The following is a 57,532-nucleotide window of genomic DNA, read 5'->3' on the forward strand; positions in this document are numbered from 1 at the left end:
GCGATGGCCAAGACCGGACCTCTGTGTCGGAAAAAGGAATTCTTTAATGCAAGGGACATGGCGGGCGCCTCATTAGACCTAAGGATATTGCGCCGGGGCGGCTCTGTTGCCTCGACGAGTCGTGCTGATTTCTTGGCAGGATGGCCGTTTTGGAACTTTATCTCAAGCTTCTTGAATGCGTCAGCCGGGTGGTGCGCCCGGAAATTATTCCGGTTTCAAGCGGACTTACGCCAAGATCCTATGGAGTTTTGGCGCCCAAACCCGGTTTTTGCCCCATTTCAAATGAAAACGGAGGCCAAATGGCCTCCGTAACTATGGTGTTGTGATCCAAAATCTCAGTCGCGCTGCCCCGCGAACCTGGATTGCCAGTCTTCGCGTTGTTCGTCCGTGATCTTGGCGAACAGAACGTCCGGCACCGTGAACGCGTGACCGGCGGGCAGGGCGTCCAGCGCGGCCGCAACATCGTCGGGCCAACTGGTGTCCAAAGTGTTCATTGCGCTTAGCATCTTGGCCGAGGCTTCAGGGATGAACGGTGCGCTGAGTACGGCGTAGAGGCGGATCAGATTCAGGCCCAGACGCACCTGAGCGGCGGCCTGTTCAGGGTCTTCCTTGAAGGTCGACCACGGGGCGGCAGCCTGCAGGTATTCGTTGCCCGCAACCCAGATCGCTCGCAATTCCTGCGCGGATTTGCGAACCTCCATCGCCTCCATATGCGCTTCATACGCGCGGACTCGTTTGGACAGCTCATCAATCAGCGCTTGCTCGCGGTCGCCATAAGCGCCACCTTCAGGAACTGCCTCACCAAACTTAGAGCGGCAAAACTTTGTAATGCGGCTGACAAAGTTACCCAGAACATCCGCGAGGTCCTTGTTCACCGACTGCTGGAAGTTCTCCCACGTGAATTCGCTGTCGCTGCTTTCGGGCGCATGGCTCAGCAACCACCAGCGCCAGTAATCGGCCGGCAGGATTTCCAGCGCCTGATCCATGAACACACCACGGCCCTGGCTGGTCGAGAACTGACCACCATCGTAGTTCAGGTAATTGAACGACTTGATGTAGTCGACAAGCTTCCAACGTTCGGATGACCCAGATTCTTCGTTGTAAGTGTTGGTGCCCAAAATCGTTGCCGGGAAGGAAAGGGTGTGGAAGGGCACATTGTCCTTGCCCATGAACTGGACATAACGGACATCATCCGCTCCTTTGTCGGTGCGCCACCAGCGCTCCCAGTCGGCCTCGGTCCTGCCGTTGGCATTCGCCCATTCCTTGGCACAGGCGATATACTCGATCGGCGCGTCGAACCAGACGTAGAAGACTTTGCCCTCCATGCCGGGCCAGTCCTGATCGCCCTTCTTGACCGGTACACCCCAGTCCAGATCGCGGGTGATGCCGCGGTCTTGCAGGCCGTCACCGTCATGCAGCCACTTCTTGGCAATCGAGGTGGTCAGGATCGGCCAATCTTTCTTGCTGTCGATCCACGCGTCCAATTGGTCCTTCATCGCTGATTGACGCAGGTACAGGTGCTTGGTCTCGCGCACCTCCAGATCGGTCGATCCGGAAATGGCCGAACGCGGCTCGATCAGGTCGGTCGGGTCCAGCTGTTTGGTGCAGTTTTCACACTGGTCGCCCCGCGCGCGCTCATAACCGCAGTTGGGACAGGTACCTTCAATGTAGCGGTCAGGAAGAAAGCGGCCATCGGCGTTGGAATAGACCTGTTTTTCGCTGACTTCGCGGATCAGCCCAGAATCGTCCAACTTCCCGGCAAAATGTTGGGTCAGCGTCTTGTTCTGTTCGCTGGACGAGCGGCCAAAATGATCAAAGCTCATTCCAAAACGCTTGGCGATGTCGGCCTGCACCTCGTACATATCCGCACAATACTCGGCCACTGGCTTGCCCGCTTTCGCTGCGGCCAGCTCGGCAGGTGTGCCGTGTTCGTCCGTGGCGCAAAGGAACATGACCTCGTTCCCCCGGCCACGCAGGTAGCGCGCGTACAGATCAGCCGGCAATTGCGAGCCGATCAGGTTACCGAGGTGCTTGATCCCGTTGATGTAAGGGATCGCTGAGGTGATGAGAATCCGAGCCATGTTCCGTTTCCGCGTAACTGTCTGCGCGCCCGTCTACATTATGTAACCGGCCAGCAAAACCCCGGCTTTGGTTCGGACGTCATTTTAGGCACGGGTCGCCGGGAAAATCGGCCTGAGTTGCAGCCTTGGATTGCATCGTATTCTCCGCATGCAATACCTCAGAGTTGTAAATTAGAATCACAAACTCTTGAATTTCCGCAATGACTTCCCATCTATCATGTATACCACAGTATACAATAACGAGGGCAAACAACTGATGTTCGACTTTCTGCTTGAGGGTGCATTTGTACCCTTCACTTTGGCGCTTGCGCTTCTGTTCGGCCTGCTTGTGCTGGAACTGATCGCATTGGTCCTGGGTGGAAGCCTTATGGCGGGCGAGGGCGATGTCGATCTGGATGTTGTGGATGCCCCCGATCTGGATGTCGGTGATTTCGGTCTGGATATTGATGCCGACATGGATCTGGGCGATTTCGAATTGGCCGAGATCGAGGCAGACGCGCCAGGCGCGGTCTCTGCGGGACCTTTAGCGTGGCTGGGGATCGGCAAAGTACCGTTCATGATCTGGCTGGTGGTTCTGCTGGCAGGCTTCGGTTTGTCCGGTATGGGCCTGCAACTGACGCTGCGCGACCTGTTAGGCTTTGACCTTCCGCCTTGGATGGCCGCGATTTCCGCCGGTGCCTTTGGCCTGTGGTTTGCACGTGGCTTTGGCGGCATCTTTGCTCGTCTGCTGCCCAAGACCGAAACCGAGGCGATGTCGGAGCGCCTGCTCGCCCGTCGCCGCGGCGTGATCACCCAAGGCACCGCTTCGCGCGGACGCCCCGCCGAGGTGCGCGTCATGGATCGATTTGGCAATACCCACTACCTGCGCGCCGAGCCGTTGCAGGACAAGGACACGCTTGAGCAGGGCACCGATGTGCTTGTGCTGCGCGACCGACGGCGCGACCGGTTCGTTCTGGTCGGCATGTCTGAATAACCAAAATTTCTAACCCCATCACGGAGGATTTTGCATGGAACTCACATTCCTAGCCGTCACAGTTGTGACCATTCTGGCAGTAGTTTTGTTTATCGGCCTTGTGCTTGGCCGTCTTTACCGCCGCGCGACCCGAGAGATCAGCCTGGTGAAAACCGGTGCTGGCGGTAAGAAAGTCATAATGGATGGTGGCGTCATCGTCGTGCCGTTGCTGCACGAAGTCAGCCCCGTCAACATGAAAACCCTGCGTCTTGAGGTTCAGCGCAGCGGCGAGGCTGCTCTGATCACCAAAGACCGGATGCGTGTCGATGTGGGCGTCGAGTTCTACGTCTCGGTCATGGCGACAGAAGAGGGCATCGCACGTGCTGCGCAAACCCTTGGCGACCGGACGTTCGACGTCGAACAGTTGCGGGAAATGATCGAAGGCAAATTGATCGACGGTCTGCGCGCTGTTGCGGCCCAGATGACGATGGACGGTCTGCACGAAAACCGCGCTGACTTTGTGCAAGAGGTGCAGAATGCGGTGTCCGAAGACCTTCTAAAGAACGGTCTGTCCCTGGAATCTGTTTCGCTGACTGCATTGGACCAGACGCCGTTTGAGGCGCTGGACGAGAACAACGCCTTTAACGCTGTGGGTATGCGCAAATTGGCCGAGGTGATTGCCACCTCAAAGAAAGAGCGTGCGCAGATTGATGCCGATGCCGAGGTCGAAGTGCGCCGTGCAGCGATGGAAGCTCAGCGTCAGAAGCTGTTGATCGAAAAGGACGAAGAGCAGGCGCGCATCGAGCAGACGCAGCAGATCGAAACGCTGCGCGTGGCGCAAGAGGCCGAGGTTGCAGCCCGGACCGAAGACTCGGTACGCGAAACGGAACGCGCACGGATCGGCCGTGAAGAAGCCATTCGCGCCGCAGACATCGAGCGTGAGCGTAAAATCCGCGAAGCCGAGATCTCGAAAGAGCGTGAACTGGAAGTCGCCGAGCAAGAGCGCCAGATCATCATCGCGCAGAAATCCGAAGAGGAAAGCCGCGCCCGTGCATCTGCAGATCTTGCCCGTGCCGAGGCAACCAAAGCGACCGAAGCCGTGGCGACCGCGCAGAAGGTGGCCGAGGCCGAGCGTATCAAGCAGATCGCACTGATCGAAGCCACACGTGAGGCCGAGCGTCAGGCAACCGCGATCCGACTGGCTGCGCAAGCTGACAAAGAGGCCGCTGCTGACCGCGCCGAAGCCCGCCGTGAAGAGGCGCAGGCCGAAGCGGACGCTCTGAACATTCGGGCTGAGGCCAAGAAGAACGACATGCTGGCCGAAGCCGAAGGTAAGCGTGCGATCGTCGAAGCAGACAACGTTCTGTCAGTGGATCAGATCCGCATGAAGGTTGATCTTGCGCGGATCGAAACCATGCCGTCGATCATCGCGGAAATGGTCAAACCGGCTGAGAAGATCGACTCGATCAAGATCCATCAGGTTGGCGGTATCGGTGGCACCAATGGCGGCGGCGCATCGAACGGTGACAAGCCGGTCGTCAATCAGGCTCTGGACTCGATTATGGGTATGGCCGTGCAGATGCCGGCGCTTAAGAAGCTGGGTGAAGAACTGGGCCTGTCGATGGAAAACGGTGTCGGGGGTGTCGTCAACGGTGCGCTTGAATCGACGGTTGAACCTGCCGAAGAAGGCGGCGTGATCGAAGAAGGATCGCGGACAGAACACTAATCGAAAGGGGCCGGGGTTTTCCCGGCCCTTTTTTATTGCCTTTCACGCGACCGTTTCAGCAAACGACCAATCGTGAACGACGTGCGTGGCGCGTAGACATAGTTGGTTCGCTCTTCCGGTGTCGGGCGTGAGCGCATTCGGGCCAGGCCAAAGATGATCAGGAAAACATGGCCGACCGCTACAAATGCAAACAGGGCTCCGGGTCCGAACTGCTGAATCAATGTCGAAGAGATATAGGGTGAGGCTATCGCACCCAAAGCGAACCAGAACATCAGCGCCGCGGATAGCTCGACCCGTTCTTCTGCCGTTGCGAAGTCGTTCGCATGGGCAGAAGAGACTGAGAAGATCGGGAAGGTTGTCAGGCCAAAGAAAACAGCGGCCAGCATGACGCCCACCGTTCCCGTTCCGCTGGCCGCCATTGTGACACCGCTGCTGACGACCGCAGCAACGGACAGCCAGATCAGCACCCAACGCCTGTCATATTTGTCGGCCAGCCAGCCAACTGGGTACTGCGCCAGTGCGCCACCCAATACGAATGACGCCAGGAAGAATGCGATTTGGTCAACGTCCAACCCGACTTCCTGACCGTAAACTGGGCCGACCATTCGGAAGGATGCAGAGCTGAGCGCAGCGACGATTACCCCTGCAACGGCCAGAGGCGAACTGCGCCAGGCCAATTTGGGTCTCAACCGAGGGGCGTCGGGTGTTTTTGGCTGACTGGCCCGTGTCAACGTCAACGGTAACAGGGACGCGCAGCACAGGATCGCCAGCAAGTTGTAGGACACGTATGAAGCAGGCGGCAAAACCGCGATGATCAACTGCGCACACAAAGACGCGCCCATATCCGCAATGCGATAGGTCCCCATGGCGCGGCCGCGCGTTTCGTTTGTGACTTTGGCATTCAGCCATGCTTCGATCACCGTATAGGCCCCGGCGACACAGGTTCCAGACGCGACCCGAAGGGCTGCCCAGATGTACGGGTTTTCGGTCAACGTATGCCCAATAAGACCCATAGCGCCCAAGGCCGTACAGACTGCGAAGGCCCGCGAATGACCGACGCTGCCCATTAGGCGGGGGGCCCACCAGCAGCCAATGAAGAAGCCAAGAAAGTGCGCCGAACCCAACATACCGATTTGTCCGGTTGAGAACCCAAGCGTGATACCCGAGATCGCATCCAAAGGACCAACGCCGCCCGTTGAGAGCTGCAGAAGAATGACGGAAAGAAACAGGGCGGCAAAAGAAATGATCGTTCGCATAGTGCGCCCAGCATTACCCCATCAGCGAGCGTTGCGCGTGATAATTCGACCTCTGCGCGTCGTTTTTTGTCCTTTGGGTGTCAGGCCTTGCGGGTCAACTCGGCCCGGATGTTCAAAGACACGGTATCGGCGACCAGATCAGGATAACCAGAGGCGCCGAACTCGTGGCGGTTCAACGCGCCCGACAGTCGAATTGACAAAGCGTTCAGGTCATCAGCCTCAGTTCCGGGTTCGCGGTACAGATTGGCTTGCAGGGTCACAGGGCGCGTGACCCCACGCACCGTCAGGTCTCCGGTGATAGTTGCGCCTTCGGAAATGCGGCCGGTGGGGCCAAGCTGTATCCGGGTGGATTTGAACGTAATGCTCGGAAATTCCTGCGCGTTTAGCACGCTTTTGCTTAGCATCGGGCCGCGGGCAAAGGGCAGCCGGGTGCGCGCCGCGGCTACATTCAGCACGACGGTGACACGGCTGTTTTGCAACTGATCCGTGTCGACTCGAATATCTGCCGATTGGATCGGCATCGTGCCTGACTGCGCAACCCCCGAGAGCATGAATGAAAAACCGACGGACGTCCCGGCTCGAGACAATTCATATTGGACCAACGCAGCATGAGTGGGCCGCGCCAACGGAATACTCGCCAGACCCGCAATCAGAAAGCGCCGCGTCAATGATCTCATGCCAAAACCTCTTGTTTGTGGGGGCGCGAGCGTCTGAGCAGAAACAGCAGAATTCCGATGTTCAGGCCATTCCATAGAATGCCGTTCACGAAGGCCAGTTGGTAATTACCGGTCACGTCGTAAATCCAGCCGGACATCCATCCCCCCAGCGCCATGCCCATGATCGTCATCATCATGACAAACCCCACACGCGCGCCGGCTTCTCGCGGGGGCATATATTCGCGCACGACAAGGGCATAGCCGGGAACGATGCCGCCTTGTGACAGGCCAAAAAGCAGGCTGATCAGGTAGAGTGAGACCATCCCGTCATAGGGAAGGAACAGAAACAGCGCGAGGCATTGCAGGACCGAGCCGATCAGAACCGTCAGAACGCCGCCCAGTTGATCGGCGACCATGCCTGATATTACTCGGCTGATCACACCTCCGAACAGCATCAGGGACAACATCTCGGCGCCGACTGTGGGTCCGTAACCCAGACCGACGCAATAGGACACGATATGCACCTGAGGCATCGACATCGCGACACAGCACGAAATACCGGCCAGACCGAGGATGTATTGAAGTGTCCGGGGGGAAATGCCAACGCTGCGCGCCTTGATTTGTGCGGCCGACGCGGCGGTGCTGTGCGCCTCGGCCGGGACCTGTCGACGCAACAGTAGGGATAGGGGAATGACGACAAGCAGCGTTATGACGGCCAGCGTCAGGTAGACCTGCTGCCAGCCGTCGCGCGCGAGTATACCGGACAGCAATGTCGGCCAGATGGCCCCAGACAGATAGTTTCCGCTTGCCACCAGACCCACAGCGATCCCGCGCCGTTTCATGAACCAGTGCGAGATGTCGGCGATCAATGGTCCAAAGCCGATGGATGCCCCGAGGCCCAACAGAAGATGTGCGACCGACAACATCACAATATTGGGCGCCAGTGTCGCCAGCAGATAGCTGGTCGCGCTGAGGATTGCGGCCCCGATTAGGGCTTTGGTCACGCCCAGCCGATCCACCAATTGCCCCATCCAAAAATTGCCAAGGGCGAACCCGATCATGGCCAATGTGTAAGGCATCGCGGCCTCGGCACGTCCGGCGTTGAATTGGGTTTCGATGGCAGGCATCACAACGATGACGGCCCACATTCCCACATTGGCCACGGTTGCGATGATCAAAGTGATCGCAAGTCGCAGCCAGGAGTATCGGCTATCGTGGATCGCGTGGCTCATCCTGAAACGCTAGGGCTCGGCCTGTGCTTTGGCCAGTCACAAACCCCGTGAGGGGCGCGTGATCACACGGGTGTGTCTTCTGTAGCGATCTGTTGCAGGTGCAGACCGGCGCGCGGTTTGGTCTGCGTGGCATGCCAGCTGACCGGGGGCAGGGCGCGGGCGCGGCGGCGGGTCAGGGTCCAGCGCCGGGCCTCCCCCTGATGGTTTGCGGCCATGTGCCAGCGCGTCTCTACCCCCTGTGCACCACCGTCGCCGGGGGTCAGCAGCACCCCAAGCGGGGCACGCCCCATCGCACCACCCTGTTCTGCGGCCAGATGCATGCGCCGCACTGGCGTCAGCCCCGGCGCGCCCGGCAGATCACCGACAACCAAAGGCATGGCCGCGCTGCGCAGGGCCTCTTCTACGCACCACAGCAGATCTTCGGACCGGGTCGGGCGCACAAAGATGAACCGGGCGGGATCGGTAAAGGCCATCATGCCATCAGGGTTAAGCTGGCCGGGCTCCCATGCGGGCGCGATCCACAGCACCGGCCCCTGCATCTGCCCCGCCAGCCACATGGCAAAGCTGCGCCGGGCGGGGCCGCAGGCCTCGTGTACGCGGGCCAGTTGCAGTCTGATCTGCGGATGAAGATCTATCCCCGGCACCTCACGTGCGGGTTTGCGGCCAAGAAGATGTGTAGACATGCTGTCAGGCTAGCATGTTCTCACTTTGTTCTCAATTGTGGAATTGCGGCAACGGATGCCTTAACGCGACAAAAGCAGGCGGCCATTGGCGAACTGGATATTCGAGAACCGATGCAGGTAATCCATACCCAGCAAGGATTTGTCCAATTCCCCTTCATTCACCCAGGCCGAGATATTCTGGTCCGTGATTGGCCCCAATGCCAGCGTGTCAAGACGCACTGGCGCGGTCCGCACAACTCCATTGGCCGTGTTTGCCCGGCCGAAATAATTCAACTGATCGGGATCAATGCCAACACGTTCGGCGTCCCGCGAGCTTAAGACAATCTGGCTTGCGCCGGTGTCCACCAGAAAGGTGATCGGTTCTCCGTTCACATCAATGGGCAGATAATAGTGCCCGTCGGAGGCGCGCGGAACCTCTATGGTCTGGCCGGTGACAGTCATTTGCGGGGCAGGGCCAACAGTGGTGCGGATGTCTTCCCACAGGCCGACAACGGCAATGACACCGATAAAGATAAAGACCCACGCCAAAGCCTGCTGCAGCGTTTTGTTCAGAGACTGGCGGTTTTGTGCGACAAACCACGCCACAACGGCCGTACCAAGCACGGCCAGATATACCAAACGTCCAATGTTGTCGCCGTCCATAGCGCTCCTCTCCATATTCTCTGAAAGATATATGGGGTTTTACGACGCAAAACCAAAGGCCTTGAGGCCGTCCAGGATGAATTGAACCGACAACGCCGCCAGCAGCATCCCCAACAGCCGCGTCAATACGTTCAGGCCGGTTTTGCCCAGCAAACGCGCAATCAAGCCGCCGGACAGGAAGAAGGTCAAAACCACAGCCATGACGGCCAGCATGACGATACAGGCCTCGACAATGCCAAGAATGCCCGGGTGCTGTCCGGCCAGCAGGATAATCGTCGCAATTGATCCGGGACCGGCGACCAGCGGAATGGCCAGCGGGAACACGGACGGGTCGTGGTGTTCCTCTTCTTCCTCGACCCGGTCTTCACGGCGTTTGGTGCGGCGTTCGAACAGCATGTCCAATGCTGTAAGGAACAACAGCGCGCCCCCGGCGACCTTGAAGGCCTCCATCGAGATACCGACAAAACCCAGCACCGCTTCGCCAAAGGCGGCAAAGGCAATGAGTATGCCAGAGGCAACGGCACAGGTGCGATAGGCCGTCCGGCGACGGGCGCGGGCGTCCATGTCCTGAGTTAAAGCCACAAAAATCGGCGCGGTGCCAAAGGGGTCAATCACCACGAACAGGGTGGTGAAGGCAGTGATGAAAAAGGCGAGGTCGATCATTTGCCGGCACCTTGTTGGAGGTCTAACAGAACGGCCACAGCTTTTTCCGCCAGATTGCTTGGAACATAGACGTGGTCGTGGTGATACCCCGCGACCATGTTTGCCGGAATTCTACTTTGGGCAAGAGCATCGGACACAGCGGCAGTCAAGCCAACGCCTTCCAGTGAGGAATGAACCCGCAAGGTGATGCACTTCATACTGATGGCGCCAGCGGGTGCTGCGTCGATGGGCACGATAAGGGACAGACCTTCGGCCTCCATGCAACTGGCCCGCGTTCCGTCGGGCCAGGCTTTGTCATGCGGCCAAACGACAAAGGCAAATTCTGCGTCCTGAAGTTCAGGGCGCATGCCTGCGATCATGGCTGTCGTTTCGATTACCGGTTTCGTCATGTCGCTTCGGCCTTTTCCAGGCGTTCGGCTGCGACGACCCAAAGCGCCTCGGCCTTTTGCATGGCTTCGACCACTTCGGCAAATTTCCGGTTCCACGTTGCAAGATCGTTTTTCCTGTCGTCCTCGTAAAGCGCAGGATCTGCCAGTTTGGCCGACAGTTTATCATGCATATCCGTTAACTTCTCGATCCGGTCCTCGCATTTGCGAAGGTCCGCCCGCAGGTTCAGCACTGCCTCGCGCGAGGGGCGCTTGGGCTTGATCACTTGCGGTTTCTCTTTGGCCGGTTTGTCGCGTCCCAGCAGCATCGTGCGATAGGTCTCGAGATCTCCCTCGAAGGGTTTGACCGTTCCGTCCGAGACCAGCCACAGATGGTCCGCGACCAGCGACAATAGGTGCATATCGTGGCTGACCAGAACCACCGCACCGGAATAGGCGGTCAACGCTTCGACCAGCGCCTCACGGCTTTCGATATCCAGGTGGTTGGTCGGCTCGTCCAGGATCAACATATGCGGCGCGTCGATGGTGGCGATCAGCAGCGACAGGCGTGCCTTCTGGCCGCCCGATAGACGACCAACCTTGGTTTCAGCCTGATCCGCGTTCAGCCCGAACCCCGCCAGACGCGACCGCCACTTGCCCGGCGCCTCGCTCGGGCGCAGGCGTCGCAGATGGTCCAGCGGCGTTTCGTCCACATAAAGCTCATCCACCTGATGCTGCGCAAAATAACCAATCCGCAGCTTGTTGCTGCGGGTCATCTTGCCCGCCATCAAAGGCAGGCGGTCGGACAGCAGCTTGGACAGGGTCGACTTGCCCTGACCGTTCTTGCCCAGCAGCGCGATCCGGTCATCCTGGTCAATACGCAGGTTCAAGCGGCGCAGCACCTCGGTTTCACCATAGCCCGTCACGCCGCCTTCAATCTGAATGATCGGCGGGGACAGCTCTTCTGGCTCTGGGAAGGAGAATGCGCGCAGTGCGGCCTCTTGAGGGGTTGAAACCAGTTGAATGCGCTCGATCATTTTCAAGCGTGACTGGGCCTGAACCGCCTTGGATGCCTTGTAGCGGAAGCGATCCACGAAACTCTGCAGATGGGCGATCCGGGCCTTGGCTTTCACGTTCTCGGATTCCGCCTGTGCCAGCCGTTCAGCGCGGCGTTCGGCGAATTTGTCATAAGGAACCGCGTAATAGGTCAGTTTGCGGTCTTCCAAATGCAGAATCGACCCCACCGCGCGGTTTAGCAACCCGCGGTCGTGACTGATGATGATGACGGTGTGCGGATATTTGGCCAAATAGCTTTCCAGCCACAGCGCACCTTCGAGGTCCAGGTAGTTCGTCGGTTCGTCCAGCAACAGCAGATCGGGCTGAGAAAACAGCACCGCCGCCAACGCCACACGCATCCGCCAGCCGCCCGAGAAGTCGGAGCAGGGACGCAACTGGTCGTCATCATCAAACCCAAGACCTTTGAGGATCGAGGCGGCGCGTGCTTCGGCGGACCAGGCGTCGATATCTACCAGGCGGGTCTGGATTTCGGCGATACGTGTGGGATCGGTCGCGGTGTCGGCCTCGTCCATCAGCGCGCTGCGCTCGGTATCGGCGGCCAGAACCGTGTTGATCAGCGACACATCCGAGGAGGGCACCTCTTGCGCCACTCCGCCAATCCGGGCGCGCTTTGGGACATTGATATTGCCTGACTCCAGCGCCAATTCGCCCCGGATCAGTCGGAACAGGGTTGTCTTCCCCGTACCGTTCCGTCCCACAAGGCCAACCTTGTGGCCGTCGGGAATAGTCGCACTGGCCCCATCGAAAAGGGGGCGGCCTTCAACCGCGTAGGTTATGTCTTGAATCCGTAGCATGACGCGCTCTTAGCAGAGCCTTGGTGCCGCCGCCAGCAGCTTGATATGTTCAATATCCAGGCAATGTGTTAGCGCTGATCCGGTTGGCATTACTCGACGGTTTTCATCATGCGCGCGGCTCGGACGCCTCCTTCTTTGGTCACTTTGATCTTCGCCACGGCGTTGTCGGTGCTGTCGTTGAACATGTTCCTGCCGTCGCTTGCGGGGATGGCCGAGGGATTTCAGGTCGACTACGGACTTATTAACCTGTCAGTCGCCGGGTATTTGGCGGTGTCCGCCGTGTTGCAATTGATCATGGGGCCGTTGTCCGACCGATATGGTCGCAGACCGATCCTGTTGATTTGTATGGTATTTTTCACAGTGGCCTCCGTTGGCTGCGTATTGGCCGAGTCGATCTGGATATTTCTCGGTTTCCGTCTGCTTCAAGCAGCGGTGGTGGCCGGACCCGTGCTGTCCAGCGCCTCAATCCGGGATCTCTATGCCCCGAACGAGGCCGCCAGCAAACTGGGCTATGTTGCGATGGCAATGGCTTTAGCACCGATGCTTGGCCCAATGCTGGGCGGCGCACTGGATATGCTGTTCGGTTGGCGAGCCGGGTTCATATTGTACTCGGTCCTGGGGGCGGGGATGCTGGTGCTCTTGTGGGCGGACATGGGTGAGACAAATGCAAACCGATCCGCAACATTCTCGGCTCAGTTAAAGGAATACCCACACCTGTTTCGCGCGCGTCGGTTCTGGGGTTACGCGCTGTGCGCGGCATTCTCGATCGGCGGGTTCTTCAGCTTTATCACCGGTGCGCCACTGGTCGCCGCGGTCTGGTTCGACCTGAGCCCTGCCATGCTGGGTCTGGGGATCGGAATTATTACCGGCGGCTTCATGGTGGGCAATTTCATCACCGGGCGTATCGCAGCACACACGAAGCTGACGACGATGATCCTGATCGGTCGGGTCGTTGCCTCTATTGGGCCTTTCTGCGGGTTGCTGCTGTTCACAGCAGGTCTGGGTTCAGTCTGGGTATTCTTCGGATCGGCCATTTGCGTGGGCTTCGGTAACGGGCTGACGAATGCGAACGCCTCGGCCGGGGTAATGTCCGTGAGACCCAATCTGGCGGGCAGCGCCGCGGGGCTTTCCGGGGCACTAATCGTGGCGTTGGGCGCAGTTCTGACCTTGATGACCGGCGCGTTTGTTAGCCCTGAAAATGGGCCCTTTCTGGTGTTGGGCATGATGTTCGCCAGCAGCTTTGTCGGATTGCTTGCGGTGCTTTACGTTCGCCGGATCGACGCGTCAGAGCCCTTGCCGGACACAATCTGATCGCCAAGACCCACTGGCGCAATCATTCCACTTTTCATGAGGCACATACCGTGTTAGGCGGCGCGCGATGGATTTCGGCGCGTACCTCGCGCCATATAGTAAGGAGAGGCCGATATGGCACTGGAACGCACATTCTCGATCATCAAACCTGATGCAACCCGTCGCAACCTGACTGGCAAGATCAACGCCAAGTTCGAAGACGCTGGCCTGCGCATCGTTGCGCAAAAGCGCATTCACATGACCAAAGCTCAGGCTGGCAAGTTCTACGACGTACACGCCGAGCGTCCGTTCTATGACGAACTGTGCGAATTCATGTCCTCCGAGCCGGTTATCGTTCAGGTTCTGGAAGGCGAAGGCGCCATTGCAAAGAACCGCGAAGTCATGGGCGCAACCAACCCCGCAGACGCAGCACCCGGCACCATCCGCGCCGAGTTTGCTGAATCAGTTGGCGAAAACTCGGTCCACGGTTCGGACGCGCCTGAAACTGCTGCCGTTGAAATCGCGTACTTCTTCTCGGGCATCGAACTGGTCGGCTAATCCGCCGTCAGACGAAGTTCAGGGCCGTATCCCATTGGGGGTGCGGCCTTTTTCGTTTCAGACCTGTTTAAGATCTTTCGGCGCGACCCGTATGCCAATTGCATCCAGATCAGAAATCATCTGGGTTTCGGGGGCGGTGCTGACGCTGGATTTTATCGCGTCGAACTTTTCGCGCAGCGCCTTCTTTTCCTCACCCTTGCAGTCGTTCCAGGGGCGCCCCTGCAATCCCATCACCAATACATAATAGCCGATGAAATGCGGCCGGGTGCCTGCCTGCAATAGCCGTGCATAGGCTTCGTCCGGCCCCAAATCGCGCAATTCCTGCGCAGACTGAATGCCTGCGCGTGCGCAGGATTGCTCAAAGGCCGGGCCGAGATTGCGGATCGATGAAACAGGATCAGACATACCCCTGTCTTAGCCAAATGCCCGGACAGAGTCATTCGGTTGTTCGAGCAAAATCAGATGTTTTGGTCATTGCTGTTGATCAACGGAGTTAGTCGTTGATCGGATCGCAGGAATATGAATTCATGATCACGTACTGGATCCTCGGTGAAAGGGACGCTCTTAATGGCTCGGGTCAAAAACTGTTTTGTTATCCCGGGCACATTCGATGAGGCGGGTTTTACTAAATCTTTGAAAGAATTGGCATTGCGGTTCGAGGCCGCTGAACCTGCTGGAAATTTTGATATTCTGGATTGTCATGACCAATCCCTCAGGGCATCTAGCAAGGTTTTGATCCAAACCGATGGGTCATTGTTTTTGTTGCGCGGCGGAACAGCCAAAATCCAGCAGTGCAAGGGTAAGGGCAAGTTCGTGCAGGATTTGCCTGACGGATCCGTCAAAGCGGGTCTAGCGGGCTTTCCTAAGTTGCGCGCGTTGATGAGCGTCGGAGCGGGCAGAGCCAAGCACCGATCATTTGCCATTCTAGGTGACCTGCAAAAGACAAAAGTACGTGGCACGATGATGTTGATGTCCTCGGATCAGGGGCAGGTAACAGTTGTAGCCGTTCAACACATGCGCGGATATGACCGGGCGTATAAGACTGTTTGTGAAAAGCTGACTAAGTTGGAGGCCGGCAAAAGCAAGGCGAAGCCATTGTTCGACTGGTTGTTTCCCGACGCGACCATATACAGGGCCAAGCCCGAAATCCGCGTTAGTAAACAAGAGCCATCAATCGAGGTCGCCACCGACATCATTCGCACCTATCTGGCGGTCGCGCGCCAGAATGAGGCGGGCGTGATCGATGATATCGATACTGAATTTCTGCATGACTACCGCGTTTCTCTGCGCCGAGTTCGATCTGTGATCAGCCTGTTCAAGGGGGTGCTATCGCCTGAACAAACCGCTGCATTGAAGCGCGAGTTTTCCGGTCTGATGGAACCCACAGGCCGAGCGCGGGATTTGGACGTCTATCTGTTGGAAAAAGACAGTTACTTCAATCTGATACCGCCGAACCTTCATGAAGGTGCCGTGGCCATGTTTGCGCAATTCGAAAAGGAACGCAGCCAGGCACTTGGCCGTCTGTCCCGGCGCTTTCGAACGCAGAGCTATGACAATCAGATGAAAAAGTTGACCGAGCTTTTCGCTGATCCGACAAACCTGCAGCTTGGCCCAAATGCAGATCGGCCTGCCTACGAATACGCGCGCGCCCTGATCTGGAAGCGATATCGCAAAACCTGCAAACTGGCGCGCGGCATTACGCCAAACACGCCTGACGAAGCTGTGCATAATCTGCGGATCGACTGCAAAAAACTGCGTTATCTAATGGAGTTCTTTGCGCCTTTGTTCGACGCAAAAGCATTTAAAACGATCATCAAGCCATTGAAAAAGCTGCAGGATAATCTAGGCCTGTTCAATGATTTCTCAGTCCAACAAGAGGCGCTTCTGAGTTTTGTGAAACAGCACACCAATAAGCAAGGCCGCGCTGATGCGCAGTTGGCCTTGTCCGTGGGCGGGGTGATTTCTGTTCTAGATCAGCGCCAAATGGCGGAACGTGACCGTGTCATCGCAAGTTTCATGCATTTCGACAGCCCGGACATCCGGCACCTGTTCCGCAGTTTGTTTCATCAAAAGGAGGGCTGAGAAGTGAAGATCATTGCCTGTTACAGCAACAAGGGCGGTGTGGGTAAAACCGCGACCTCGGTCAATCTGGCCCATGCTTACGCGGCAGCGGGGCACAGTGTTTTGCTATGCGACCTGGATCCGCAAGGGGCGTCTGGGTTTTATCTGCGCGTCAAACCATCCAAAAAGCTGACAGATGCGCGGTTTTTTGACGATGTCGCGCGCTTTACCAAGTCCATTCGAGCCAGCGATTTCGAAGGGCTGGACGTGCTGCCAGCAAATATGACCTTCCGGGATTTTGATGTCTTCCTGTCGCGGATGCGGAACACGCGGTCGCGGCTGAAAAAAGCGCTGATCTCTGCGGGCAGCGATTATGAGGTGATCATTCTGGATTGCCCGCCCAACTTTTCGACCCTGTCGGAAAACATCTTCAAAGCGGCCGATCAGATCGTGGTTCCGGTCATCCCGACGACTCTGTCTGAACGGTCTTTCGATCAGTTGGTTGGGTTTTTTGATGCCAACAAGTTGTCGAAGAAGAAGCTGACGGCATTCTTTTCCATGGTGCAACAGCGCAAGACCCTGCACCTTGAGACTATGGATGCGATGCGAAAGCTCTATCGCAAGCGGTTCCTGCGCAGCTCAATCCCGTTTGCGGCGGATATCGAACGGATGGGGCAGAACCGTGCGCCAGTCAGTGAATTCGCCCCGCGCAGCGCCGCCAGTTTGGCATATCAAAAGCTGTATGATGAGATGGAAAACGGAGTGGTTTCAAAGCGATGAGCACCGAAATTGAACGCAAGTTTCTGGTGGCGGAACTGCCCGATCTGAGCGGCGCGGATAGGGCCGTCGTACGTCAAGGCTATCTGACTGCACCAAGCGATTCCACGGAACTGCGTCTGCGGCAGAAGAATGACGGGTACTTTTTAACGCTCAAAGGGGCGGGCTCCTTGGTGCGGGTGGAACGCGAGGCCGAGATCACGGCCTCGCAATTCGAAACCTTCTGGCCGGAAACCGAAGGACGTCGGGTTGAGAAAGAACGCTATACCGGAAAAATGCCAGACGGTCGGGTGTTTGAGCTGGACATCTTTCTGGGAAACCTCGCGCCGCTGCGGCTGGTCGAGGTGGAGTTCGACACAGAGGCCGAGGCGCAGGCATACACGCCGCCCGACTGGTTCGGAACAGATGTGACGGCAGATAAACGTTATAAAAACAAGATGATGGCGATCAAGGGTGTGCCAATCTAGGGCTTACGCGCCAGTTTGATTGTTGCCTCAAGGCCCGGGTCGCAATTGCGGGCCTCGAATGCGCCCTGATGCATGTGTGAAATCGCCGCGACCAGCGCCAGACCCAGCCCTGAGTTGCGCTCGGTCCTTGCGGGATCGAGCGTCACAAAGGGCACCTGCAGGCGTGGCAAATCCTCTTCAGGGACACCCGGGCCCCGATCACGTACGCTCAGGCAGGTGTATGGACCGCTTTCTGACAGGGTGATCGTGATCGCCGTCTTTTCCGGGGCATAACGCATGGCGTTTTCCAACAAGTTCGATAGAGCTTGCGACAGAAGCGGGCGGTGCCCCTGAACAGGTTGCGCGGTGCCGACGACCTCAAGCGAGATGCCCTGATCGGCGGCAACCGGGTCGTACAACTCGACGACGTCACCGATCAGTTGCTGCAAGTCCACGGGTTCGAACTGTTCCCGCCCAACACCAGCCTCGGCGCGTGAGATTTCAGTCAGCTGCCCAAGAACGCGCAGCACGTGGTCGATTTCGGCCGCAGCGCGGGCCACGTCGACCTCGCGGTCCAGATCACTTTTGGACGGGTCAGACAGCGACTCGACCCTTTGGCGCAGACGGGACAGGGGGGATCGCAAGTCATGCGCGATTGAATTTGAGGTTGTGCGCAGATTGCTGATCAGTTCCTCAATCCGGTCCAACATGGTGTTCAAGGTTCCGGCCACCTGATCCAGCTCATCGCCAGTGCCGCGCAAAGGCATCCGCCGGGACAGGTCGCCAGACACGATGTTTTCGGCCGTGCTCGCAATATCGGACAGGCGGGTGAACACCAGCCGCGTGAAAAGCCAGCCTGTCAGAAGGCTTAGCGCTAGTGCAATCGCAAGGGCCAAGCCAACCGCGCGCAACAGCGCCCTGTCGAATTGTTGCCGTGCAAGGGCATCACGACCAACCAGCAGGCGTTCACCACCGGGCAAGCGTACCGAGGCGGCCGAGATTGGTACCAATTGGTCGTTATCGGCGCGGCGTAGTTCCAGATCGACCCAGCCACTGCCTGCTGTGACGTCCGCAGGCCAGTGCTTGAGGTTTCCGGCCAGCTTTACACCGAACCGGTCAGTCAAAAGATACAGCGCATCCCGCTCGGACGCGGTTGGAATCCTGCGTTCAATGGCTTGCAACAGCCCGAACAGGCCGCGCCGTTCATATTCATCGGCCAGACCGGTCAATTCGGCGGATACCACCGAGCGCGTTTCGCCCTCGATACTGCGATTGGCGGTGAAGTATACAAGCCCCAGTACAATTGCCGTCAGCAATGTGCTGAGGGCCATGCTGGCAAGGACGAGGCGGGTACGGGAATTATTGAACGAAAGTCGCAAGTTATCCATCGGATATCATGTAACCCGCACCTCGAACCGTTTCAATCAATGGCTGCCTGTCGCCTTCATCCAGCTGGCGGCGCAGCTTTGATATATGGACGTCGACCACATTGGTATTCGGGTCGAAATGATAATCCCAGACACCTTCCAGCAGCATTGTGCGCGATACAACGCGGTTCTTGCGGCGCAGAAAGAATTCAAGGATCTGGAACTCACGCGGGGTCAGGGAAATCTCTTGCCCGTCGCGGGTGACCTTGCGTGTCAGCAGGTCCATCTCAAGATCGCGGCAGGTCAGCGTCGCGGTTTCCTCGGATTCCTGCGGGCGTCGCAACAGGGCTTCGATCCGCGCATGCAGTTCTTGGAACGAAAACGGTTTGACCAGATAGTCATCCGCACCCGAACGTAAGCCCTTGACCCGTTCGTCAACCGCACTCATCGCGGTCAGCATCAGGGTAGGGGTCTTGACCCCGGCCGCCCGCAAAGACCGGATTAGCGAAAGGCCATCAAGACCTGGAAGCATCCGGTCCAGCACAATGGCGTCAAACCCACCATCCGTGGCGTGGTACAAACCCTCGCGCCCGTCTGCGGCCTGCTCGACCACATAACCTTCCTCGCCAAAGCCCTTGGCGATGAACTCACGAGTGTCCTCGTCATCTTCGACGATCAGCAGGCGACGGCTCATATTTTGCGTTCCTTTCTAGCGGGATTTAAACACAAAAATCCGGCAAAGCACATGATTTGCTTAAATTACGTGCCGGGTGCGTTGCAGCGCACCCGGCAGTCTCAGCGGAATGCGGACAATTCAATCCGCCGAGGAGGCGTACGCCAGAAATCCCCATCAAATGGCGCACGCGGACTTCGGATCAGGCGATTTCTACCGCCACGAAGATTTGGTTTCCGCCACGGTTGATCAGCACCAGCGCAGGATCAGTCTTTTCGCTGTCCAGCGCGGCCTTCAGCGCATCGGGTGAGGCGGTTTCTTGGCCGCCCAGTTTCACGATCACGTCGCCGCGTTGCAGGCCGGCCTTGGCAGCAGGGCTGTCTGGCTTCAGATCAGTGACGACCACACCGTCGACATTCTCAGCAACGCCCATCTGAGCACGGTTGCTGTCGGTCAGCGGTGCGACGGTCACGCCCAATGCAGTGCCCGAGATACCTTCGTCCACGGATTTGTCGATCTCAGCCGAGGCGCTTTGATGCTGACCGATTGTCAGTTCAATCTGCTGTTCCTTGCCATCGCGCAGAACGGTCATGACGCTGTCGGTACCAACTTTGGTTGTGCCCACAAGGATCGGCAATTCACTGCTGGAGTCGACGGATTCGTCGTTGAAGGTAAGGATGACATCACCTTGCTCAAGCACGCCCTCGGCCGGGCTGCCTGCGACGACATCCGACACCAGCGCGCCGGTTGAGGCGTCGATACCCATCGCTGCTGCGATCTCGGGGCTGACATTCTGGATCGAAACACCCAGCCAGCCGCGGCTGACCTGGCCGTCATCGCGCAGATCGGCCGCGATATGTTCAACGATGTTCGAGGTCACGGCAAAGCCAAGACCAACCGAACCGCCGGTAGGAGAGTAGATGGCCGAGTTCACGCCAATCACTTCGCCTTCCATGTTGAACAGCGGACCGCCCGAATTGCCTTTGTTGATGGCTGCATCGGTCTGAATGAATTCAGCGTAAGGTCCGGCCGAGATGTTGCGGCCCTTGGCCGAAACGATACCGGTGGTTACGGTCGAATGCAGGCCAAACGGGTTGCCGATGGCCACGACATCTTCACCTACGCGGATAACGTCGCTGTCACCAATCTTGACGGCCTGCAACGCTTCGCCAGCGTCGATCTTCAGAACGGCGATATCGGTCAGCGGGTCGGTGCCCACGATCTCGGCCTCGAAACTACGATCGTCGCTCAGACGGACGGTCACGGTCGATGCATTGTCGACAACATGGTGGTTGGTGATGATGTAACCGGCTTCGTCCAATACAAAACCCGACCCCAGACCTTGGGATGGTCCGCGCTGCGGTGCCTGAAAGCCCTCAGGCGCGCCGAAGCGCTTGAAGAACTCACCAAAGGGGTGGTCTTCCAAATCAAAATTCTGTCCTTGTCCCGGCGCTTGTACGGGTACGATGTCTTGTTCCGCGATGATGGTCACCACCGACGGCGACACGCCTTCGACCAGATCGGCCAGGGCTTCGTCGGCCAGTGAGGGCAGGGCTGTCGTGGCCAACAGCGCTGCACCAAGGGCGGATGCGCCAACCAAGCCAGTAGCGCGTGGCAAAAGCAGTGAGGATTTACGGATGCTCATTTTAGTCTCCTGTTTATATCGCGCGATTGCAGGCGCGCGTTAACCGAGGAGATGAGGCATCAGTCTGTGAGTTTCCTGTGCTCAGGATTAAGATATCTTAATTTAGCCACAAACAGGTCGTTGTATATCGACGGTCCGCAGGGAAGCGTAGCGAATCGCTAGTCGCGAATCAGCAATTGTTGCCAATTTGAAAGTCAAATCCTGAATAATCCTGAATTGATTCAGTTTTGGTAACAAAGGATCACTGAAGGGCCTTGGCGAAAAATCGCTCATCTCTTGGTTGTGGCTCGTTTTTGCAACCTGAACAGATCAAAAGCGTATGCTACCGATAAGCTGTATATATGCTCAATAAAGAATATACATAACGTCCGATGTGACCTAAGGCGTGCAGTTGATTGATCGTCTATAGGTAGATCCCGCTTCGGCGGGATGTTGCGCAAAAACCATTCCGAGACGCCAAAAATTAACCGTTCTTTCCAATTTTACATTGTTTGGGCGCACCGTTTGGGTGACGATGAACTTGCCCAAGCGAAGGGGGAGCCGAAGGCACTAGGGGGTGCCAACGGCTTGTCACAGTCACTGGAAACGCTGAGCGGCATGTTAACGAGGGGGTCTTGTTTAGGTTCAGCGGCGGAATAGCCAGGGTGCCATAGGCATTTTTGGCAGCGTTTTCAGGATTGGTGAAAAGTGGTAGTCCTGTTTTGGGCAAGCGGCCTGGTCGGTATCGACCGGGCCGTTTCTATACTGGCAGGCCGGTTATGTGGCCTTCCCGGCCCGCCAGCGTGCCCAATCCTCGGGAGTGTCCAGATCCAACAGGGCGTTTTGACCGGGTAGTGGTTGAAGATGCACTGCATTCTTATGCGCCTGCACAACGGACTGCGCGCCCTCATCGCCTGTAAGTTGCCTGAGCTCTTTGAACAGCGGACGAGCAAACACAACCGGATGGCCGGGCTTTCCTGTGGCTGTCGCCCCACGCCAGATCAAGAAATTTGGATATTCTTGGACAGAATCTGCGACCTGCTTCAGGTCACCAACTGTGATTTCCGGCAAATCTGCCAGTAAAACCATGACAGCCCCGGCATCGGCGGGCACATGCGCAAGAGCACCGCGCAAACTGGCGTTCATGCCCTCATCAGCGTCGGGTATTTCAACTGCAACAACATCCATACCTTTCAAGGCGTCCTGGCGAGGATGCGGAGCAGGCGGAAGCGCAACTATCACCGGGCCTACCTGCAACGCTGTTTGTGCGGATCGCCGTAGCAGTGGCATGCCATCGACGCTTTGCATCAGCTTGTCCGTGCCAGCCATGCGGCGGGATTGCCCGGCGGCCAGAAGGATAATGGGAATGTCTGTCATACCTTCACATAGCCGCCGTAGCCGTCTTTTGTCATCCCCGCATACGTTCACCGTCCCCGTCGAACAGTGGGGTTGAGATCACGCGCGCCTTGCGCATCTGGCCCAGTATCTCAATCTCGACCTCCAAACCGTCACGTATACGGTCCGAGGGAAGGAAACCCATAGCGATGGATTTGCCAGCGTAATGGGAATACCCGCCCGAGGTGCAGAATCCGACGACCGCACCATCCAGCCAGATCGGCTCATAGGCATTCACGTCAGCGTCGTCAGCATCCACTTCGAACGAGACCAGCTTGCGCGCCGTTCCTTCGGTCCGTTCCAGTTCAGCCGCAGTCCGACCGATGAAGTTCGTGTTCTTGGTGAAGGCGATAAAGCGATCCAGCCCGGTTTCCGCGGCAGAGTAGTCGGGTGAGAACTCGTTCATCCAAGACCCAAAGAACTTGTCCAACCGCAGGCTCATCATCGCGCGCATGCCAAAGGGCACCATGTCGTGGGGCTGACCGGCCTGCCAAAGGGTCCACCACAATTGCCGTTGGGCCATCGGATCACAGTAGATTTCGTACCCCAGATCGCCCGTGTAGCTGACCCTTTGAACGGTGCAGTCGGTCATACCGATGGTCATGCGGCGAACATCAAGGAACCTGAGGTTCGAGATGTTCGTGCGGGTACAGGCCGCCAAAACCGTGGCCGCCTTTGGTCCGGCGATCTGAAAGCCGTTCAGACGGTCGCTGATGTTTTCAATTGCAATACCATCGTCCTGATGCTGCAGGAACCACCGCATATGGAAGGCCTGGCTGCCGTATGACGCGGTCAGTTGGAATTCGGTCTCAGCCAGACAGGAAACGGTGAAATCCCCGATCAGCTTGCCTTTGGGCGACAGCATTGGTGTCAGCGACAGGCGCCCAGGCTTTGGAATGCGGCCAGCCATGATGCGGTCCAGCCAGTCGCGCGCACCCGGGCCGGTGATGCGATACTTGCCGAAATTGTGGACCTCGTTGATGCCGACACCATTGCGCACAGCGCGCACCTCGCGCCCAGTCGCCTCGAAGGCATCCGAGCGTCGGAATGAGGGCGTCTCAAAGCCCGGTTCGTCACCCTGCGCAAAATAGTTCGCAACCTCCAGCCCGTATTGCTGACCCCAAACCGCGCCCAGATCGCTGAATATGTCGTACATCGGGGTGGTCCGGTTCGGACGCGCGGCCGGCAGTTCTTCGTTGGGGTAGGCGACACTAAAGCGTTTCTGATAGTTCTCGATCACCTTCGGGCGCGTATAGCCAGGCCCGATCCAGTCGCCGAAGCGGGCGACATCCATGGCGAACACATCGCGTTCGGGCTCTCCTTCGATCATCCATTGCGCCAGCGTCAGGCCAACACCGCCACCCTGACTGAACCCGGCCATCACGCCACAGGCGGACCAGTAGTTGCGCATGCCCGGCACCGGCCCGACCAGCGGGTTGCCATCGGGCGCAAAGGTAAACGGTCCATGGATTACCGATTTGACACCAGCCTCGGCCAGAACGGGGAAGCGTTTGTAGGCGAATTCGATACTGTCGGTGATCTTGTCATAATCGTCAGGCAGCAATTCGTGGCCGAACTCCCACGGTGTGCCATCGACAGCCCAGGGTTTGCAGGGCTGTTCATAGAACCCAATACACAGCCCGCGCCCTTCCTGCCGCAGATAGCTTTCTCCGGCGGGATCCATCACATGCGGATGCTCGCCGCCAGCGTCGATGATCGCCTCGATCTGAGAGATCGAGTCTGTCACCAGATACTGGTGTTCCATCGGGTGTAGGGGGAAATAGACGCCCGCCATCGCGCCAACCTCGCGCGCCCAAAGGCCACCGGCATTGACGATGTGTTCGGCATGGATCGTACCCTTGTCGGTGACCACATCCCATGTTCCATCGGTGCGCTGGATGGTTTCGCGCACCATGCAGTGCGTTTCGATCGTAGCGCCTCCAATCCGGGCCGCTTTGGCGTAGGCATGGGTGGTCCCCGACGGATCAAGATGACCGTCCAACGGATCATAAAGCGCGCCGATGATCCCGTCGGTGTTGGTGATAGGAGCGATCTTTTTGATCTCATCCGGACCAACGATTTCCGTCTCCAACCCCATGAACCGATGCTTGGCGCGTTCCGCCAGCAACATGTCGAACCGATCCTGGTTATCTGCCAGCGTCACTCCGCCCACATGATGCAGACCGCAGGACATGCCGGTAATCTCTTCCAGCTCTTTATACAGCCGGATCGTATATCCCTGCAGCGCCGCCATGTTGGTGTCGCCGTTCAGGGTGTGAAACCCGCCCGCCGCGTGCCAGGTCGACCCGCTGGTCAGCTCGGAGCGTTCCAACAGCATCACGTCCGTCCACCCCAGCTTGGTCAGGTGATAGAGTACGGAGCATCCAACGACTCCGCCGCCGATGACTGCAACTTGGGTTGTGAGTTTCATGCACGTCTCCTGATGCCTATGCCGTCAGTCTCAATAGGAAAGCTGCCTTTGCAATAGCTTCAGCGACGGAAAGTGTCGCGGAAGGCGATCCGGGTTCACCGCTTTCTGGCGACCCCAAACAGGAAGGGTACGGTGGTTGTCCAAAAGAAAACCGGCGTTCGGATCAGAACGCCGGTGGCTTCTTGCAGTTTTTTGGGTTGTTCTCAGAGAGGTCGAACCTTCAATTCGGTGATCCGGTTGCCTTGACGTTTTGTCACCTCAAAGCGGAAGCCGTGAAAGGAAAAGACCTGACCGACGGTTGGGATCATCTGCGCTTCGTGAATGACCAGACCGGCAATGGTATTTGCCTCAACGTCGGGCAGGGACCAATCCATCGCGCGGTTGGCGTCGCGGATCGTGGTGGCCCCTTCGACCAGAAACTGCCCATCTTCGGTTCGGGTCACGGATACGTCTTCGTCGATGTCGAACTCGTCCGCGATCTCGCCCACGATTTCCTCGAGGATATCCTCAAGCGTGATCAGCCCGCGCAGCGAACCGTATTCATCCACCACCAGCGCAAAGTGGCTGTGCATCCGCAGGAATTCGCGCATCTGATCGTCCAGAGTGGTGGTTTCCGGAACAAAATAGGGGTCGTTCGCGACCTTGAGGATGTCGAATTCTTTCAGTCGGTTATCAGCGTTCTCACTGCCGTCGGCATGGGCGTACATCGCACGGAACAGGTCCTTGGCGTGGACGACACCAACGATGTTTTCCTGTTCGTCGCGAAACACGGGCAGGCGGGTGTGGCTGCTTTTCAGACATTGCTGAAGGATGGCCTCGGGCGAGGCGTCTGCATCGATCATCTCGATATTCGAGCGGTGCAACATGATCTCTTCAACCGTACGATCGCCCAGATCCAGCGCGCCAAGGATACGGTCGCGGTCTTCCTTTTCGACCACGCCTTCGGAATGTCCAAGCTGCAACGCTCCGGCGATTTCCTCGCGCACGGCCAGAATGTTGCTGTCCGGGTCGATCTGGACGCCGAACAGGCGCAGAACACCGCGTACCAGCAGGCGCACGGCTGCAACGATGGGTGAAAACACCGTCACGACGACACCGATGATCGGTGCCACGGCAGCGGCCGCCTTTTCCGAATTGGTGATCGCGTAGGTCTTGGGAAGAACCTCGGCAAAGATCAGGACCAGTAGGGTCATCACCAGCGTTGCCAGCGCAACGCCGCTTTCACCGAACAGCCGGGTGAACAACGCAGTCGCCAGCGACGCGGCAAGGATGTTGACAAGGTTGTTGCCCAACAGGACCGAGCCGATCAGCCGTTCGTTGTCGTCCGTGATTTCCAGCGCCTTTTGCGCGCCGCGTGAACCCTTGTCAGCCTGTACACGCAGCTTTCCGCGCGATGATGCGGTCAATGCCGTTTCAGAACCCGAGAAAAAGCCCGACAGGATAAGCAAAAGCAGGATGGCGCCTGTGGTAAACCAGAATGCGCCGTCGATCAGAGAAGCAGAAGAGGGTTCCATCGGTCCTTGGTTGTTCGTGATACTGCATCCGTTATGGGGGTGCGTATGCTGTGGATCAAGGGGTTAGCCGTCGTCATCGCCGTCTTTCGCCAGCGGGTGATGCTGCAACACAAGCTCTGACAGGCGTTCGTCCAAGACATGGGTGTAGATTTCCGTGGTCGCCACGTCGGCATGGCCCAGCAGGGTCTGGATCGACCTCAGATCAGCGCCATTGGCAAGAAGATGCGTGGCAAAGGCATGGCGCAGGGTGTGTGGTGTCACTTTTTCCGGCGAAACGCCACCTTCTACGGCCAGTTCCTTGACCAGCAGGAAAAACCTGTGCCGGGTCAGAAAGCCGGATTTGCCGCGAGACGGAAACAGGAACTTGGAACGCTGAGCACCGTCTGCAACCTGCTTGTCCTCGGTCTCGTCCCTGACAAGCAACCACGCCGCCAACGCATCGCGCGCCGGAGGGGACAGAGGCACCATCCGTTCCTTGCCACCTTTGCCCAGCACAAGCAGCATCCGGGGGTCACCTCTGGCCGAGGAGACCGGCAGCGAAACCAATTCAGTTACCCGCATTCCCGTGGCGTACAGAACCTCCATCAGGCAGGTGTTGCGCACCCGTTCTGCATCCTTGCGACCGGTGCGGCGCGCGGCCTCAAGCAAACGATCGACTTCGGCGACATCCAATGTTTTGGGCAGCCGTTTTTGCCGACCGGGGCCTTTGATCTGAATGGCGGGGTTAGCTTCAAGCCAACCTTCTTCAAAGGCGAACCGAAACAGTTGCTTGATCGCTGACAACCGACGTGCGCGCGTGGAACGGGACAGGCCCTGTACGTCGCAGTCTATCAGGTAATGTTCGATTTGTTCTCTTTGTGTGTCGGGAAAACCCGTCTTTCGACGTTCCAGCCAGGCCGAGAATTCTTTCAGATCGCGGCCATAGGCTAGCAGCGTATTGGTCGCGGCCCCCAATTCGGCGGCCTGAGCTTGCAAAAAGGTGGAAATCCACAAGTCCTGCGTCGCCGGGGCCGCCACGATCAGCGGTCCTGCAGGATCAGCAAGTTCAGTGCGGCGCGGCGGGCGGTGTCCTCAAGGCCCACCCGGCGCAGCGTCGCAATGGCTGCTGTCAGATCGACTAGGTTGCCGCGCGACCCGTGCGCGAACCGTTGCATGGTCTCTAAGATCGCTTCACCTAGCTGATCGTTGTTTAGCATCGTTTCGATATTCGGCGGGACCGGAGCAGCCCATGCAAACCCTTGCGCAACCGCATCCGCCAGAGGCGAAGGAGAGCGCGCGCGCCCCGGATCTCCTTGCGCTAACGCCGCCAGAAAGTGATTTTCGTCGGATTGACCGGGCACAGAAAGGGCCGCTGTTTCATACAGTTCGGACAACAGCAGGATACGCCAGCGCAGCTGTTCCGCCGACGGATCCGTCAGCTCTATCTGCGACAGGCGTTCTGCGAACAATTCTGCAAAGGGTACCTCTAATCCGATCAGGCGCATTTGCGTCCACACAGTATTTAAAGCTCGGGCGATTTTGTCGGGATTGCGCGAATCCAGTGCAGACTCGAACCGTTGCACGGACGAGACCCTGTCCCAAACTGCGCCGGACGCGGCCGGAGAGCGCTCGGTATACAGACCCAGCAACTGGTTGGGGGTCAGCGCGCCGATGCGGGTCAGTCGCTCAGCCGCTTCGATCTGCGCTTTCCACCCCGCTACGTCCCGCAGGTCGGCATTCGCAAAGGCACGGGGCAGAGGGGCCGATGGCAGGCGTTCCCCGATCGCCTCAAACAGGCGAAAGGTCAGTGGGCTGGGATCATCTGGTTGCGGAAGGTATTCGGCTTCTTCAAACAACTCGGGGCTGAGAAAGCGATCCAGCACATCCAGCTCATCTGGTGGCAATATCTGCAATGCGTGCGCTGCTTCCAGCGTTAGGGCGGCTGATGGCCAGTCTCCGCGTCGGGCCTTGCAGAAAATCTGTGCGGCGTAGTCCTGCGACAGGTGTGGCTTCGCGATCAGCGACGTACAGCTGCGATCCTCGTCCCCGGTGAGCAGGGTGGCGTCAAACCAGCGCTGGAACCTTTCGCGTGTGTCGGTCGGACCGGCCAATTGGACCAGCGATTGCGCCGGGTCGGCTGCACCAAGTTGCATCAACCGGTCGATGCGGGCGAGCAGCAGGGTTTCTTCAGCACCCGAACCAGCTGGTGCGCGAGCCTCTGACAGGATCAGAGTAAACAGTAATCGCTGCATGGCGGGGTTATAGCGAACCGGCACATCGGTGATCAGCTCAGCCAGCCGGTCGGCATCACTATTCTGCCAAAGGTGCACCGGCAGGCCGGTCACCGACGACGACACAAGCCCCAACGGCTGTGACAGCGCCTCAAGCGGAGAGACTTGGATATCCGGCTGAATGCCCGTCTCCGTGACCGGTGGTTCCAACAGGACAGTCCCTGGCAGGTTTTCCGGAGGGTCCGTCAGCCAATCGATGACAGAAAGAGGAGCCTGCTGCGCCTGCGCTGATCCAGCCAGCAATAAGGCAGCCAGTGCGGCTTTATTCAACATTCAGGATTACCGGCTCTCGGATCTCGTCTTGCGGGGCCGAGAAATCCACCCCGAATATCGGACCCAAATACGCATATCCCACCAGCCCGACAAAACACAGGCAAACAATATATATCAGGAACTTGATCAGACGGCCCATTGCTCAACGCTGCCCCAATTTTGTCTTTTGCCATAGTTATAGCTGGCATTTTTCGTAAGATCACGTCATTCACGTTGAAATGAGCGAAATTAAGCATAACGCCCACACAGAAGGTACTGATGCGGTCTTTGAACTGCACAAAACCGTCGTTCTTGTTGGCATGATGGGGGCTGGAAAGACGGCTGTGGGCCGTGCTTTGGCCGCAAGGCTGGGTGTTCCCTTCCTCGACAGCGACGCCGAGATCGAATCGGCCGCCAATATGACCATCCCCGAGATATTTGAGCGTGATGGTGAACCGTTCTTTCGCGCCAAGGAAAGTCAGGTCATCGGACGTCTGCTGGACGAGGAAAAAGGCATCCTGTCAACTGGCGGCGGCGCTTTTCTTTCCGATCAGAACCGCCAGATGATCACCGAACGCGGGGTCTCGGTCTGGCTGCGGGCTGACTTGAAGGTGTTGTGGAACAGGGTCAAACATAAGGACACACGGCCTTTGCTGCGCACGGCTGACCCATATGCGACCTTGCGCGCCTTGTATGAAGCCCGCGTCCCGGTTTATGCGCAGGCAGGTCTGACAGTTGAGTCCGATGGCGAAACCTCGATTGAAAATATGGTGGACCGGGTGGTGGAGTCGATGTTGACGCGCCCCGACGTATTGGAACGGAAGTAAATGCACCAAACCGTACATGTAGAGCTGGGCGAACGCTCGTATGACGTGGAAATCGGGCCCGACCTGCTGGCACAATCCGGCACGATGATTGCACCCTTGTTGCACCGGCCCAAGGTCGCCGTTCTGACGGATGAGAACGTGGCCAGGTTGCACCTGAATGCGTTGCGGGATGGCCTGGCAACAGCTGGAATCGAGATGACCTCGCTGGCCTTGCCCGCAGGAGAATCCACCAAAAGCTGGCCGCATTTCGAGCGCGCGGTTGAATGGCTTTTGTCGGAAAAGGTAGAACGCCGCGATGTGGTGATTGCCTTGGGTGGCGGGGTCATCGGTGATCTTGCGGGATTTGCTGCGGCCGTTTTGCGGCGCGGTGTCCGTTTTGTCCAGATACCGACCTCGTTGCTGGCACAGGTGGACAGTTCTGTTGGCGGAAAAACCGGCATCAATGCTCCACAGGGCAAAAACCTGATTGGGGCATTCCATCAGCCGTCTCTGGTTCTGGCGGACACCTCGGTTCTAGGCACCATGACTCAGCGGGATTTCCTGTCGGGCTATGGCGAGGTGGTCAAGTACGGCCTGCTGGGCGATGCAGAGTTCTTTGAATGGCTCGAAAGAAACGGTCCCGACGTTTCGGGTGGCGATATGGCCGCGCGCGTGCGGGCGGTGACACGCTCGGTTCAGATGAAGGCCGACATCGTAGCCCGCGACGAGACTGAGCAGGGCGACCGTGCGCTGCTGAACCTTGGGCACACTTTCTGTCACGCGCTTGAAGCGGCCACCGGGTATTCTGATCGCCTGTTGCACGGCGAGGGTGTCGCTATCGGCTGTGCACTGGCGTTTGAGCTGTCCTCTCGTCTTGGGCTGTGCTCACAGGAGGAACCGAGCCGTGTTCGGGCGCACCTACGTGCAATGGGAATGAAAACCGATCTGGCCGACATTCCCGGAGATCTGCCGGATGCCGAAGCGCTGGTTGACCTGATGGCGCAGGATAAAAAGGTCATCGACGGGCAGTTGCGGTTTATTCTTGCCCGCGGAATCGGGCAGGCGTTCGTCACTTCGGACGCCCCAAGGGACGCTGTGTTGTCCGTGCTTGAAGACGCATTGGCGACGATCTGATCACCGTCCGCGGATCACCATCAGTTCACCGATGTTTTCGCGGGTGATGTAGCCGACCATTGTCCCGGCCTGGGTGCAAACTGCGACGGCGGGAGCACCCTTGTGTAGTTTCCCCAGCACGGTTTCCAGGCCGGTGGTCAATTCAACGCGCGGGATCTCGGTTTCCATGATCGAAGTTGCCAGATCGGACCGAGGTGCCTCTTGCGCCATGGCAGTGAACAGCGTGCCGCGTGCCATAAAGCCCAGCAGGTCTCCATTCGGACCCAACACGGGGAATTCGTGTTGGGTGGTGTGAATGACGGCCTGTGCGGCGGTTGCAAGCGTGTCGGTGGGCGATAGGGCGTGAAACTCGGTAATCATCGCGTCGCGGGCCAGCACCCGCCGCGCGACTGAGCGCATGGCCACATCGTGGCTTTCCGCATTGGCAGCGACGAACACAAAGACGGCGATCAAAACCAGCAGGGGGTTACCAGTGCTCAACCCGAGAAAACCAAACGCCACCGCCACCACCTGACCCGCAAGGGCGGCGATACGTGTGGCTTTTACCCGATCCATCTTCAGACACAAAAGCGCACGGAAAACCCGGCCGCCATCCATGGGGAAGGCCGGGATCATGTTGAATACGGCCAGCAGCAAGTTCACATAGGCCAGCCGGTTCAACAGTCCGGCGCTGGTCGAATCGATCCGGGCCAGAGACTCCAGCGTCATTCCGGCCCCCATGGCCATCAAAACGATCCAGATCACAATATTTACCGCCGGCCCGGCCAGAGCGACCCAGACTTCTTCCATGGGCTTCTCGGGCATCCTTTCGAGCCGGGCAAGCCCGCCGATAGGCAGCAAGGTGATGTCAGGGGTTTTGATGCCGTAGCGCCGCGCCATCAGCGCGTGGCCGAACTCATGCGCGACAACGCAGGCAAACAGGGCCAGAACAAAGACCAGGTTGTCGATCGCGGCGGGCACCCCGCCTTTGGAATAAGCCGCAAAGGCGACCCAGCCCAGTAACAGAAAAAAGGTGACATGGACCCTCAGTTCCGACCCCAGTACCCGGCCGAGTGAGAAGGACCATGTCATGTTTCGTCTCCGTTTGCCTTAGAACGGAATCTCGTCGTCGTCGATTCCGCCGGATGCAGGTGCAGGGGCAGGGGCGCTGGACTGTCCGCCATAGGGGTCGCCATAGCCGCCGCCCGCCTGACCACCGCCATAGCTGCCTGACTGTCCGCCGCCATAACCGCCGCCGCCTCCGCCTTCGCCGCGCGCATCCAGCATCACAAGGGTCGAGCCGAAGCCCTGAAGAACAACCTCAGTCGAATAACGGTCCTGACCAGATTGGTCCTGCCACTTGCGGGTCTGCAATTGCCCTTCGAGATAGACCTTCGAGCCTTTGCGCAGATATTGCTCCGCTACGCGGACAAGCCCTTCGTTGAAGATCGCGACCGAGTGCCACTCGGTGCGCTCACGACGCTCGCCAGTATTGCGGTCTTTCCAGTTTTCGGATGTGGCGATGCGCAGGTTGCATACTTTGCCCCCGTTTTGGAAATTCCTAACTTCAGGATCGCGGCCAAGATTTCCGACCAGAATGACCTTGTTGACTGAACCTGCCATATATTTCCCCGTTCTTGTCTGTGTCGAGAGCGCCCGAATCTGACGCAAAGTTTCTACGCGACCCTATACGGCCTACGTCGTGGTTAAAACACAGTTGATCTGTGCAACGGTCGGCAAGAAATCCCGAAGGTTCTATTTACCACGCTTTCATTTTTGCCTGAAATACCTATACTCGTTAGGGTTCGAGAGCGAGCGGGATTGGCATAAATGCGTTTTTTAGTTGGTTGTTTTTCTGTTCTGTGCCTTGCGCTGGTTTCGGTTCCGGCTGCGGCGGAAACCCTGTCCACCAAAAACCGTAAGGATATTTTCCTCAAACAATCCAAGATTTTAGACTCGCGCGCTGCCACCCAGTACCGCGGCTCTGAACGGTTGAAGCCAAAAACAGCGCAGCCAACTCAAGTCATCAAGCGATATAATGGTAAATATCGCGGCCAATACCTGGCGCTGGCGCGGCAAGCAGCCCGGAAACACAGTGTCCCGGAAGAGTTGTTCTTGCGACTGGTGCAACAGGAAAGCGGATGGAACCCGCACGCGGTGTCTCACAAAGGGGCACTGGGTTTGGCACAGCTGATGCCTGGAACCGCGCGTCTTTTGGGTGTGAACCCGCATGATCCGAAGCAAAATCTGGAAGGCGGGGCCCGTTATTTGTCGTGGCAGTATCGCAAGTTCAAATCCTGGCGGCTGGCGCTGGCGGCTTATAACGCCGGTCCGAAAGCCGTGGAAAAGCACGGCGGCGTGCCACCTTACAAAGAAACCCAGAACTATGTGAAAGTGATCTGGGGCGGCTGATAAACTACCGACCCAAGTCAGAAAAGAACCGGCGCTGTGGCCGGTTCTTTGCGTTTGGGCCGTTACTCGGCCGCGATTTTGATGACCGGCTCCATGCGGGCCAGAACTTCTTCGGACAGATGGCATTTGACCTGGTGTCCGTCCGCCAGGGTTTTTACCGGCGGCACATCTTTCTCGCACAGCCCACCCGGCACTTCGGATTTCCAGCGACAGCGCGTCTGGAAAGGGCACCCCGGGGGCGGGTTCATGGCCGAGGGGATATCACCGTCCAGAACGATATGCGCTTTTTCAACCGACGTATCCGCGATGGGAACAGCACTCAGCAGAGCCTCGGTGTAGGGGTGATAGGGCGGCGAGAACACCTGGTCGGTGGTCCCCAGTTCGACCACATGGCCCAGATACATCACCATCACCCGGTCGCTGAGATAGCGCACAATCGACAGGTCGTGACTGATGAACAGTAAGGTTGTCTTGTGTTCGCGCTGAATCTCCATCAACAGGTCGGTCACCGCCGCTTGTACAGACACATCCAAAGCCGACACAGGTTCGTCCGCAACTACGATCCGCGCATCGCCTGCAAAGGCGCGCGCGATACCGACGCGCTGTTTCTGTCCACCGGACAACTGACGCGGCATCCGATCGGCAAAGGCGCGCGGTAGCTTCACCAGGTCCAACAATTCCAGCATGCGTTGTTTTCGCTCAGCCTCGGAATTGCCGATGCCAAAAATTTCCAGCGCGCGGATGATCTGCCGCCCAACGGTCATCGAGGGGTTCAGAGTGTCAAACGGGTTCTGGAACACCATTTGAACTTCGCCCACGGTTTTGGCATCCCGCTCTTCGATCGGCACATCTTCGATGTTGCGGTTGTCTAGCAGGATTTGTCCATCCGTGGCCGTTTCAAGCCCCATTAGAACTTTGGCAAAGGTGGATTTACCGCAACCGGATTCGCCCACAATCGCCAGCGTCTCAGATTCATGTGCCTCAAAGCTAAGTGTTTCGTTGGCCTTGACCACCTTCTTCTCACCGCCCCCGAACAACGCATTGGCGGCTACTTCATAGTATTTCTTGAGGTTGTCCATTTTCAGGACAACGCGGCCGATTTCACCTTTTTCTTTCTTGTCGGCCAAAGTGATCGGGGCGTTCCAGTCAATCTCCTTGTACTTCAAGCAGCGTGTGTGGTGCCGGTCATTGCCGGGTACAGGCGCCATCAGAATATTCTGCGCGTCGCAGCGGCCTTCTTCGAAATAGTCGCAGCGTGGGCCAAAGTTACAGCCTGACGGGCGTTCGTGGGGCAGGGGAAAGTTCCCGGGAATGGCCACTAGTGGGCGGGCGTTCTTGTCTGCCCCCGGCAACGGGATCGAGCGGAACAGCGCCTGCGTATAGGGGTGCTGCATCTCGTCGAATACATCGTGTATCGAGCCGCGCTCGACTGCCTCACCCGAATACATCACACAAAGCCGGTCACAAGTTTCCAGAACCAGACCAAGGTTGTGCGAGATGAACAGCATCGAGGTGCCGTATTTCTTACCCAAATCCCTGACCAGCTCGACTACGGCGGCCTCAACCGTCACATCCAGTGCGGTTGTCGGTTCATCCAGAATCAACAGCGCCGGCTTCGACATCAGCGCCATCGCGATCACGATACGCTGCTGCTGCCCCCCTGACAGCTGATGGGGGAACGAATTCAGCATCCGCTCGGGGTCGGGCAGGCGTACGTCCGTTACCACTTCCAATGCGCGGGCATAGGCCTCTTCCTTGCCGACTCCCTCGTGGATCATCGGCACTTCCATCAATTGCTTGCCGATCTTCATCGCCGGGTTCAGCGAGGCCATCGGTTCCTGATAGATCATCGCGATCTCATTGCCGCGAATATCGCGCAATTCATCCGCGCTCATCTCGGCCAGATCGCGCCCTTTGAACTTGATCGAACCGCCGACAACCCGCCCGTTCTTGCCAAGGTCCTGCATGACCCCAAGTGCCACAGTGGACTTTCCGCAACCGGATTCTCCGACCAGTCCAACAGCCTCGCCGGGCTGTACGCTGACCGAAAAATCCATCACGGCGGGAATTTCCCGAAGGCGGGTGAAGAAAGAAATCGAAAGTTTGTCGATCTCAAGAATTGGGCCGTCATATTCCGCCAATTTGTTCATCTTGTATCTCCTCGCGAGAGTCCGGGGATCCCCTTCATCTGGCTAAAAATATCCTGGGGGTCCGGGGGCAAAGCCCTCGGTCGCTCTCACATCAGTCCTTCAGGCTTTCTTCGCGCAGGCCATCTGCCAGCAGGTTCAGACCAAGAACCAGCGACAGCAAGGCAAAGGCAGGCGGAAGGGCGGGGTGCAGGTAGATAGAAAGTAGCTTGCGCCCCTCGTTGATCGTAGAGCCCCAATCCGGGCTTTCCGGCGGCAGTCCCAATCCGAAGAAACCCAAGGTTCCCAACAGGATCGTGGTATAGCCGATACGCAGACAGAAATCGACGATCAGCGGACCTCGTGCATTGGGCAGGATCTCCCACAGCATGATGTACCAGGGGCCTTCGCCACGGGTCTGTGCCGCAGCCACGTAATCCCGTGTTTTGATGTCCAGCGCGAGACCGCGCACGATGCGGAACACGGTGGGTGAGTTCACGAAGACAACCGAAACAAACACCACGAGGATACCGCCAGGGATATCGAACAGGTCCAGATAAGTCGGCAAGCCCCAAATGCCGTAATCATCGGTGTTGATGATGTAGCCATCGGTCGAAATCAGCGACAGATACAGCCACAGCGCGATACCCAGAACCCCGATCAACAGCGGAGTGCGGAAATTCGGGCGGGTGTAATACCGCGAGTTCAGCAGAACGCCGATGAACAAGATCGGGAATATGAACAAAACGGCCGCCATATAGTTCGGCACGCCTGTCGCCACGATTTCGGGTGTGACCAGCAGGTAGAACAACAGGATTACCGGGAAAGCCAGGATCAGGTTGGCAAGGAAGGACAGGAACGTGTCCAGACGTCCTCCGTAGTACCCTGCTGGAAGACCCAGAGTGATCCCGACCATAAATGCGAACATGGTCGCAAGCGGTGCGATCTGCACCACGATCCATGCGCCTTTGACCATGCGACTAAAGACGTCGCGGGCAAGGTTGTCGCCGCCCAGAAGGTACCAGGCATACTCGCCGTCTTCAGGGTTTTGCAGGGGCGTTCCGGGCACTTTGTTCTTCATGCCAGAGACCTGACTCAGCGGGTCATGTGTGATGATCAGATCCAGCGCACCGAAGATCCCGGTAAAGACCCAGAACATCACAAGACCAAAGCCGATCATGCCGATGGGGCTGTCGAACAGTTTTCCGTACAGCCCGAGGCGTCGTTTGAAGGCGATCGACATTGCAAATAGGATGATCAGCGACAACCACACAGGCAGAAATTGCTGTGAGATCGCGCCGACGATCCCGGCACTGGTACCCATGAGGATGCCAAGCACGATATACGCCAGCGCAAGGACGACACAGGCGAAAAAGCTGTATCTCAAGGTTGTTTGGGTCAATCCCCGCAGTCCTGTGCCTGAGCTGAGCGTGCCGTCCGCATTCAAGCTCAACGGGGCTTCGGGTAGGACGATGCTGCCGATGATCCAGACGACGATAGATACGACCAACGCAGCCAGCGCGATCATCAAGATAGGGTTTAGAATGGCGATAGAGCCGGTCCAGCTAAGAGGTTCCATGATCTATCTCCCTTACGAAATACGGATGCGCGGGTTGAGGTAGACATAGCCGATATCGGATATCAGCTGCGTCACCAGCACCACAAAGACCGACACGACCGAAATCGCCAGCAAGAGCTGAATGTCGTTGTTGCCCGCCGCCTGTACCAGTGCCCAGCCGAAACCCTTGTAGTTGAATAGGGTTTCAACAATCACCACGCCATTCAGCAGCCATGGGAACTGCAGCATGATAACAGTAAAGGGGGCGATCAGAGCGTTGCGCAGCGCGTGCTTCATAACGATGTTGCCAAAGGAAACACCCTTGAGACGCGCGGTACGGATGTATTGTGCGGTCATCACCTCGGTCATCGAAGCGCGGGTCATCCGGGCGATATAGCCCATCCCGTAAAGCGCAATGGTCAGAACCGGCAGAAAGAAGTTCTCAAAGGTCGGATTGTCCATCGCTTGCGTTGCAGTGCCCTTGAACCATTTCAGGCCCACGGTGGACGAGGTGAAGATCGCGATGAAGATCACGCCTGATACGTATTCCGGCGTCGCCGTCGTGATGATCGAGAAGGTGGAGAGGGACCGGTCAAGCGCTGATCCTTCGCGCATCCCGGCCAATACTCCGACCAGTAGCGCGGATGGCACCATCAGGACCAAAACCCAAAACATCAGATAGCCGGTGTTGCCCAGGCGTTTGCCAACAATGGTGCCGACCTCGTCTTTGAACACGCTGGAATAGCCCCAGTCGCCTTGCAAAACACCGCAATATCTGGAGGTCGTTTCCTCGGTCGACCCCGGTCTGGTACACGTTCCAAGGAACGTGCCGTCATCAAGTGTCTTGGTATAGCCTGGCAAAACCCCCAGCCATTGACCGTATTTGACCAGCGTTGGTTGCAGATAACCGCGATTGTCCAACCAGGTCTCAACCTGTTCGTCGGACATCCGCTGGTTGCCCTGCGTTTTCGCAAGCTTTTCCAGGTTCGGGTAGAGGTTGGTCAGAAAGAAGACCACGAAAGTCAGGCACAATGCAGTAAGAAGCATGACGCCGAACCGTCGGAGGATGAATAGTCCCATGATGGCCCCTGTTGTTCGGGTGTTCCGCAGATCATTGGACCATTGTCTGGCCTCGGACATCCGACCCCGTGTCGGCCTGTCTGCGGCTGGAAAGGGGCGCCCTGTTCAGGCGCCCCCATTAACGTCTGGCAGGTTTTAGGCCGCCCAACCCCATTTATAGTGGTGGTGCTCGAAGGACACGTGCATGTCGGTGCCGACAAGACCGTCCTTCATGTGGCGATACAGCGAACGCCAGTAAGGCTGAATGGTGACGCCTTCTTCCTGGATCATCGCCTCGCCCTTGGCGACCACTTCACGGCGCTTGTCGGCATCCGCGATGGCCAGCGCTTCGGTCAGAAGCGCGTCAAACTCGGCATTTGCCCAGCCGAATTCGTTCCAGGCTTCACCGGTACGATAGGCCAGAGCCCAGATTTGCACGCCCAGTGGACGGTGGTTCCAGTTGGTCGAGCTGTAGGGGTATTTCGCCCAGTCGTTCCAGAACGTGTTGCCCGGCAGAACGGTCCGCTTGACCTTGATACCCGCGTCACGCAGCTGCGCTGCAACCGCGTCGGTGGTGTTCCGGCGCCAGTCATCGTCGATCGAGATCAGCTCGTGCTCGAAATCGATCATTCCGGCTTCTTCCATCAGCGCGCGCGCGCCTTCCGGGTCAACCTTCTGCGGCGGCAGTTCGTAATAGTCCGGGTGGATTGGACCAACATGGTGGTTTTCCGCAGGCGAACCGCGACCGCCGTAACCCAATTCCAGACAGATCGAGTTATCAACCGCCATTTGCAGAGCCTGACGCACACGCTTGTCTTCGTAAGGCTTCTTGCCGTCAATCTCGGCCAACTGGTTCGGGCGGACGACGATGGTGTTCATGGTTACAACTTCGGACTTCACATAGCCGAGGCTGTCCATCACATCGATGAATTCACCAACCGATTCATACAACATGTCGACTTCATCGGATTCCAGCGCGGCCAGCCATGCGGACGGGTCGGTGCCGTAGTCAATGTAGACGATGCTGTCCAGCGCCGGGCGACCAAAGATTTCTTCGCCCCACCAAGTGTGGTTCTCGTTGCGAACGAGGGTGGCTTTCACGCCGACTTCCAATTCCTGCACAAGATATGCGCCGGTGCCCACATTGTTGAGCAGATCGGTTTCACTGAACGAGCTGTGTACAATAGCCGCCGGATAATCTGCCATGCCCGCAATCAGCGAGATGTCAGAAGCTGGCAGGTTCAGTTTGACGGTGTTGGCATCGACAACTTCGATTGCGCCGTCAATGGCCTGACCAGATTCAGGATCGATCAGTGTCGCAAAGCGACCTGCCATCGAGTTGGTTTCCGAACTCTTGTCACACCAGCGCCCAATGTTGCGGGCCACATCTTCCGCGGTGAAGTCGTCACCGTTGTTCCATTTGACGCCCGGGCGGACTTTCAGAGTGTAAACGGTTGCGTCGTCGTTGACTTCCCAGCCCTCCAGCAACATGCCGCGGAACGTACCGTCCGAGTTGTACTCGACCAGATACTCGAGCGTGCCGCGGGTGACGTTCGCGATCTGCGACCAGTCATAGGTGCGTGGGTCTTTCAGGGCGCGCACTTCCTGCTGAACGCGCAGGGTGCCGCCTTCTTTCTTTGCATCTTCTCCGGCCGCTCGCGCCGGGGCAGCCAGTCCGATCATGCCATAGGCTGCGGCGGCGGTGACCCCAAGGCCCGTGGTGCGGGTCAAAAACTCGCGTCGGTTCAGTTTGCCGTCCCGATATTCCTGTGCGTGCATTTCTGCCGCCCAGTGCATCGGTGCTCCGGTCATTGTTTGATTATTCATTAACGTTACTCCCTGTGAGACAGTATTTTTTTGGATGAAGTGGCGAACCGCTCAGGCCGGAATGCTCCGGCCGGCAGGTTCATTGGTCTTCTGATCTCGGATTTCGGACATCCCCATGACCGACATTCGGCACCAGAATTTTGGTGAGGTCAATGTTCGAAATCGTCATTCGAGGTACAAAAACGACATTGACGGGCTGAGTTTAACGCTATCAGCTTTTTCAGCCCCAGGGGAATCCCTTGGCAGGTTCAGTTTCGCGCCAGTGGATTCGCCGCGAATTCTCTGCATGTGTGTTCGCGATCAGTGCGACTTCAACCGCATCAGGTATCACTTTGATAAATCAACCCGATTCCAGCTTTTCATGCGGGCGCGAAACCAGGTGCGCTGTCGTTTGGCGAATTGGCGGGTCGAGATCGTGGCCCGTTCGCGGGCCTCATCCAACATCATGGTGCCGTCGAAATAGGCCATCAACTCGGGTACTCCGATGGCTTTGAATGCCGGAAGCGACGGATCATAGCGGTCCCGCATCCTTTCAACCTCGGTCAATGCACCGGTGTCCAACATCAGGTCAAAGCGGCGCGTGATGCGGTCCAAAAGCCATTGTTTATCCACGTCGAAAACGATGGGCACTGTTTTCTTCACGTCCAAAACCGGGGGTGGTGTGGCGTCTTGCCAGTCACTGAGGTTTCGACCGGTGGCATTGTACACTTCCCATGCCCGTTGAACACGGGCGCGGTTTTGTGTGTCGATCCGGGCCAGTGTCTGCGCATCCACACCCGCGATCAGAGTCTGCAAGGTCAGGCTGTCCGCCTCGGCCCGGATTTCGGACGGTGTAGGTGGAATATCGGCCATACCTTCGGTCAGCGCAGAAAAATATAGGCCGGTGCCCCCTACAATAATGGGGCGTGCGCCGCCGGTCAGCAGCGGTTTCACCTCGCGCAGCCAATGGCCGGTGGAGTAGTCCTGATCATATGAGATATGTCCGTACAGAAGATGCGGCGCGCGGGCTTCCTCCTCAGCCGACGGACGGGCGGAAATTACGCGCCAGCAATCGTAGACCTGGCTGGCATCGGCATTCACGATGACGCCGCCGAACTGTTCGGCGATCAACAGGGCAAGGGCGGACTTTCCGGACGCGGTTGGACCGGCAATCAGAACAGGTTTCCCATCAGGAATGGGGGGCAGGCGGCCCAATATCTGCGATCTCCCGGGTTCGGTCATCTCGGACTGCCTTATTCCTTACCAATCGCATTGAACCTGCGGCGGTTTTGCTTCATTTTGCGCCTGAAAATAAACCCGTGCCAGCCCGGAGCGCAACATGACCATTTCCCCGACCACCGACACCGCCGAAATCACAAAGGCAAGGTATGATCGCGTAATGCTGAAAATCTCGGGCGAGGCGCTTATGGGCGATCAGGGGTTTGGCCTGCATCCGCCCACAGTTCAGCGCATCGCGCAAGAGATCAAATCTGTGCACGATTTGGGTGTCGAGATCTGCATGGTGATTGGCGGGGGCAACATCTTCCGCGGTCTCAGCGGATCGGCACAGGGGATGGAACGGACTACGGCTGATTACATGGGCATGCTGGCAACGGTCATGAACGCGCTGGGGATGCAGTCCGCGCTGGAAGAAATCGGCGTTTTCACCCGGGTAATCTCAGCCATCCGCATGGATGAGGTTTGCGAGCCCTACATTCGCCGTCGCGCCGTGCGCCACCTTGAGAAAAAACGGGTCTGCATCTTTGCTGCCGGAACCGGAAACCCGTATTTCACCACCGACACCGCCGCGACCCTGCGCGCCAACGAAATGGCGTGTCAGGCGATCTTCATGGGTAAAAATGGCGTCGATGGTGTTTATGACAAGGACCCCAAGGAACACGCGGATGCCGTGCGGTACGACACCGTCAGCTATGATGATGTTCTGGCCAAACGCCTGCGGGTCATGGACGCGTCGGCCATTGCGCTGGCGCGCGACAACAATCTGCCGTTGATTGTCTTCGGGCTGGACGAACCGGGCGGGTTCCGGGGCATTTTGGCCGGTGAGGGGACCTACACCAAAGTTCAGGGCTAAACCGCTTTACAGTTTGCTTAAAAGCCGGGTTTGGATGCCCGGCTTTTTTGTGCGCGTTTAGCAAACCTGAACGCTTGACGAACCATCTCAGTCCTTGCAATTTGACCGCGTTCCCGTGCCGGATCGGTAGCGGGGGCTGTCTGCGCCTATCGCGTGGACTGGGCTGGAAGACCTGCCATGATTTCTGAGGGTTTCGAAATCATGCTCGGACACCTCTTGAATGAACGCGCATGATCAAGGAGAGAAGTGCCATGAGCACTCTGGATATCAATTTTGTCCGGTCACAGTTTCCGGCCTTTTCCGAGCCCAGCCTGCAAGGGCAGGCATTCTTCGAAAACGCTGGTGGGTCATACACTTGCAAGCCGGTTCTCGACCGCCTGACGCGGTATTATACCCAGCGCAAAGTGCAACCCTATGCACCCTATGAGGCCAGCCGTCTTGCCGGCGAGGAAATGGACGAAGCCCGGGCACGCATGGCAGCCATATTGGGCGTCGAGACGGATGAGTTGAGCTTTGGCCCTTCGACCACGCAGAACACCTATGTTCTGGCGCAAGCTTTCCGCCAATGGATGCAACCGGGTGAGGCCATCATTGTCACCAATCAGGATCATGAGGCAAATTCAGGTCCGTGGCGGCGGCTAGCGGACGAGGGGATCGAAATCCGCGAATGGCAGATTGATCCCGAAACCGGGTCGTTGAATCCGATGGATCTGGAAAACCTATTGGATGAAAACGTGCGTCTGGTGTGTTTTCCCCATTGCTCGAACGTGATCGGAGAGATCAACCCGGTTACCGAGATCACCGCGATTGCCCATGCGGCGGGGGCATTTGTATGCGTTGACGGCGTATCCTATGCACCACACGGGTTTCCGAATGTTGGTGATCTGGGGCCGGATATCTATCTGTTTTCGGCCTACAAAACATATGGGCCGCATCAGGGTTGTATGGTCATCCGGCGTACGCTGGGGGAGATGCTGCCGAACCAGGGGCACTATTTCAACGGCGACGTGCTGTACCAACGGTTTACTCCGGCGGGACCGGACCATGCCCAGATTGCGGCCAGCGCGGGCATGGCGGATTATATTGATCTGCTGTGCGACCATCATAGCGGGCCAACCGGCGAAGCGGCCGAGCGTGGTTCATTCGCCCATGATCTGATGCGCTCGCACGAGGTCGCATTGCTGCAACCAGTTCTGGATGCGGTCAAAGACCGCAACGCCGTTCGCCTGATCGGAACATCCGATGCCAGCCACCGCGCGCCGACTGTGGCCCTGGCGCTGAACCGCAATGCCGAAGCGGTTGCCGCCGTTCTGACTGGATATGGAATCATGGCCGGCGGAGGTGATTTCTATGCCGTGCGCCCGTTGACCGCGATGGGGGTTGATCCGGATCAGGGCGTGCTGCGGGTCAGTTTCACGCACTATACGTCTCAACAGGAAATTGATCAGCTTTTGAATGCACTAGACGACGTTTTGTGATCCAATTCCGCCTCTGCTTCGTAACCGAAGAAAGAAGAAAAGAGCAGGGCGGACATGGAACAGCAGCGGTCACCGATCATAATGTGGTTCCGACGGGATTTGCGCCTGTCGGATCACCCTGCACTGAGCGCCGCGGTTGAGAGCGGGCGACCGATCATACCAGTTTTCATTCTGGACCACACGGTCCAGGCTTTGGGCGCAGCGCCGAAATGGCGTCTTGGATTGGGCCTAAAGGCTTTTGCCCAGGCGCTAGAACAGGCTGGCGGGCGCCTGATCCTGCGGCATGGGGATGCGCTGACCGTTTTGCAGCAGCTTGTCGTCGAAACTGGTGCAAGCGATGTGTTTTGGTCTCGGGCCTATGACCCAGACGCCATTGCCAGAGATACGAAAGTCAAGACGGCTCTGACCGACCAGAGTATCACGGTTAAATCCTTCGCGGGCCATCTTTTGTTCGAACCTTGGACAGTTGCGACGAAAACAGGGCAGCCGTTCCGTGTGTTCACTCCAATGTGGCGTTCAGTGCGCAGCCGGGATGTTCCGGCCCCAAACAACGCTGTGTCTCATCTCATACCGCCCGCGATGTGGCCCGTTTCTGAAAACCTTGAGGATTGGCATCTGGGCGCGCAGATGCGCCGCGGAGCATCCGTGGTCACACCCCATGTCCGACCGGGCGAAACCGCAGCTTTTGAGGCGTTGCATCAATTTCTGGACCGCACCCCCGACTATTCAGATCACCGGGATCGTATGGACTTGGACGGAACATCCAACCTGTCCGAATATCTGTCTTTAGGTGAAATAGGCCCGCGCAGTGTCTGGCACGCAGTTCAGCGGGCCGGGATGACGGGAGTTCAGGGGGGCGAACCCTATTTGCGCCAATTGGTCTGGCGCGAGTTTGCTTATCACCTGATGTATCACACTCCATCCTTGCTCAGCGGTAATTGGAAGCCGGAGTGGGATAGATTTCCCTGGAATACTGATGCGGAGCAGCCCGAAGTTCTCGCGTGGAAGCAGGCGAAAACCGGCGTTCCGGGCGTCGATGCGGGGTTACGGCAGATGTATGTGACAGGGCGGATGCACAATCGGGCCCGGATGATCGTGGCGAGCTACCTGACCAAGCATCTCATGACGCATTGGAAAATTGGCATGGATTGGTTCGCGGATTGTCTGGTCGACTGGGATCCGGCGGCAAACGCTATGGGCTGGCAATGGGTTGCAGGGTCGGGGCCGGATGCCTCGCCATTCTTTCGCATCTTCAATCCGCATACCCAGCAGGAAAAATTCGATCCGCAATCGGACTTCGTTCGGCATTGGATTGCTGAGGGGCAGAGCAATCCACCAGCAACAGCACTGGCGTATTTTGATGCGGTTCCGAAGTCATGGAACCTCAGCCCACAGGACCCATACCCGCAACCCGTTGTCACTTTGGCAGCCGGTCGGGCGCGTGCATTGGCGGCCTATGAGGGCCGAAAAAACCAGTAACGAATTGAAAACTTGCCACAAACACAAACTCGGCCTAGCCTGTTTGCGCGGCCGCACAGAGGAGAGCGGATGACTTTGATGACCACCGAGGGGCAGAAAGACCTGCCCAGATACTTTGCGCAAGTATTCAAAATGGTTAGCCGGATGCAGTCTGGCCGATTGGACATCGGACTGCCGGATGGTCGTGTCTTCCGAACCGAGGGCACCAAACCCGGGCCGGTTGCGCGTGTGGATATCCACAATCCAGACGTTTTTGCCCGCCTGGTCCGTGAGGGTGAACTTGGTTTTTCCGACGCATATCTGGAAGGTGACTGGAGCACGCCGGACCTGCGATCCTTTATGGATCTGGTGCATATGGGTAATGAAACGGTCTACGACGATTTCACCGGCAAAGTCCTTGTGCAGATGTATGAGCGGTTACGGTTCTGGTTGCACCGCAATAACCGGACACAGGCCAAAAAGAACATCTCGTACCATTATGATCTGGGCAATGATTTCTATCGTTTGTGGCTTGATGACACGATGACCTATTCCAGCGCACTGTTCGAAACAGGGCAGGAAAGTCTGGAAAAGGCGCAAACCGCAAAATATGCCAGCATGGTCGATGAAATGGGTGCAAAACCCGGAGATCATATTCTTGAGATTGGCTGTGGCTGGGGTGGGTTCGCTGAATACGCTGCGAAAGAGCGTGGCCTGCGGGTCACAGGTCTGACGATCAGTCAAGAGCAGTTGAATTTTGCGAGGCAGCGTATTGAAAATGCTGGTCTTTCAGATTTGGTTGAATTCAAATTGCAGGATTACCGGGATGAGCGTGGCCAGTATGACGGAATTGCATCGATCGAGATGTTCGAAGCGGTAGGTCAAAAGTACTGGCCTGTGTATTTCGACACTGTGCGTGAGCGATTGAAACCCGGGGCGCAAGCGACGTTGCAAATTATCACTGTCGCGGATCATAGATGGGATGTGTATCGTAACGGTATTGATTTCATTCAGAAATATATTTTCCCGGGCGGCATGCTTCCGGCGCCTTCCATTTTGAAGGAACAAGTTGCTCAGGCGGGTTTGAAAGTCGTCAATTCGAAAGAATTCGGTAAAAGCTATGACCTGACCCTGCGCCGCTGGTATGACACGTTCAACGGCAAGTGGGACGAAATCTCGGAAATGGGCTTTGATGAGCGTTTTCGCCGCATGTGGAATTATTATTTGACCGCCTGCGGAGCAGCCTTTGACACCGGTAATTGCGATGTGACACAGATCACTATAGCGAAACCGAGTTAAGGAACGGACTTCAGAAATGCCCACTGCCCCCAAGCTTGTTTCTGGCTTATGCCTTTTGATCGTGGCGTTCTTAGTTTCGAGTATGGTCATCGAAAACGGTGATGAAGGTAAGAACTACGGTATGTTTACTTACGTAAACATGGCGTTGGGCGTGATTTGCGGTTGGTGGATCATGGGCAAGCGTGCCGGCCGGGGCTGGACGGCCGCAATCAACAACGGCTTGACCGGAATGGCGGCGCTGGTGTTCTGGGGCCTGTTTGTTCAGGGTGTAAACGAAATGCTCCGCTTGGCAATGCGCCATCGGTATGACGGCCCGTTCGAGGCGCTGATCTCCATCTTTAAAATCGGTGTTGAATATGGTCAGCAACTTGTGGTGCCCGAAATCTTGTGGACTTTGATCATTGGGGCTCTGATCACTGGGCTGGTCACCGAGGAAGCAGCCCGCCGGTGGCGGTGAGCTAACAACTTAAAGTACGAAAGAACCCAACAGTGTCAGATCTGTTCTTTTATGGCACGCTGCGGCACTTGCCATTGCTGGAGCTTGTCTTGGGACGTCCAGCGTCCGAACTTGAATTTGCCCAAGCCACTCTGAAAGATCATGCAGTCCATAGCGTGCAGGATCAGGCCTTTCCTATGATTGTTCATGAGGAAGGCAGTCTGGCCAAAGGGTTATTGCTCCGGGGATTGAGTGAGGAAGATCAGAACCGTTTGGTCTTCTACGAGGGTGGCTTTGATTACGACCTGCGGGAGCAGACAGTTGATCTGGCCGACGGGTCGATATCGCAAGCCCTTGTGTTCTACCCTGAGCCGGGGCTTTGGAACCGCGGCGGTCTCTGGTCGCTGCAGGGCTGGTTGGATGAGTGGGGCGCGATGACGATGCTCGCCGCGCAAGAGGTTATGGGTTTTTACGGCAAGGTTGATGCGGAACAAATTGCGCGAAGCTTTCCGTCGATCCGCACGCGAGCATGGGCAAAGCTGGCTGCCCGTCAACGTGCGACAGGTGATGCACGAGACACTGCCAAAGACGTCATCGTGCACGGTCGTAAACCGGCCTATGTCAATTATTTCGGGATGGAAGAAGTCGCATTGCAGCATCGCCAATACGATGGCTCGATGGGCAAAGTGCTGAACCGCAGCAGCCTGATGCAGGGCAGCGCCGTGATCGTCCTGCCATATGATCCCGTGCGCGACACGGTTTTGTTAGTCGAACAATTTAGGGCACCGATCTTTCTGGCTGAAGATCCTGAACCCTGGATGTGGGAGCCGGTCGCCGGGATGATCGACCCAGGCGAAACGCCGGAACAGGCGGCCCTGCGCGAGGCCGAAGAAGAAGCCCAGATTGCGCTGAACCGGCTGGAATATGCAGGCGGCGCGTATTCCTCCAGCGGGTCATCGACTGAGTATCTATACCTTTTTGTCGGGCTGGCTGATCTGACCATGACCATCGAAGATGGTGGGTTGGCAACGGAGGGTGAGGATATCCGAACCCAGATTCTGCCTTTCAGTGAATTCATGGACAGGGTTGACAGTCATGGGTTCAAGGATTTGCCGCTTTTGGCGGTGGCCCATTGGCTTGCACGTCACCGTGAGCGCCTGCGCGGGTGATTTTCGCCGCTTGTGGTCGTCGCGCACCACAGGTAAATCTGCGTTGATCCGAAATGAAATGAGGGCGCCATGCGCATTGCACGAGACCTTGCCGACGCAGTCGGAAAAACCCCGCTGATCCGCCTGCGTCGCATCAGCGAAGAGACCGGGTGCGAGATTCTCGGCAAGGCCGAATTCATGAACCCCGGCCAGTCGGTCAAGGATCGTGCGGCGCTCTACATCATCCGCGATGCCATTGCGCGTGGTGACCTGAAACCGGGCGGCACCATTGTCGAAGGTACGGCGGGTAACACCGGGATCGGTTTGGCGCTTGTTGGTGCGTCGATGGGGTTCAAGACCGTCATTGTCATCCCGGAAACGCAGTCCGAAGAGAAAAAGGACATGCTGCGACTAGCTGGGGCTCAGCTGGTTCAGGTTCCGGCCGCACCGTATCGCAACCCCAACAATTTCGTACACTATTCCCGTCGTTTGGCCGAAGAACTGGCGCAGACCGAGCCCAACGGCGCGATCTGGGCCAACCAGTTCGACAATGTTGCGAACCGTCAGGCGCATGTGGAAACGACCGGTCCCGAAATCTGGGAACAGACCGATGGCAAAGTTGACGGGTTCGTCTGTGCCGTGGGCTCGGGCGGTACATTGGCGGGCGTAGCGGACGCGTTGCAGCCCAAAGGCGTCAAGATCGGTCTGGTCGATCCGATGGGGGCTGGGCTGTATTCGTATTACACCACCGGCGAAATCGCGATGGAGGGCGGCTCGATCGCCGAAGGCATCGGTCAGGTGCGTATCACCAAGAACCTTGAGGGGTTCAAACCTGACTTTGCGTATCAGATGACGGATAACGAGGCGCTGCCTTACATCTTTGATCTGCTGCGCGATGAAGGCCTGGTCATGGGCGGTTCAACCGCCATTAACATGGCTGGTGCGGTACGTCTGGCCAAAGATCTGGGACCGGGCCACACCATCGTGACCATCCTGTGTGACTACGGAACTCGCTATCAGTCCAAGCTGTTCAACCCGGACTTTCTGCGTGAAAAGGAATTGCCTGTCCCGGACTGGATGACCGAAGCTCCACGCAGTATCCCCGGCGTTTTTGAGGACGTGTGATGCTGCGGCGTGTTCGCCTGTTCCTGACCCTTGTTGCGGTTTGTTTTGCGATAGTTTGCGGCCCCGCTGCCGCGCAGCTTACAGATCGTCAAAGCGAATACTATCAAGGCTGGGTCAAAACGGCGGACCGTGCCGAGACGGTAATCGAGGCCGATCGTGCGTCGAACGCTTCGCTCGAAAACCTGCGCTCAGAGATCAACGGCTATAGAGATGATTTCAATCGGGCACGCGGTGCAAACACCGAACGCATCCAGACGCTTGAAAATCAGATCAAGGCTCTTGGTGCTGCGCCCGAAGGCGACGCCACCGAACCGGAAGACATTGCCACACTACGAAAGCACCTAAACGAGCAGCTGAACAGTTTGCGCGTCCCGCAGATCATCTCAGAAGAGGCATTCAGCCGGGCCAATGGTCTGATATCCGAGATAGATAAACTTTTGCGGGACCGTCAGGCGAAAGAACTTTTAGAGCGCGGACCGTCGCCCCTGAACCCCTCCTACTGGCGACCGGCTTGGGTTGATGTGAACGAAGCTGCGCAAGCGTTGTTCAACGAAGCGCGTCGGAACCTGAAAACTGACGTGGTGCATGAACGATTGCGGTCCCGTGGGCTGGGAATTCTGGCCTTGGTTTTCGTCGCCGGCGTGCTGCTGTTTTACGGTAAGCGCTGGTCGGAAGCCGCTGGTGCGCGTCTGCGAGCACTTGGGGGGCAGGGAAGTGGCGTATGGACGTTCCTGACCTCGTTGCTGCGTATTATCCTCCCCTGGTTCGGCGTCTGGCTTCTGGTTCAGGCGGTTGTGATGACAGGTGTCCTGGGGCTGCGCGGGACGCTGTTGATGGAAAACGTGCCCTATTGGGCGGCGATCATCCTTTATTATGACTGGATTGGCCGACAGGTCTACGTGCTGCAAGCGGCGCAGGGGTTCAAAAAACTGTCCCGCCAGAAAGTCACTGAGTTACGCGTCTACCTCGATTTTCTTGCCGGGCTCCTGATCCTGCATGAACTGGTGAACCTGTTCGATCAGATCGAAAATATCTCGGATGCGACGCGCGCCGTCGTCGCCTTTCCGGTCATCGTCGCAACAGCTTTGATTCTTCTTCGCGTCCGTCGCGTCCGCAGTGTTGATGTCCCGGTCGATGCAGGTGAGCCGTCCGAAACGGCCCGCGCTGCCGGGTTCAGCCAACTGATCGAGTTCATTCGACGCGCTTTGTTCTTCCTGGGGATCGCCAGCCCGATTTTAGCGATGCTGGGGTATACGAATGCGGCTGAGGCAATCGTTTTCCCGGCCGTGCGTTCATTGGTTCTTATTGCAGCGCTGGTCATCGTCCAACGCTTCCTGACGTCTGTTTACGGCTGGCTTGGCGGGCAGGGCGATAAGGCCAAGGACTCGCTGTTTTCGGTTCTCATCGGCTTTGCAATGGCCATTGTGGCTATGCCCGTGCTCGCGCTGTATTGGGGTGCGCGTCAAACCGACCTGCAGGAAGTCTGGTCGCGCCTGCTGCAGGGGTTTGACATTGGCGGGGTAACCATCTCGCCCAGCAACTTCTTTACGTTCCTTGTCATATTTGCCATCGGCTATGGCCTGACGCGGATGCTGCAAAGCGGGCTGCGCAATTCTCTGTTGCCGAAGACCAGCATTGATCCAGGCGGGCAAAACGCGATTGTTTCGGGCACCGGGTATGTCGGTATTTTCCTGGCCGCGCTGGTTGCGATAACGATTGCCGGTTTCAACCTGTCATCGCTGGCTATTGTTGCCGGTGCGTTGTCAGTCGGGATCGGCTTTGGTCTGCAAACCATCGTGTCGAACTTTGTGTCGGGCATTATCCTGTTGGTCGAACGCCCAATCTCGAAAGGGGATTGGATCGACGTGAATGGGATGATGGGGTACGTCCGTGATATTTCCGTCCGGTCCACGCGGATCGAGACGTTTGACCGAACGGATGTGATCGTTCCGAACTCGGATCTGATCAGCGGCGTTGTCACGAACTATACACGCGGCAATACGATCGGGCGGGTGATTGTACCGGTCGGGGTCGCCTATGGGACTGATACCCGGTTGGTGGAAAAAATCCTGGGTGAGATTGCGAATGCGCATCCGATGGTTTTGGCGAATCCAGCACCCAGTGTGGTGTTCCAGGGGTTTGGTGCAGATTCGCTGGACTTTGAAATCCGGGCCATCCTGCGCGATGTGAACTGGGTGTTGTCGGTCAAATCCGACATGAACCACGAGATCAACCGGCGCTTCGTCGACGAGGGGATCGAGATCCCGTTTGCACAACGCGATCTCTGGTTGCGTAACCCCGAGGCGTTGCAGGGCAGCGAAGCCCAACCCAGCAAGAACACCGACGAAATACCGTCCACAAAGCCATCCACAAATCCTGTCGAGATGACCGAGGGCGATTTGGCTGATGGTGACGGCGACGAGATTTAAACGCCTTTGCAAGGCTTTCGATTTCAGGTGAAATTTCACCTCAATGGGGCCTTGCAAATCCCTCGGCGATAGTTCAAATAACGCCGGCACGGAGAGGTGGCCGAGTGGTCGAAGGCGCACGCCTGGAAAGTGTGTAGGCGGGAGACCGTCTCCAGGGTTCGAATCCCTGTCTCTCCGCCACAATCCCCTATCAACATTCATCCAGCCGCGTTTGGACGTGAATCCGTCAATCCCTGGATTTCGACCAGCGCAGAAGTAGGTTGGCCGCGATTGGCGCGCCGATGATCACGACGACAATGCGCGCCAGGTGGTGTGTGACCACATACCCCAGATCCGCCCCCGATACGATGGCCAGCACCGTCATCTCTGCCTGGCCGCCCGGTGCAAAAGCTAGAAAGGCTTCGACCGGACGGCCCAGCCCCAGCGTGGTGACCACTGCCGTGAAAGCAGCGGCCAGAATGGCCAGCAAGATCACATAGGTGAACCCAGCCGCCACGACGCGTGTGAGCTCCGACCACGTAACGCCGACGAATTTGACGCCGATCCCACAGCCGATGAAGAACTGGGCGAACAGGATCGCCTCGCGCGGGGGGCGGGTATGGATGAAATCCCCAAGCGACAAGGCCGCTGTCAGGATTAATGGTCCAAGAATCGAGGCACCGAAAAGCCCGATCTTCTCTCCACCTTTCCAGCCGACAAAAGCTGCGACCGCCATGAGTATCAGCTCATGCAAGGGTAGGGCCGAAGCAGGTTCGCCCAGTGGGTTGGTCAGTTCGGCACCGTAAAACAAAGTCAGGAACAAAGGGGCAAGGGTGACGATAATCAATACGCGTGTCCCGTGGATCAGCGACAGGGTTCGCGGATTGGCACCGGCCTCGGCTCCAAAGATAACCATGTCCTGAAACCCGCCCGGCATGGCCGCAAAAAACGCAGTTTTGTCGTCAAAACCCCAGAATTTGCGAAAGAACGGCACGCCAACCATTGCAATCAGCAGGATAAATACTGGTATCAGCAGAAGGGACGCAGCCATCTTTGGAAGTTCGGCGAACAGGTTGGGTGTGATCGACGCCCCGACCGCGACGCCAAGAATGGTTCTGGACCCGACCGAGATTTGCCCGAAATCCCGCATGGGTGCGTGTGCCAAAGCTGCAATCAAACACGCTGACATCGGCCCGAACAGAAAGGGCAGCGGCAGGTTCAACACCCAAAAAACTGCAGTTCCCAACATAGCCAATATCAGCGTGACTGACCGTTGCATCAGCGGCGACAAATGAAGGCTTGAGGCGGTCAAGGATAGTGTCCGATTTCGTTGACTAAGACATGTATCCAAGTGTATACAAAGAAATCCAATATGCAAGATTGAGAACGATGAAAACTCAAGAAGATCCTAATCAGGCCAGCCCGCAGGGGAATTCCGCTTATCAGCGCTTGCTGGATGAAATTCGCGAGGGTGTTTTGTTACCTGGTGAACGGCTGAGAGAGATCGAGCTGTCCGAAAGACTGGGTGTCAGCCGAACGCCTGTGCGCGAAGCGATACGGCAACTCGAAGCGGATGGGTTGGTGACGCATGTCCCTAGGCTGGGCGCAACGGTTCGCAACCTGAGCTATTCGGAAGTTATGGAGCTGTATGAAATGCGCGCCGTACTTGAAGGAACAGCGGCACGGTTGGCGGCACGCGCGGCTTCGGATGTGGAACTGGACGAACTTAATGTCCTGAACAATCGCCTTGCCGAGGCTGGCACCGGTCCAGTGGCCGCTCAGTTGAACCGTATTTTCCATGCCACGCTGTTGGATGCCGCCAAAAACCGCTTTCTCACAAAGTCGATGTTATCGCTGCAAAAGGCGTTGTTGATATTGGGCCCGTCCCAAATGCTGGACGGTCAGCGCGCAGACGATGCTGCGGGTGAGCATCGCCGTGTGATGGAAGCCTTGAAGGCCCGCGACGGCGACGCAGCCGAGCTGGCGATGCGCGCCCATGTTCATGCGGCCCAGCGGATGCGTATCCGCGCGTTGCAGAAACGGGACCGCGCAATTGATCAGGCCTGACCTGAGGAGCTGATTGTCCTAACTCTCGGTCTTTGGTTCCTTCACCAAACCACTCCTCCTATCCGCAGAAGTCGACGAAAAACCCGACCATCGTGGAGGTCGTTGTTTAGGCTCTTCCGGTACAAACACTCAGCTGACCACTTTCAAAGGGTTGGCGCCTTCAACCTCGCGGCTAATCTCTTGTACCAGCGCCATCGCGGCAGGGTTTCGGCGCTTAACATGCATACGCGCGACAAAAACGATGGCCGGGGGATCGGGGAACACGCCTTTGATCACCTCTATGTCCGGTGTGACATGCATTCCATTCAACAGGGCGACGCCCAAACCGGACCGCACGGCCGACTGAATGCCAGTGGCGCTTGGGCATTCTAATACGTTGTCGAAGCGGTGCCCTTGCAGCTGCCCATCTCCGAAGCCCCATTTGCGATAGAAACATTGGCTGTCGAAGGACAGAAAGGGAACAGGTGCTGTCGTATCCAGTTGGAAATCCGGTGATTTTACCCAGTGCAGAGTGTCCTCGAACAAGATCAGGTCATCTGGCCGCGTATCGTGCCGAAAGATTTGCATGACGGCGACATCCAACTCTCCGGCCTTCAACCACTCTTGCACGTTCAGACTTTGACTGGTGCGTGTTCGGACCTGAACGTCCGGGTAAAGCCGTGTGAAACGACCCAATATGCGGGCGATGTCGCTGGTTGCCGTGTCTTCGGTCATGCCCAGCCGGAGTGCGCCGGCCAAGGGTTTCTTGCCCAAACTGGCAAGCGCCTCATCGTGCAGGGCACATATTCGGCGGGCATAGTCGCACAGGCGAAGACCTGTTTCCGTGAACAGAGGGCCACCGGGTCGGCGCGCCAGCAGATCGCAGTCCAGGGCTTGCTCTAACCGTCTGATTTTGTGGCTGACTGCTGATTGCGACAGCGCCAGATGCTCGGCCGCGCGCGTCACGCCGCCATGGGTTGCGATAGCCAGAAGGGCGCGCAGGGCGTCAATTTCCAATCGGTCGGTCATTTGTGAAGCCATGACATATTTTAATTGAGCCATGAATATCATTCATTTGTGTCACGCGCCAGTATTGAACTACTGGTCAGGAAATCCAAAGCTCAGGAGCATTCGCATGCCGCATCTCGTCCCGGATCACACAGTGATCAAAACCCCGCGGATAGTCCCCGGAACCCATGGGGAAGACGATCCGGTGGTTTTGATCCACAGCACATTTTCTTACATCCGGCGCGACGTGCTGCCTGTACGGGCTGCGGCGGGCAAGAGGGTACGCTTATTCGATCTGGCGCGTCTTGGTCAGTCTGAACGACCTTGGGATCCGGCGCTTAATGGGTCGGTTACCGATCAAGTTCCCGTCGTTCACAAGTTGCCGAAAAACTGCGGTCAATCCCCGATAAATGATCAGCCCAAACAGACACCCGCGCCGCTGATCAATCTCCTGAAGCGAAAGGGCTGAGCTATGACGGATCAAATCAAAACCCGTGACCGGCGCGGTCTGACGACGGTATTCGAAATCACTGGATCGGTTCTGGCCATGGCCTATGCCTTGTTGATCGCGTCTAATACAGGGGCCGAGCTGTTCGGGTTTGCCCTGTTGTTACTGTCCTCGGGCCTGTTTGCGGCCTGGGCCGTGATTGATCGCCGCTGGACGTTCCTGTTGTTGCAAGGGTTCTATGCGGCCTCGGCGATCATCGGCTTGATCCGGTGGGCATGAACTTCGCATAGGGCAGTTGCGGAAATCTTGTTAGAACAGCCTTATGCGCAATGAAGACAGAATCAAAATCGGCTTTTTGCTGTTCGACGGCTTTCCCATGGCTTGCCTGACCTCGGTGATCGAGCCGTTGCGGGCGGCCAATGAAATCGCCGGGCAAGAGGCGTTCTGCTGGTCCCTGCTGTCCGAGCGTCAACAGAAAGTACAATCCAGCGCAGGTGTCCGGTTCGAGGCCGAGAGGTCTTTGGCCGACTGCAAGGATATCGACATTTTGTTCCTTCTCAGCAGCCCAACGTCCGGCTTTGACAACACAACCGTTGGCAACGGTGCTCTGCGCAGTCTCGGACGGCATGGCACCGTTTTGGGCGGGATTAGCGGTGGGGTTTTCCCATTGGTCCGGTCCGGGGTGATGGGGGGGCAACCTGTTTCCGTCCATTGGTGCTATGAGGCCGCATTTCTGGCTGAGTTTCCCGAAGTCGACTCGCGTAGCGAGGTGATCGTGAAAACGGCGACACGCTACACCGCAGCCGGTGCCGCTGCCGGGTTCGATCTGGCCCTGCATCTGATCGAGGATCGGCTGGGTGGCGAAGTCGCGCACGAGGTTGCCTGTTGGTTCCAACATCCGATGATGCGCGGGGCAGGTGTGCGGCAGCAGGTTCCTACCACGACCGCGCCGGAAACTGGCGACAGCCTGCCGCCGCTGGTGTCGCGCTGTGTCGACCTATTCTCGGGCCACATGAGCGAACCGATTTCCATCGCAGAGGCCGCACAGCAGATGGGGGTTACGCCGCGCCAGGTGGAACGTGCCTTTAAACAGGCGACAGGCCAAAGCCCCAGCCACTATTATCGCACAATGCGCATGAAGGCGGCGCGCCAGATGGTGGTCTATACCAAAGACCCAATCGCAGACATCGCGGCTGCGATCGGGTATGGTTCAGTGGCGCCGCTTGTGACGCATTACCGGTCGGCTTTTGGGCTAAGCCCCAGCGAAGATCGCCGTAGGATCAACCGCTTCCGCGTTGAAGGTAATGCGCCGCTGCCGTCAGTCTGACACTGCTTTACAGCGCCGAACGCATTGCAGTGACGATGGCATGGTGCAACGATCCGGCGGATGAACGAGGGCCATAAATGCTGAACGCCTCGTCTGACCGACAGAGAACAAAGCAGCCAACGTGGTGAATTGAGCAACGGGTGACGCTGCCCGCGTCCATTTTACGGAGATCCAGCATGCACAACAGCTCCAGCACTGCTGGTATTTGACCCCCATTCAGGTCGAACCGTGTCCAACCGTCGGTCTGTTCTGTCACCGACGCGGTATCGCCCAAAGCGGACTTCACTTGATCAGTAAGCTCTTCGTGCGTGTCAAAAGGCGCCTCGATCATCCACTGATCCGGACCGGCCCAAAAGGCAGTGACAGTGTCACCGGCATGTTGGCCGATGCCAGGTGCAGGGGCACCGATCAGTTTTGCCAGGGCTTTGCTGGCTTTGGATTCCTGTCCCATCCGCGCGGCGACGGATGCCAGCGCGACGCCCGGAACTTCCCGGCACGTAACCCCGCCAACAGTGTCGACCTGCGGTTCGGACCCGCCCAATGCGGTTATTGCAACTAGATCATGCACGCAGACGCTCTCCTTCGGGGTCAACGAAATGGGCCGATACGATTTCGACCTCGACGGTCAGATCGGTCAATGGGGACACGAGGCGCATTTTCTCGCCCATCCGGTTTGCGCCATCCTTCAAAAGACCCAGCCCGATATTGCTGTTCAGAATAGGCGAATACGCAGCCGAAGTGACATAGCCCTGATCGTGCGCGGCATCCACCGGGCCGGTCGTGTTCATCAAATGGCCACCAGCGGTGACTTTCTCTTCGGGCGATACCGGTTTGATCCCGACCAGCCGCAGGACATCCGGTTCTACCAAGGCCTCTCGTTCGGACAGGGTCGATCCGATGCTGTCTTTCTTTTTCGACACCATCTTACCCAATCCAAGATTCAATGCCGTTGTGGTGCCGTTCAGCTCGTTGCCAGCCGCGTGGCCCTTTTCGATCCGCATGACGCCCAGCGCTTCGGTGCCGTAGGGGACCACGTCAAATTCTTCACCCTCGGTCATCAGACACCGCATCAGCGCATCGCCATAGCGTGAGGGCACCGCGATTTCGAACGCCAACTCTCCCGAGAATGAGATCCGGAACAGCCGCGCGCGCAACCCGCCGCAGACTGTAATGTTGCCACAGCCCATGAACGGAAATGCCTCGTTTGAAATGTCGAATTCAGGGTCGACGATCTTTTGCAGCAGCTTGCGCGAATTGGGACCAGCGACAGCATATTGCGCCCAGGATTCCGTGGTCGAGATCAGCTGCACATCCATATCCGGGAACAGGCATTGGCGCACAAATTCCATGTGACGATAGACATTTACCGCGTTGGCCGTGGTCGTTGTAACGACAAAATGATCCTCGGCCAGACGCGCGGCTGTGCCATCATCCATCACCATGCCGTCTTCGCGAAGCATCAGGCCATAGCGGGTTTTTCCCACGGGAAGCTTGGCGAAACCGTTCGCGTAGACGCGGTTCAGGAAATCAGCCGCGTCCGCGCCCTGCACGTCGATTTTTCCAAGTGTCGTACAGTCGCACACCCCGACGGACG

53 protein-coding genes and 1 tRNA gene (2 of these 54 running past the window's edge) are annotated in these 57,532 nt (G+C 57.6%); 23 read left to right on the forward strand and 31 right to left on the reverse strand.

Translation table 11 applies throughout. The features are described 5' to 3' along the window. Both AC2FIO_RS01370 and metG read right to left on the reverse strand, forming a co-directional pair. A protein-coding gene (locus AC2FIO_RS01370; protein ID WP_496695182.1) for an efflux RND transporter periplasmic adaptor subunit crosses the window boundary here: on the reverse strand, positions 1-59 show its 5' end (the start). It extends 1,108 nt beyond the left edge of the window; only the first 59 of its 1,167 coding nucleotides appear in the window; it begins with the start codon at positions 57-59; its stop codon lies off the left edge, out of view. 276 nt (positions 60-335) lie between these two features. Continuing rightward, the gene (gene metG / locus AC2FIO_RS01375) at positions 336-2,081 is read right to left on the reverse strand and encodes a methionine--tRNA ligase (RefSeq protein ID WP_496695184.1); all 1,746 of its coding nucleotides are present in this window, start codon (positions 2,079-2,081) and stop codon (positions 336-338) included. Between the two features lie 217 nt (positions 2,082-2,298). Here metG and AC2FIO_RS01380 point away from each other — a divergent pair, with 217 nt between their 5' ends. After that, the gene (locus tag AC2FIO_RS01380) at positions 2,299-3,054 is read left to right on the forward strand and encodes an OB-fold-containig protein (protein ID WP_496695186.1); all 756 of its coding nucleotides are present in this window, start codon (positions 2,299-2,301) and stop codon (positions 3,052-3,054) included. A 34-nt stretch (positions 3,055-3,088) separates the two neighbouring features. Beyond that, a complete protein-coding gene (locus tag AC2FIO_RS01385) occupies positions 3,089-4,759 on the forward strand; it encodes a flotillin family protein (RefSeq protein ID WP_058273807.1) in 1,671 nt (556 codons plus the stop codon). A 32-nt stretch (positions 4,760-4,791) separates the two neighbouring features. Here the strand turns inward: AC2FIO_RS01385 and AC2FIO_RS01390 are convergent, their stop codons facing one another. The 8 genes from AC2FIO_RS01390 to AC2FIO_RS01425 all read right to left on the reverse strand — a co-directional run bounded on the left by AC2FIO_RS01390 (position 4,792) and on the right by AC2FIO_RS01425 (position 12,127). After that, positions 4,792-6,015, reverse strand: a complete 1,224-nt coding sequence (locus AC2FIO_RS01390) for an MFS transporter (protein WP_282151027.1) — start codon at positions 6,013-6,015, stop codon at positions 4,792-4,794. 80 nt (positions 6,016-6,095) lie between these two features. Beyond that, positions 6,096-6,692 (reverse strand): YceI family protein, encoded by a 597-nt coding sequence (locus AC2FIO_RS01395; protein ID WP_282151028.1) that lies wholly within the window; start codon positions 6,690-6,692, stop codon positions 6,096-6,098. Continuing rightward, complete coding sequence (locus AC2FIO_RS01400; RefSeq protein WP_282168469.1) at positions 6,689-7,903, reverse strand: MFS transporter; 1,215 nt, start codon at positions 7,901-7,903, stop codon at positions 6,689-6,691. The genes AC2FIO_RS01395 and AC2FIO_RS01400 overlap by 4 nt, the downstream gene beginning before the upstream one ends. 62 nt (positions 7,904-7,965) lie before the next feature. After that, on the reverse strand, positions 7,966-8,586 hold the full coding sequence (locus AC2FIO_RS01405) for an ImuA family protein (RefSeq protein ID WP_282168468.1): 621 nt from the start codon (positions 8,584-8,586) through the stop codon (positions 7,966-7,968). 60 nt (positions 8,587-8,646) lie between these two features. After that, on the reverse strand, positions 8,647-9,228 hold the full coding sequence (locus AC2FIO_RS01410; protein ID WP_058273802.1) for a retropepsin-like aspartic protease family protein: 582 nt from the start codon (positions 9,226-9,228) through the stop codon (positions 8,647-8,649). Between the two features lie 39 nt (positions 9,229-9,267). Beyond that, positions 9,268-9,891: a MarC family protein gene (locus tag AC2FIO_RS01415; protein WP_058273801.1), complete on the reverse strand. Its 624-nt coding sequence runs from the start codon at positions 9,889-9,891 to the stop codon at positions 9,268-9,270. Continuing rightward, positions 9,888-10,280, reverse strand: a complete 393-nt coding sequence (locus AC2FIO_RS01420) for an ACT domain-containing protein (RefSeq protein WP_282168467.1) — start codon at positions 10,278-10,280, stop codon at positions 9,888-9,890. Before AC2FIO_RS01420 ends, AC2FIO_RS01415 begins: the two co-directional genes overlap by 4 nt. Next, complete coding sequence (locus AC2FIO_RS01425; protein ID WP_282168466.1) at positions 10,277-12,127, reverse strand: ABC-F family ATP-binding cassette domain-containing protein; 1,851 nt, start codon at positions 12,125-12,127, stop codon at positions 10,277-10,279. Before AC2FIO_RS01425 ends, AC2FIO_RS01420 begins: the two co-directional genes overlap by 4 nt. Positions 12,128-12,235: 108 nt before the next feature. On the opposite strand from AC2FIO_RS01425, the gene AC2FIO_RS01430 reads away from it, so the two are divergent. Both AC2FIO_RS01430 and ndk read left to right on the forward strand, forming a co-directional pair. Then, positions 12,236-13,438 (forward strand): multidrug effflux MFS transporter, encoded by a 1,203-nt coding sequence (locus AC2FIO_RS01430; protein ID WP_496695192.1) that lies wholly within the window; start codon positions 12,236-12,238, stop codon positions 13,436-13,438. A gap of 114 nt (positions 13,439-13,552) precedes the next feature. Then, on the forward strand, positions 13,553-13,975 hold the full coding sequence (ndk, locus tag AC2FIO_RS01435; protein ID WP_058273797.1) for a nucleoside-diphosphate kinase: 423 nt from the start codon (positions 13,553-13,555) through the stop codon (positions 13,973-13,975). A gap of 57 nt (positions 13,976-14,032) precedes the next feature. Here ndk and AC2FIO_RS01440 read toward each other — a convergent pair whose 3' ends face one another. Continuing rightward, positions 14,033-14,380 (reverse strand): TfoX/Sxy family protein, encoded by a 348-nt coding sequence (locus AC2FIO_RS01440; RefSeq protein WP_496695194.1) that lies wholly within the window; start codon positions 14,378-14,380, stop codon positions 14,033-14,035. Positions 14,381-14,542: 162 nt separating this feature from the next. Here AC2FIO_RS01440 and AC2FIO_RS01445 point away from each other — a divergent pair, with 162 nt between their 5' ends. The 3 genes from AC2FIO_RS01445 to AC2FIO_RS01455 are packed head-to-tail and all read left to right on the forward strand — an operon-like array spanning position 14,543 to position 17,280. Further along, positions 14,543-16,057: a CHAD domain-containing protein gene (locus AC2FIO_RS01445; RefSeq protein WP_496695196.1), complete on the forward strand. Its 1,515-nt coding sequence runs from the start codon at positions 14,543-14,545 to the stop codon at positions 16,055-16,057. Positions 16,058-16,060: 3 nt separating this feature from the next. Continuing rightward, positions 16,061-16,816, forward strand: a complete 756-nt coding sequence (locus tag AC2FIO_RS01450; protein WP_496695197.1) for a ParA family protein — start codon at positions 16,061-16,063, stop codon at positions 16,814-16,816. Next, entirely contained in the window at positions 16,813-17,280 is a 468-nt protein-coding gene (locus AC2FIO_RS01455) for a CYTH domain-containing protein (RefSeq protein WP_496695199.1), read from the forward strand. Before AC2FIO_RS01450 ends, AC2FIO_RS01455 begins: the two co-directional genes overlap by 4 nt. Here AC2FIO_RS01455 and AC2FIO_RS01460 read toward each other — a convergent pair. From AC2FIO_RS01460 to AC2FIO_RS01500, 9 genes are all read right to left on the reverse strand, one after another. After that, positions 17,277-18,590, reverse strand: a complete 1,314-nt coding sequence (locus AC2FIO_RS01460) for a sensor histidine kinase (protein ID WP_496695201.1) — start codon at positions 18,588-18,590, stop codon at positions 17,277-17,279. The two genes, AC2FIO_RS01455 and AC2FIO_RS01460, sit on opposite strands and share 4 nt — an antisense overlap. Positions 18,591-18,639: 49 nt before the next feature. After that, entirely contained in the window at positions 18,640-19,320 is a 681-nt protein-coding gene (locus AC2FIO_RS01465; RefSeq protein WP_496695203.1) for a response regulator transcription factor, read from the reverse strand. A 181-nt stretch (positions 19,321-19,501) separates the two neighbouring features. Continuing rightward, the gene (locus tag AC2FIO_RS01470) at positions 19,502-20,944 is read right to left on the reverse strand and encodes a Do family serine endopeptidase (protein WP_496695205.1); all 1,443 of its coding nucleotides are present in this window, start codon (positions 20,942-20,944) and stop codon (positions 19,502-19,504) included. 756 nt (positions 20,945-21,700) lie between these two features. Continuing rightward, positions 21,701-22,300 (reverse strand): nucleotidyltransferase family protein, encoded by a 600-nt coding sequence (locus AC2FIO_RS01475; protein ID WP_496695207.1) that lies wholly within the window; start codon positions 22,298-22,300, stop codon positions 21,701-21,703. A gap of 31 nt (positions 22,301-22,331) precedes the next feature. After that, a complete protein-coding gene (locus tag AC2FIO_RS01480) occupies positions 22,332-24,749 on the reverse strand; it encodes a GcvT family protein (protein WP_496695209.1) in 2,418 nt (805 codons plus the stop codon). Positions 24,750-24,952: 203 nt separating this feature from the next. After that, the gene (locus tag AC2FIO_RS01485) at positions 24,953-26,263 is read right to left on the reverse strand and encodes an HlyC/CorC family transporter (protein ID WP_058273787.1); all 1,311 of its coding nucleotides are present in this window, start codon (positions 26,261-26,263) and stop codon (positions 24,953-24,955) included. 63 nt (positions 26,264-26,326) lie between these two features. Beyond that, a complete protein-coding gene (locus tag AC2FIO_RS01490) occupies positions 26,327-27,280 on the reverse strand; it encodes a tyrosine recombinase (protein WP_496695211.1) in 954 nt (317 codons plus the stop codon). A gap of 2 nt (positions 27,281-27,282) precedes the next feature. Then, complete coding sequence (locus AC2FIO_RS01495; RefSeq protein ID WP_496695213.1) at positions 27,283-28,806, reverse strand: hypothetical protein; 1,524 nt, start codon at positions 28,804-28,806, stop codon at positions 27,283-27,285. Then, entirely contained in the window at positions 28,796-28,945 is a 150-nt protein-coding gene (locus AC2FIO_RS01500; RefSeq protein ID WP_170557697.1) for a hypothetical protein, read from the reverse strand. Before AC2FIO_RS01500 ends, AC2FIO_RS01495 begins: the two co-directional genes overlap by 11 nt. Before the next feature lie 79 nt (positions 28,946-29,024). Here AC2FIO_RS01500 and AC2FIO_RS01505 point away from each other — a divergent pair, with 79 nt between their 5' ends. After that, on the forward strand, positions 29,025-29,612 hold the full coding sequence (locus AC2FIO_RS01505) for a shikimate kinase (protein WP_058277741.1): 588 nt from the start codon (positions 29,025-29,027) through the stop codon (positions 29,610-29,612). Beyond that, the gene (aroB, locus tag AC2FIO_RS01510) at positions 29,613-30,725 is read left to right on the forward strand and encodes a 3-dehydroquinate synthase (RefSeq protein WP_496695216.1); all 1,113 of its coding nucleotides are present in this window, start codon (positions 29,613-29,615) and stop codon (positions 30,723-30,725) included. It begins immediately after the preceding gene. On the opposite strand, the gene AC2FIO_RS01515 is transcribed toward aroB, so the two are convergent. Beyond that, positions 30,726-31,796 carry a site-2 protease family protein gene (locus AC2FIO_RS01515; RefSeq protein WP_496695218.1) on the reverse strand — a complete coding sequence of 357 codons (1,071 nt, stop codon included), beginning with the start codon at positions 31,794-31,796 and terminating at the stop codon, positions 30,726-30,728. A gap of 18 nt (positions 31,797-31,814) precedes the next feature. Then, the gene (gene ssb / locus AC2FIO_RS01520) at positions 31,815-32,327 is read right to left on the reverse strand and encodes a single-stranded DNA-binding protein (protein WP_058273781.1); all 513 of its coding nucleotides are present in this window, start codon (positions 32,325-32,327) and stop codon (positions 31,815-31,817) included. Positions 32,328-32,534: 207 nt separating this feature from the next. On the opposite strand from ssb, the gene AC2FIO_RS01525 reads away from it, so the two are divergent. Then, positions 32,535-33,116 carry a lytic transglycosylase domain-containing protein gene (locus AC2FIO_RS01525; protein WP_113788946.1) on the forward strand — a complete coding sequence of 194 codons (582 nt, stop codon included), beginning with the start codon at positions 32,535-32,537 and terminating at the stop codon, positions 33,114-33,116. Positions 33,117-33,178: 62 nt separating this feature from the next. Here AC2FIO_RS01525 and AC2FIO_RS01530 read toward each other — a convergent pair whose 3' ends face one another. The 5 genes from AC2FIO_RS01530 to miaA all read right to left on the reverse strand — a co-directional run bounded on the left by AC2FIO_RS01530 (position 33,179) and on the right by miaA (position 40,907). Beyond that, positions 33,179-35,266 (reverse strand): dipeptide ABC transporter ATP-binding protein, encoded by a 2,088-nt coding sequence (locus AC2FIO_RS01530; RefSeq protein WP_496695221.1) that lies wholly within the window; start codon positions 35,264-35,266, stop codon positions 33,179-33,181. 91 nt (positions 35,267-35,357) lie between these two features. Continuing rightward, positions 35,358-36,821 (reverse strand): ABC transporter permease, encoded by a 1,464-nt coding sequence (locus AC2FIO_RS01535; RefSeq protein ID WP_496695223.1) that lies wholly within the window; start codon positions 36,819-36,821, stop codon positions 35,358-35,360. Between the two features lie 12 nt (positions 36,822-36,833). Continuing rightward, entirely contained in the window at positions 36,834-37,880 is a 1,047-nt protein-coding gene (locus AC2FIO_RS01540; protein ID WP_058274233.1) for an ABC transporter permease, read from the reverse strand. 135 nt (positions 37,881-38,015) lie between these two features. After that, complete coding sequence (locus AC2FIO_RS01545; RefSeq protein WP_282151047.1) at positions 38,016-39,686, reverse strand: ABC transporter substrate-binding protein; 1,671 nt, start codon at positions 39,684-39,686, stop codon at positions 38,016-38,018. 327 nt (positions 39,687-40,013) lie between these two features. Continuing rightward, positions 40,014-40,907 (reverse strand): tRNA (adenosine(37)-N6)-dimethylallyltransferase MiaA, encoded by an 894-nt coding sequence (miaA, locus tag AC2FIO_RS01550; RefSeq protein WP_496695226.1) that lies wholly within the window; start codon positions 40,905-40,907, stop codon positions 40,014-40,016. Positions 40,908-41,004: 97 nt separating this feature from the next. Between miaA and pyrH the strand changes: the two genes are divergently transcribed. The 9 genes from pyrH to AC2FIO_RS01595 all read left to right on the forward strand — a co-directional run bounded on the left by pyrH (position 41,005) and on the right by AC2FIO_RS01595 (position 51,310). After that, on the forward strand, positions 41,005-41,757 hold the full coding sequence (gene pyrH / locus AC2FIO_RS01555) for a UMP kinase (RefSeq protein WP_109312162.1): 753 nt from the start codon (positions 41,005-41,007) through the stop codon (positions 41,755-41,757). Positions 41,758-42,008: 251 nt separating this feature from the next. Next, positions 42,009-43,235 (forward strand): aminotransferase class V-fold PLP-dependent enzyme, encoded by a 1,227-nt coding sequence (locus AC2FIO_RS01560; protein ID WP_496695228.1) that lies wholly within the window; start codon positions 42,009-42,011, stop codon positions 43,233-43,235. Between the two features lie 54 nt (positions 43,236-43,289). Then, positions 43,290-44,714: a cryptochrome/photolyase family protein gene (locus tag AC2FIO_RS01565; protein WP_496695230.1), complete on the forward strand. Its 1,425-nt coding sequence runs from the start codon at positions 43,290-43,292 to the stop codon at positions 44,712-44,714. A 69-nt stretch (positions 44,715-44,783) separates the two neighbouring features. Further along, positions 44,784-45,992 carry a class I SAM-dependent methyltransferase gene (locus tag AC2FIO_RS01570; protein ID WP_496695232.1) on the forward strand — a complete coding sequence of 403 codons (1,209 nt, stop codon included), beginning with the start codon at positions 44,784-44,786 and terminating at the stop codon, positions 45,990-45,992. 16 nt (positions 45,993-46,008) lie between these two features. Further along, complete coding sequence (locus tag AC2FIO_RS01575; RefSeq protein WP_058273774.1) at positions 46,009-46,449, forward strand: TrgA family protein; 441 nt, start codon at positions 46,009-46,011, stop codon at positions 46,447-46,449. A gap of 32 nt (positions 46,450-46,481) precedes the next feature. Beyond that, a complete protein-coding gene (locus tag AC2FIO_RS01580; RefSeq protein ID WP_496695234.1) occupies positions 46,482-47,597 on the forward strand; it encodes an NUDIX domain-containing protein in 1,116 nt (371 codons plus the stop codon). Between the two features lie 69 nt (positions 47,598-47,666). Continuing rightward, positions 47,667-48,701 carry a cysteine synthase A gene (locus AC2FIO_RS01585; protein ID WP_108858796.1) on the forward strand — a complete coding sequence of 345 codons (1,035 nt, stop codon included), beginning with the start codon at positions 47,667-47,669 and terminating at the stop codon, positions 48,699-48,701. Beyond that, on the forward strand, positions 48,701-51,130 hold the full coding sequence (locus tag AC2FIO_RS01590) for a DUF3772 domain-containing protein (RefSeq protein WP_496695236.1): 2,430 nt from the start codon (positions 48,701-48,703) through the stop codon (positions 51,128-51,130). Before AC2FIO_RS01585 ends, AC2FIO_RS01590 begins: the two co-directional genes overlap by 1 nt. 90 nt (positions 51,131-51,220) lie before the next feature. Next, positions 51,221-51,310: transfer RNA gene (locus AC2FIO_RS01595), tRNA-Ser, on the forward strand. 46 nt (positions 51,311-51,356) lie between these two features. Here AC2FIO_RS01595 and AC2FIO_RS01600 read toward each other — a convergent pair. After that, positions 51,357-52,388 (reverse strand): AbrB family transcriptional regulator, encoded by a 1,032-nt coding sequence (locus AC2FIO_RS01600; protein WP_496695238.1) that lies wholly within the window; start codon positions 52,386-52,388, stop codon positions 51,357-51,359. A gap of 110 nt (positions 52,389-52,498) precedes the next feature. On the opposite strand from AC2FIO_RS01600, the gene AC2FIO_RS01605 reads away from it, so the two are divergent. Then, entirely contained in the window at positions 52,499-53,176 is a 678-nt protein-coding gene (locus AC2FIO_RS01605) for a GntR family transcriptional regulator (RefSeq protein WP_496695240.1), read from the forward strand. A 129-nt stretch (positions 53,177-53,305) separates the two neighbouring features. Here AC2FIO_RS01605 and AC2FIO_RS01610 read toward each other — a convergent pair whose 3' ends face one another. After that, positions 53,306-54,217 carry a LysR family transcriptional regulator gene (locus AC2FIO_RS01610; RefSeq protein WP_496695242.1) on the reverse strand — a complete coding sequence of 304 codons (912 nt, stop codon included), beginning with the start codon at positions 54,215-54,217 and terminating at the stop codon, positions 53,306-53,308. A 73-nt stretch (positions 54,218-54,290) separates the two neighbouring features. On the opposite strand from AC2FIO_RS01610, the gene AC2FIO_RS01615 reads away from it, so the two are divergent. The 3 genes from AC2FIO_RS01615 to AC2FIO_RS01625 are packed head-to-tail and all read left to right on the forward strand — an operon-like array spanning position 54,291 to position 55,938. Next, a complete protein-coding gene (locus AC2FIO_RS01615; protein ID WP_496695244.1) occupies positions 54,291-54,632 on the forward strand; it encodes a hypothetical protein in 342 nt (113 codons plus the stop codon). A gap of 3 nt (positions 54,633-54,635) precedes the next feature. Further along, positions 54,636-54,890 carry a hypothetical protein gene (locus tag AC2FIO_RS01620; protein ID WP_108858788.1) on the forward strand — a complete coding sequence of 85 codons (255 nt, stop codon included), beginning with the start codon at positions 54,636-54,638 and terminating at the stop codon, positions 54,888-54,890. 43 nt (positions 54,891-54,933) lie between these two features. Further along, positions 54,934-55,938: a GlxA family transcriptional regulator gene (locus AC2FIO_RS01625; protein WP_496695246.1), complete on the forward strand. Its 1,005-nt coding sequence runs from the start codon at positions 54,934-54,936 to the stop codon at positions 55,936-55,938. Between the two features lie 7 nt (positions 55,939-55,945). On the opposite strand, the gene AC2FIO_RS01630 is transcribed toward AC2FIO_RS01625, so the two are convergent. Both AC2FIO_RS01630 and AC2FIO_RS01635 read right to left on the reverse strand, forming a co-directional pair. After that, positions 55,946-56,506, reverse strand: coding sequence for a sarcosine oxidase subunit gamma (locus AC2FIO_RS01630; protein ID WP_496695248.1), 561 nt, complete (start codon positions 56,504-56,506; stop codon positions 55,946-55,948). Continuing rightward, a protein-coding gene (locus AC2FIO_RS01635; RefSeq protein ID WP_496695249.1) for a sarcosine oxidase subunit alpha family protein crosses the window boundary here: on the reverse strand, positions 56,499-57,532 show its end. 1,912 nt of this gene lie beyond the right edge of the window; 1,034 of the gene's 2,946 nt are visible here — the last part of the coding sequence; its start codon lies beyond the right edge, outside the window; it ends in the stop codon at positions 56,499-56,501. Before AC2FIO_RS01635 ends, AC2FIO_RS01630 begins: the two co-directional genes overlap by 8 nt.

The sequence above is a fragment of the Ruegeria sp. CDSB086 genome, assembly GCF_059611065.1.

Coding starts and splice junctions, on each gene's coding strand:
- AC2FIO_RS01465 (WP_496695203.1), bottom strand. CDS start 19,320: ATGAGCCGTCGCCTGCTGATCGTCGAAGATGACGAGGACACTCGTGAG.
- AC2FIO_RS01405 (WP_282168468.1), bottom strand. CDS start 8,586: ATGTCTACACATCTTCTTGGCCGCAAACCCGCACGTGAGGTGCCGGGG.
- AC2FIO_RS01590 (WP_496695236.1), top strand. CDS start 48,701: ATGCTGCGGCGTGTTCGCCTGTTCCTGACCCTTGTTGCGGTTTGTTTT.
- ssb (WP_058273781.1), bottom strand. CDS start 32,327: ATGGCAGGTTCAGTCAACAAGGTCATTCTGGTCGGAAATCTTGGCCGC.
- AC2FIO_RS01475 (WP_496695207.1), bottom strand. CDS start 22,300: ATGACAGACATTCCCATTATCCTTCTGGCCGCCGGGCAATCCCGCCGC.
- AC2FIO_RS01585 (WP_108858796.1), top strand. CDS start 47,667: ATGCGCATTGCACGAGACCTTGCCGACGCAGTCGGAAAAACCCCGCTG.
- AC2FIO_RS01545 (WP_282151047.1), bottom strand. CDS start 39,686: ATGAATAATCAAACAATGACCGGAGCACCGATGCACTGGGCGGCAGAA.
- AC2FIO_RS01385 (WP_058273807.1), top strand. CDS start 3,089: ATGGAACTCACATTCCTAGCCGTCACAGTTGTGACCATTCTGGCAGTA.
- AC2FIO_RS01455 (WP_496695199.1), top strand. CDS start 16,813: ATGAGCACCGAAATTGAACGCAAGTTTCTGGTGGCGGAACTGCCCGAT.
- AC2FIO_RS01395 (WP_282151028.1), bottom strand. CDS start 6,692: ATGAGATCATTGACGCGGCGCTTTCTGATTGCGGGTCTGGCGAGTATT.
- miaA (WP_496695226.1), bottom strand. CDS start 40,907: ATGACCGAACCCGGGAGATCGCAGATATTGGGCCGCCTGCCCCCCATT.
- AC2FIO_RS01525 (WP_113788946.1), top strand. CDS start 32,535: ATGCGTTTTTTAGTTGGTTGTTTTTCTGTTCTGTGCCTTGCGCTGGTT.
- AC2FIO_RS01425 (WP_282168466.1), bottom strand. CDS start 12,127: ATGCTACGGATTCAAGACATAACCTACGCGGTTGAAGGCCGCCCCCTT.
- AC2FIO_RS01615 (WP_496695244.1), top strand. CDS start 54,291: ATGCCGCATCTCGTCCCGGATCACACAGTGATCAAAACCCCGCGGATA.
- AC2FIO_RS01530 (WP_496695221.1), bottom strand. CDS start 35,266: ATGAACAAATTGGCGGAATATGACGGCCCAATTCTTGAGATCGACAAA.
- AC2FIO_RS01600 (WP_496695238.1), bottom strand. CDS start 52,388: ATGCAACGGTCAGTCACGCTGATATTGGCTATGTTGGGAACTGCAGTT.
- AC2FIO_RS01565 (WP_496695230.1), top strand. CDS start 43,290: ATGGAACAGCAGCGGTCACCGATCATAATGTGGTTCCGACGGGATTTG.
- AC2FIO_RS01505 (WP_058277741.1), top strand. CDS start 29,025: ATGAGCGAAATTAAGCATAACGCCCACACAGAAGGTACTGATGCGGTC.
- AC2FIO_RS01605 (WP_496695240.1), top strand. CDS start 52,499: ATGAAAACTCAAGAAGATCCTAATCAGGCCAGCCCGCAGGGGAATTCC.
- AC2FIO_RS01420 (WP_282168467.1), bottom strand. CDS start 10,280: ATGACGAAACCGGTAATCGAAACGACAGCCATGATCGCAGGCATGCGC.
- metG (WP_496695184.1), bottom strand. CDS start 2,081: ATGGCTCGGATTCTCATCACCTCAGCGATCCCTTACATCAACGGGATC.
- AC2FIO_RS01430 (WP_496695192.1), top strand. CDS start 12,236: ATGCGCGCGGCTCGGACGCCTCCTTCTTTGGTCACTTTGATCTTCGCC.
- AC2FIO_RS01625 (WP_496695246.1), top strand. CDS start 54,934: ATGCGCAATGAAGACAGAATCAAAATCGGCTTTTTGCTGTTCGACGGC.
- AC2FIO_RS01390 (WP_282151027.1), bottom strand. CDS start 6,015: ATGCGAACGATCATTTCTTTTGCCGCCCTGTTTCTTTCCGTCATTCTT.
- AC2FIO_RS01415 (WP_058273801.1), bottom strand. CDS start 9,891: ATGATCGACCTCGCCTTTTTCATCACTGCCTTCACCACCCTGTTCGTG.
- AC2FIO_RS01620 (WP_108858788.1), top strand. CDS start 54,636: ATGACGGATCAAATCAAAACCCGTGACCGGCGCGGTCTGACGACGGTA.
- AC2FIO_RS01540 (WP_058274233.1), bottom strand. CDS start 37,880: ATGGGACTATTCATCCTCCGACGGTTCGGCGTCATGCTTCTTACTGCA.
- pyrH (WP_109312162.1), top strand. CDS start 41,005: ATGACCATTTCCCCGACCACCGACACCGCCGAAATCACAAAGGCAAGG.
- AC2FIO_RS01445 (WP_496695196.1), top strand. CDS start 14,543: ATGGCTCGGGTCAAAAACTGTTTTGTTATCCCGGGCACATTCGATGAG.
- AC2FIO_RS01410 (WP_058273802.1), bottom strand. CDS start 9,228: ATGGACGGCGACAACATTGGACGTTTGGTATATCTGGCCGTGCTTGGT.
- AC2FIO_RS01575 (WP_058273774.1), top strand. CDS start 46,009: ATGCCCACTGCCCCCAAGCTTGTTTCTGGCTTATGCCTTTTGATCGTG.
- AC2FIO_RS01480 (WP_496695209.1), bottom strand. CDS start 24,749: ATGAAACTCACAACCCAAGTTGCAGTCATCGGCGGCGGAGTCGTTGGA.
- AC2FIO_RS01485 (WP_058273787.1), bottom strand. CDS start 26,263: ATGGAACCCTCTTCTGCTTCTCTGATCGACGGCGCATTCTGGTTTACC.
- AC2FIO_RS01570 (WP_496695232.1), top strand. CDS start 44,784: ATGACTTTGATGACCACCGAGGGGCAGAAAGACCTGCCCAGATACTTT.
- aroB (WP_496695216.1), top strand. CDS start 29,613: ATGCACCAAACCGTACATGTAGAGCTGGGCGAACGCTCGTATGACGTG.
- AC2FIO_RS01500 (WP_170557697.1), bottom strand. CDS start 28,945: ATGGGCCGTCTGATCAAGTTCCTGATATATATTGTTTGCCTGTGTTTT.
- AC2FIO_RS01560 (WP_496695228.1), top strand. CDS start 42,009: ATGAGCACTCTGGATATCAATTTTGTCCGGTCACAGTTTCCGGCCTTT.
- AC2FIO_RS01495 (WP_496695213.1), bottom strand. CDS start 28,806: ATGTTGAATAAAGCCGCACTGGCTGCCTTATTGCTGGCTGGATCAGCG.
- AC2FIO_RS01535 (WP_496695223.1), bottom strand. CDS start 36,821: ATGGAACCTCTTAGCTGGACCGGCTCTATCGCCATTCTAAACCCTATC.
- AC2FIO_RS01380 (WP_496695186.1), top strand. CDS start 2,299: ATGTATACCACAGTATACAATAACGAGGGCAAACAACTGATGTTCGAC.
- ndk (WP_058273797.1), top strand. CDS start 13,553: ATGGCACTGGAACGCACATTCTCGATCATCAAACCTGATGCAACCCGT.
- AC2FIO_RS01460 (WP_496695201.1), bottom strand. CDS start 18,590: ATGGCCCTCAGCACATTGCTGACGGCAATTGTACTGGGGCTTGTATAC.
- AC2FIO_RS01470 (WP_496695205.1), bottom strand. CDS start 20,944: ATGAGCATCCGTAAATCCTCACTGCTTTTGCCACGCGCTACTGGCTTG.
- AC2FIO_RS01610 (WP_496695242.1), bottom strand. CDS start 54,217: ATGGCTCAATTAAAATATGTCATGGCTTCACAAATGACCGACCGATTG.
- AC2FIO_RS01440 (WP_496695194.1), bottom strand. CDS start 14,380: ATGTCTGATCCTGTTTCATCGATCCGCAATCTCGGCCCGGCCTTTGAG.
- AC2FIO_RS01515 (WP_496695218.1), bottom strand. CDS start 31,796: ATGACATGGTCCTTCTCACTCGGCCGGGTACTGGGGTCGGAACTGAGG.
- AC2FIO_RS01400 (WP_282168469.1), bottom strand. CDS start 7,903: ATGAGCCACGCGATCCACGATAGCCGATACTCCTGGCTGCGACTTGCG.